Source organism: Streptomyces sp. 35G-GA-8 (assembly GCF_023534745.1).
GTDB lineage: Bacteria > Actinomycetota > Actinomycetes > Streptomycetales > Streptomycetaceae > Streptomyces.
Map to the genome: position 1 here is coordinate 226,571 of NZ_JAMHJQ010000012.1, position 57,671 is coordinate 284,241.

Genomic DNA, 57,671 nt, shown 5'->3' on the forward strand with positions numbered 1-57,671 from the left:
CCTGCTGGGCACGGACTCCCTCGGCCGCGACATCTTCTACCGCACACTGGTGGCGACCAGGCTTTCCGTCGAACTGGCGGTGACCGCCACCGCCATCGGCGTCATGGCCGGACTGGTCCTGGGAACCCTGCCGACGGTGCTGCCGCGCCGGGCCGGCCGGCTGGTGACGTCCGCGGTGAACATCGCGGTGGCGTTCCCCGGTCTGCTGCTGGCGCTGTTCTTCGCGGTCATCTTCGGCGTCGGCACCCGCGGCGCGATGTTCGCGATCGCGTTCGCCATGGCGCCCGCGTTCGCGCGGCTGGCACAGACGCTCGCCGCCTCCGTGGTGGCGCGGGACTACGTGTCGGCGGCCCGGGTCGCCGGCGTCGGCCGGATACGGCTGCTGGTACGGCACATCCTGCCCAACATCGGCGAGCCGCTGGTGGTGAACGCGACCGTCGGCGCCGGCACCGCCCTGCTCGCGTTCGCCGGGCTCTCGTTCCTCGGCATCGGCGTCCAGGCCCCCGCCTACGACTGGGGACGGCTGCTCGGCGAGGGCCTGGACGGGCTCTATGTGAACCCCGCGGTCGCCCTGGCACCGGGCGTGGCGGTGGTGCTCGCCGGGCTGGCGTTCAACCTCGTCGGCGAGACCGTCGCGGCGGTCGTCGGAGTCCGTACGCCGTCGGCGCGGATCCGGGAACGGCCGGTGCCGGCCGCCCGTACGGCGCCGGCCGAGAAGACCGGCATGGAGCCGCTGCTGGTGGTCGAGAACCTTCGGGTGGCGTTCCCCGGCCCGGCCGGCTGGACGGTGCCGGTGCGCGGCGTGAGCTTCACCGTCCGCGCCGGGGAGGCGATCGGCGTCGTCGGGGAGTCCGGGTCCGGCAAGAGCCTGACCGCGCTGGCGGTGTCACGCCTCATCGAGGCGCCGGGTGTGGTGACCGCGGACCGGCTGGAGTTCGCGGGTACGCCGCTGCTGACGACCCCGGAACGGGAGTTGCGCGGCGTACTCGGCACCTCGCTCGCGATGGTGTTCCAGGACCCGATGACCTCCTTCAACCCGACCCTGCGGACCGGGCGGCAACTCGCGGAGGTGTCCGAACAGCACCAGGGCCTGTCACGGGGACCGGCGCTCGCCCGAGCCGTCGACCGGCTGCGGGCGGTGCGGATTCCCGCCGCCGAGCGACGCGCACGGCAGTACCCGCATGAGTTCTCCGGCGGGATGCGGCAGCGCGCGATGATCGGCATGGGCCTGATGGGGCAGCCCCGGCTGATCGTGGCCGACGAACCGACGACTGCGCTGGACGTCACCGTGCAGCGGCAGTTGCTGCGCCTGCTGGCACGGACGCGGGAGACCGAGAACGCCGCGATCCTGCTGATCAGCCACGACATCGCGGTCGTCGGGCAGACCTGCGACCGGATCCTCGTCATGTACGCCGGGCGCGTCGTGGAGGACCTGCCGACCGCCGACCTGACGACCGTGCCCCAACACCCGTACTCACGCGCGCTGCTGGACGCGACCGTCGAGCTGGACACCGACCGCGACAGGCCGCTGGCGGTGATTCCCGGGCGTCCACCCGAGCCGGACCGGATACCGGTGGGCTGCGCGTTCGCGGCCCGGTGCGAGCGGGCCACGGAGCGGTGCGCGGCGGAGGACCCGGAGCCGGTACCGGTCGGGCCGGGACACCGGGTCGCCTGCTGGCACCCGCACGTACCTGAAACCGCCGGCCCGCGGTCCGGCCGGGAAACCGTCACCGCCGGAGGGGACGAATGAGCGAGTTGGTGTTCGACGCGGTGAGCGTGCGCTACGGCGGCGGACACGGCGGCCTGACCGCCGTCGACCGGGTCAGCCTGACCGTCCCCAGCGGCCAAGTGGTCGGCCTGGTCGGGGAGTCGGGCTCGGGCAAGTCGACGCTGGCGCGGGCCGCGGTCGGCCTGACGCCGGTCAGCTCGGGCCGTGTCCTGCTCGACGGCACCGACATACGCCGCCTGCCGAGGCGCCGACCGCTCCAGATGGTGTTCCAGGACCCGTACTCCTCCCTCGACCCCCGCATGAGCATCGGCGAGTCGATCACCGAGGCCATGCCGCGCGCCGCGCACCCAGGCCCGGCCGGCCGGCGTGCCGAGGTGGCCCGGCTGCTCGGCCTGGTCAACCTGGACCCCGACCGCGCCGCCGTGCTGCCCCGGCAGCTCTCCGGCGGCCAGCGCCAACGCGTCGCACTGGCAAGGGCGCTGGCCGGACAGCCGCGGGTGCTCATCGCCGACGAGATCACCTCCGCACTGGACGTCTCGGTGCAGGGCGCCGTACTCAACCTGGTCCGTTCCGTGCAGCGGCAGCTGAGCCTGTCGATGCTGTTCATCTCCCACAACCTCGCCGTGGTGCGCTACGTCAGCGACATCGTCGCCGTCATGTACCTCGGTCGCATTGTGGAGGCGGGCCCCGCCGAGCAGGTACTCAATGACCCGCGGCACCCCTACACCCGCGACCTGCTCGCCGCCGCGCCGTCCGCGCACATGGGCCTGTTCGACGACGAAGGGGACGCTGAGGGCGCCCTCCGCGACATCGACCCGCCCGACCCGCACCATCCACCAACGGGCTGTCGCTACCACCTCCGCTGCTCGATCGGCCCGCTCGCGCACCCCGAGCGCACCGTCTGCGTCACCACCGACCCGGTCGACGACGCGATCCGCCGTCGCCACCGGGCGGCCTGCCACTTCACCGGAAGCGGCACCGGACAACTCGCCCCACCCAAAGGAGGCAGCCCGCTATGACCCGACGCCAGGGCATCGACGACCTGTATGGCTTCGCACTCCCCGAGCAGCCCGCGGTCTCACCGGACGGCCGTCGGATCGTATACGTCCTGCGCACGGCGGACCGTACGCGGGACAAGAACGCGTGCGCGCTCTGGCAGGTCCTCGCCGCGGGCGGCGAGGCACGGCAGCTGACCCGCGGCACGGCCGACACCGCCCCCGCCTGGTCGCCCGACGGCAGCCGGATCGCCTTCCTGCGGGCGCGGGAGTCGGCGCCGCAGCTGTGGCTCCTGCCCGCGGCGGGCGGTGAGGCCGAGCAGGTCACCACACTGCCGCTCGGCGCGGGCGCACCCGTCTGGAGCCCGGACGGCACCCGGATCGCGTTCACCGCTCCGGCGGATCAGGCGGCGGAGGACGGCGAGGACGACGACGCCCGCGAGCGCCGCGCCAAGGCGCCGGTGGTGGTCGACCGGCTGGACTTCAAGGCCGACGGCGCCGGGCTGCTGCGTACCGTACGGACCCATGTGCACGTCCTCGACATCGGCACCGGGGAGATACGTCAGATCACCTCGGGGGACTGGCACGCCGGTGATCCCGCCTGGTCGCCCGACGGCGGCCGGCTGGCGTTCCCGGCCGCGCCGGACCCCGACTCCGACCTCACGCCGCGCTCGGGGGCGTACGTGGTCGACGCGGCGGAGCGCGCCGCGACGCCGCGGCTGACCGGTTCCGGCGAGGGCGTGGCTGCCTCGGTCAGCTGGACCACCGACGGCTCGGCGCTGCTGGTCGTCGGCCGCCGGGACACCGAGATCGGGCACGCCGGTCTGCTGCGGGTACCGCTGGACGGGGGCGACACCGTCGACCTGACGGCGCCCCTGGACCGCAACGTGATGCCGGGCGGCCCCGGTTACCCCGGCGGGCTGCCCCGGCCCACCGACGACGGACGCGTGCTGTTCTGCGTCCGCGACAGGGGCTGCACCCATCTCTACGAGGTGGATGCCCTGGGTGATGCCGCTGACACGCCGCGGCATGTGGCAGGCGGCGCCGGGGACACCATCGCCGGTCTGTCCGTGGCGGGCGGCACGGTGGCGGTCGTCCTCGCGACGCCGACGTCGTACGGCGAGATCGCGACCGTGAGCCGAGCGGGGAAAGGGGCGGAAGCCCTCACGCGACACGGCGCGGGCAACGCCGACATTCAGCTGTTCGTCCGCGAGGAGCGCGAGTTCACCATCTCCGACGGCACGGTCGTACAGGGCTGGCTGGTGCGCGACCCCGAGCGCGGCGGTCCCTCCCCGCTGCTGCTGGACATCCACGGCGGCCCGCACAACGCCTGGAACGGTACGGCCGACGCCACCCATCTCTACCACCAGGTACTGGCCGCGCGCGGCTGGACGGTCCTGCTGCTCAACCCGCGCGGCAGCGACGGCTACGGCGAGGCGTTCTGCACGGCGGCGGTCGGCGCCTGGGGCGAGGCCGACGCCGCCGACTTCCTCGAACCGCTGGATCAGCTGGTCGCCGAGGGCGTCGCGGACCCGGAGCGGCTGGCCGTGACCGGCTACAGCTACGGCGGATTCATGACCTGTTGTCTGACCAGCCGCGACAACCGTTTCGCCGCCGCCGTCGCCGGGGCGGTGGTCAGCGACCTGACGAGCATGGCGGGCACGTCCGACGCCGGGCACTACATCGCCGTCCGTGAACTGGGAGGCGAGCCCTGGGCGGTGAAGGGGCGGTACGCGACGCAGTCACCGCTCAGCCACGTCGACCAGGTGCGTACGCCCACGCTGATCGTCCAGGGAGCCGACGACGTGCGCTGCCCCGTCGGGCAGGCCGAACAGTGGTTCACCGCGCTGCGCGAGCGGGGCGTGCCGACCCGGCTGGTGCTCTATCCCGGCGGCTCGCACGTGTTCATCCTCAACGGGCCGCCGTCGCACCGCGCGGACTTCAACCGCCGCGTCGTCGAGTGGATGGAGCAGCACGCGGGGGCCCAGGGGAGCGCGCCACGCGTCCCCATCGACGCCGCGCGCTGGCGCCGGCGGCTGGGTGAGCTGGCGCGCGAACACCGTGTCCCCGGCGCGTCGTTGGCCATTCTGCGGCTCGGCGCGGACGGCCTGCGCAGTGCCGGTGGCGTGGGCGGTGCCGGTGGTGCCGGTGGTGCCGACGAACTCGTACAGGCGAGCTACGGAGTCCTGAACAAGAACACCGGCGTCGAGGTCACCGACGACACGCTGTTCCAGATCGGCTCGATCACCAAGGTGTGGACGACGACCGTCGTCATGCAACTGGTCGACGAGGGCCTGCTCGACCTCGACGCGCCGCTCGCGGACGTCCTGCCCGAACTGCGGCTCGCGGACCGGGACGTGGCCAAGCAGGTCACCATGCGGCACCTGCTCACCCACACGAGCGGCATCGACGGCGACGTGTTCACCGACACCGGGCGGGGTGACGACTGCCTTGAGCGCTATACCGACTTGCTCAAGGACGTCGGGCAGAACCACCCGCTGGGCGTGACGTTCTCGTACTGCAACTCGGGATTCACCCTCGCCGGCCGGGTGATCGAGAAGCTGACCGGCAAGACCTGGGACACCGCACTCCGCGAGCGTCTGATCGTCCCGCTCGGCCTCACCCACACCGTCACCCTGCCCGAGGAGGCGCTGCTGTTCCGCGCCGCGGTCGGCCATGTCTCCGCCGGCGGCGAGGAACCGGAGCCGGCGCCCGTCTGGCTGATGCAGCGCTCGGCGGGCCCGGCCGGGCTCATCACGGCGGCGGCCGCGGATCTGCTGGCGTTCGCCCGGCTCCATCTGACCGGTGGCCTCGCCAAGGACGGCGAGCGGCTGCTCTCACGGGCGTCGGCGGACGCGATGGCGGAAAAGCAGGTCGACCTGCCCGACAAGCACAGCATCGGCGACTCGTGGGGACTGGGCTGGATCCGGTTCGACTGGGACGGACACGAGGTCATCGGCCACGACGGCGGCACGATCGGCCAGTCGGCGTTCCTGCGGCTGCTCCCTGAGCAGGGCCTGGCGGTGGTGCTGCTCACCAACGGCGGCAGCACCCGCGACCTGTACGAGGACTTGTATCGGGAGATCTTCGCCGAACTGGCCGGGGTGACCGTGCCGCACACGCTCGTCCCGCCCGCGGAGCCCCCGGCCGTCGACGCGACACGTCATCTCGGCGTATACGAACGGGCCACGTATCGCACGGAGATCCTGCGGACCGACGGAAGGCTCCGCCTGCGCCAGATCACCACCGGGCCGATCGCCAAGCTGATGCCGGAGACGACACAGGAGTACGACCTGGTACCGGTTTCCGACATGCTGTACGCGTATCGGGCGCCGGATTCGGGGATCTGGACGCCGGTGACGTTCTACTCGTTGCCGACGGGAGAGCCGTACCTCCACCTCGGTGTGCGGGCGGCCCCGAAGATCTCCTGACCGGGACGCGGCCGGCGCTTCTCTCCCGGGGGTGGGAGGGGGAGCGCCGGCCTAACCGTTGGCTGGATTCGATGCCTTTGCGGGCGACGCGGACGCCGATGCGTTTACCGCGGAGCCATCGCCGCAGGCCGGGCTGGTGGAGGGGCGCTCTTCGACGTGCCGGGCTCGACGTGCCGGGCTCGGCGCGGCGGGACAGCGTCCTCACGTCCGCCGCGAAGGGCTCAGCCCATCCCCCAGGTGGCACTCGCGCTGGCGAAGGAGTAGGACCCGTCTCCGTTCCTGGTGAGCCAGAGGTCGGCGCCCCCGATGCCGTCGGCGCCGGCGAAGGCATTCGCCTCCGAAACACCGTCATTGTTCAGGCCGGCGGTGAACTCACCCCGCCGGGGGTCGTCTTCAGCGGACGCCACTCCGGCACAGCCCAGCATGAGCGGAACCGTGAGGGCACCGACCGTAAAGGAACGCTTGAAAGTACGCATGAGGGTCATCTCCAGGGACCGCGTGGTGGAGACGCCGACCGTCCCCAGGAACACACATCACATGCCGACGTGCACCCAATACAAGCTCCGCCCCGCCGGGGCCTCTTGGCCAACCTTCAGCCGGTGCGGTCCTGACCTGCAAGTACGGGTGATCTCCAGTCCAGGGTCAGTCACCCATACGGATCACCCGCGTACCGTGTGCGCGAGCGAGGGAGAGGGGCGGACCGGCAGTGCCGGTGGACCGCCTTTGCGGCGACGGTACATTGGGCGGCGGCCCTTCTCTCGGCCGTGGGAGTCGCAGGTGCTCGCATCGGCGCGGGATGAGAGGTCTTCTCCGTTGCACCGTTCGACAGTCGGGGTGTTACCCAGGCGCGCTCAGGAGCTTTCGGGCCGCATGACGAAGTCGTACCGGTGCGGCAGCGTCCTGGAAGGATCCGGGATGGGCCCGGACTCGGCGGTGGCTCGCCGCCAGGCATGCCACAAGTCGCTCAGTGACGTGTCGCCTTCGCGCAGGTTCGGGACGTCGAGGCCGTCGTCCAGGATGCGGCCGCACCGGGTGGTGTCACCGGTTTCGAGGGCTGCTCTCGCCTCCAGCATCCGTAGGCGGCCATCCGCTCGTTGGTCTGCGCTACAGCTGTCGATGCGCTCAAGTGCGAGGTCGGCGCGGCCTGCACGCAGCAGGATTCCCACGAGCTCGTGTGTGAGGGGAAGCTGGTCGGGGGCCAGGTCGTTGGCCCGCGCATAGGCGTCCACGGCGGCAGGCAGCCGCTCGCGGTGGGCCGCGAGTGCTCCAAGGTTGCGCCAGGCCCATGCGTTGGGGGTGTCCTCGACCGATCGGGTCCAGGCGTCCGCGGCGCCGTCGAGGTCTCCCCTGGCCGCTCTCAGGACGCCGAGGCAGAGGCGGGAGAGCCATCCGTCCGCCTGTTCGAGCAGCGGCTCCCATTCCGGGGAGACTTCGTAGGAAGCCGGGGGCGAGGTGGGGGCCCACTGCGGCAGTTGGCCTCCGTTGAGCAGGGCGAGCCAGGGCTCTTGCTCGGGTCCGAGTCCGGTGTCCGGAAAGGGCGTGGCAGGCAGGTTCAGTGAGTCGTCGCCGCTTTTGGCGCGTCGGTTGCGCTCAAGCGCACCCCAGCCGGAGCCCGAGTGAAGGAGCTCGGCGGGTTGTCCGGTGGTCCAGTCTTCGGCTTCCTGTAGTTCCTGCTCGATTCGTGCGGAGGTGATCAGGGCGTCCACTCCCGTTTCGGCGGCGGAGCGTGCCTGCTGCCAGTCATCGCTGTGGGCGGCGGTCGGATCGATGTGCACGTGGCCGTATGCCTCGGTCCAGGACCAGGTGGTTCTGGCGGGCAGGGCCAGGTGTTCGAGCTGGGTGCGGGCGAGACCCGCCTGGATTTCGAGATAGTGCGTGCCGGGGCCGGAGAGCCATTCCTGCCAGCGGTTTCCACCTCGGTGCGTGCCCCAGTGGAAGAGCTTGCGCCCCGTCAGGAGTCTGGTCGATCTCTGTGCGAGTCCTCGGCCGGCGCCGTCGAGAGCCGCTATCCAGGGCCCGCGCTCGGTGTCGAGCTCAAAGAAGTAGTCGGCGGACGCGGCAGCTCGGGTGGTGTAGGTGAGATCCCTACCGGCATAGTGCGGCACGGGGACGCGGCGCAGCCGCTTGTCGTAGGCGAAGTGCCATGCCTGGTCCGCCGGGGCGATGACCCGGGTGTCAGCCGTTTCCGGAACGGCGATGTTGGACCACCAGTACACCGGCACCTCGTGGTCGTTGGGGTTCACGAGGCTGACATGCACCAAGAGCGCCTCCGAGTCGTCGGGCAGGTAGCAGTCGATCTGGAAGACGGCCCGCCGGATGCGTTCGTACTCGTACATCCGGAGGACTGGTGTGCCGTCAGGGCGTTGAGCACGTACGGCGTGCAGCGGCGAGGCTGTGGTCGTGGAGTGACCGATGGTGCCGAAGTTCCATTCCACTCCCCCGGCCACCCAGGCATCGCGAAGCGCGAGATTTCCTGGTTGGAAGGCGCTGTTGCGGAAGAGCAGCTCCCGGCCGCTGGGGCGGTGGACCAGGGACCACAGCCGCCCGCCGGCATCGAGGAGAAAGGTGGCGCGCAGGGTCTCGTTCTCCAGCACGGCGACACGGTGGGCACGCGGGCGGTGCTGCCGTCCGTAGCCGTCCTGTTTGAGGTAGGGAAGGACGGTTCGAACGCGGCCATAGGCAACGTTGCGGCGCATCTCGTCATCGGCTTCGTCGATTCCCGCGACGTGGCTGTCCATCCCGGAGAACAGGGGCGGCAGCGGGTTCACCGGCCCGAGGTCCGCGGTGGGCATCGTCAGGTCGGTTATACGCAGTTCACTCATCCAGGGCTTCCCCAGCTTTCTGACCCGAAGAGATTAGTTCGCACTTTAGTCGAAGGCGAGGAGCTACCCCCTGCCTGTGACACTTCGCAGCCGCGCCTGTACGGGCCGGCCGTCGACGGTACGGAAGGAGACAACGGTCCTGGTTCCTTGGCGTACGGCGACGCAGTTTTCGTCCGGTGCCGCTTCCCAGCCTCCCTCCAAGGTGACCTTCACCGTGTGCGGTGCGCTGGAATTCCGCAGCCAGGGACGGGAGTAAGCGGTGAAGCGTCCGGTGTACCGCCCCCTCTCGTACTGGTCGGCGTCAAGCCCCTTGTACAGCCGAAGGTCGGGATCGCACACCGACACCACACGTGTGTCCGGTCCCTCGTCGCGGGTGAGCAGCATCGACGGGGTGTCCACACCGCGCACGAGGGGATCGGACAGCTCCTTCACGGCTTCGAACACGGCGTAGCCGGTGATACCGGTGGCGCGGTCGGTGACGATGTGCGCCGTGTCGTCGGCCCGGCGCACCGTGTACGGGGCGCGCTCCGGATCCGCGGTCGAGGCCGTGAACGCCGCCATGGACTGCGCTGTGGCGCCCACCACCATCGCGTACTCGTAAGTGCCACTCTTCGGGGCCGTCCCGTGCCGCAGCCATGCCGTGGCGAAGTTCCCGGACGTCGCGGCGTCCGTGCCCTGGTGGCGGGAGGTCTGCGTGGCCCGAGTGAGCGCGAGACGCTGCCCTGCGGGCACGTGGTAGCCGATCTCCTTGTCGTCCAGCAGCCAGACGGCCCGAGCGAGCTGTCTGTCGCTGTCGTAGGGGAACGCGGTCACCGGCATTGCGGCGTCCCACCATGTCGGTGCGGAGGTGTCGGCCAGCCGGGTCTGGAAGAGCGTTGTCTCCGTCTCGTGGCGGGCGTCGTCGTTGCTGATGCCGGTGCCGAGCGCGACGAGACGGTTCTCGAAGAGGAACACGGACTTGCGGGCGCGGTGGCTGCCCTCGTCCTTGGGATGTTCGCGCAGCCGCATCGCGAACATGCCGTTGTGTCCGTCGAGGACGTGGCCTCCGGCGAACGCCTCCTCGGTCAGCAGCATCTCCTCGATGGTGCCGGTGAGGTCCGCCTTGAGCAGGGGCCACGGCTTGTGGAGTGTCGTGGTGCCCGGCCGGCGGTTCCAGTCGTAGCCGTCTGGGCTGTAGCCGCTGTCCAGGTTGGTGACCTGAGGGCTGCCGCGGTGCAGGACCTGGATCTGGCCGTAGGTGTTGTAGCGGCCGTACCAGTTCGATCCGTCGTAGATCTCGGTGGACCACAGATAGCGGTTGTGGCCGCGCACGGTGATCTGCCAGTTGTCGCGCCTCTGCACCACGAGTGCCGCGTAGTTGTACGCCCAGGCGCCGGACGGTGCTTCCTCCGCGGTGATGCCCGCTCCGGCCAGACGCGCCGCGATCTTCCTCTGCGCGGCGTCCGGTGCGGCGGGCATCAGGCGCAGGAAAGCCGCCCCGGCCTCCGGATCGAGGGCGCTGCCGCCGTCCGGCGTGCCGGCGATGGTGAGCCATTGAAAGGCGCCAAGGGACATTCCGGTGGTGCCGCTCGGGTTGCGGCCGCTCAGCGAGATGGGCCAGTGCACGGTGTTGCCGACGACGCGGAGGGTGAGGGCAGCCCGCTTGACGGCCTCATGTGCCTCCTCGGAGATCCGGAAGACGCCGCCCGCGAGGACGTACAGGACCGGTGAGACGCCGTTGAACGCGTCGCGCGCGTAGTCGGGGAAGAAGCCGACGTGGTGGAAGGTGGTGCCGTCGCGCTTGAGACCGTCCTGGATGCCGGCGGTGGGCAGCAGATAGCGGTCGAGCCAGTCACGCAGCAGTTTGAGGTACGCGACCTGGCGTGCCTCCCCGTCCTGGAGGAGCGCGACGACGAGCATGGCGCGGGCGGTGGTGTTGATGATGTCGGCGGTCGAGCCGTGTCCGTTGCGGAAGTCGAAGCCTCGGAAGATCCGTCCGAAGCCGCAGAGCCAGGTCAGATCGGCGCGAACGGTCTCCAGGAGTCCGGCCTCGCGCAGTACGTCCCGCATGAGGTGAAGCGAGTCGTAGTAGCCGGCCAGCGCGTAGCCGACGTGATGGATGGTGCCGAGACAGCTCCCATAGGCCCACCCCTGGTCGCGCAGGCGTCGCACCATGCGCAGGTAGAGCTCCGCGAGCGCGGGCCGGTGCGTGACGCCCGCGGCGTCGTATGCCTGGCCGACGCGGCGCATATGGCCGGCGAAGTCGGTCAGGCTGATGGCGTTGACGAAGTTCTTGAGCTCGGCGCCGATCGCCGGCGGATAGATCTGCGACTGGTAGGAGAAGACGGGCCGCCCGTCGAGCAGGGGCGCGGCCTGGGCGGTGAGCGCCGCCACATGGGCGTCGTCCACCCGGGGCGAGGACGCCGCGTAGTCGGTGTGATAGCGGGTCACCACCCCCCGGAGGCTTTCGGTTTCGGCCGCCGAGGGTCGGGGGGTGTCGATCACGGCCCGCGAGAGAAGGGAGTCGAAGCGGTAGAGGGCCTGCCAGTGCTGCTGGTCCCATTCGTCGCCCTCGATCCCGATCGTCGGCACCTGGGCGTCGCGGCACGGGGCGTCCGGGCGCAGGGCGACGTTGGGCAGGAGCTGATCGATCCAGAGGGTGCCGGGCCGGCGCGGAGCGATGATCCGCAGGGTGTCCATATCCGGACGCGGGCGGCCGCTCATGTCGTACGCGTAGCGCACCCAGGCGGTGCGCCAGCCGGTGAAGCCGAGCCCGAACTCGAACCAGCAGTCGGTGTGTTCACCGCGTCCGAACTCGAAGCGGACAACGTCCTCGACGGGCACCTCGTTGTAGATCCACACGGAGAAGGTGTCGACCGTGCCCTGCCACGCCTGGTCCGCGAGGGGCTTCGTCCTGTACGGGTCCGGGGCCCACGCCAGATCGCCGTCGACGGTGATGACGGAACGCCCCCCGTGGTCCCAGCGCAGCGAGTGCTCGCCACACACCGAGACGTGGTCGCTCATGGACAGGCGGGTCCCGGCGCCCGCCGTGAACTGCGGCGGGACGGCGCTTTCGAGCAGGAACGCGGGCGGCCGCAGGGCCAGTGCACGCTCCTCCAGGGATGTCAGGGGCGCCGTGCCTTCCGCGTCGAACGCGGTACCGGCTTGGGACGTGCCGCCCAGGAAGGGCAGGGTGAGGGCCCCGGTGGCGGCGGCGTAGCCGAGCAGCCTGCGCCGCGAGGGCGCGAGGGGCTGTGGTGATTCCACGGTCGTTTCTCCTCTCACTGCCAGACGCGGATGTAGTCCACATAGAAACTGGAGGACGAGTCGAACACCTCGTCGTGGATGGACCCGTCCGCCCACTGGTCGAGGACCTCGTGCGAGAGCAGCGGGTATTCCTTCACCTGGCTGATCAGTTTCGGGTCGTCGACGGTGCGCACAACGGTGCCGTCGTAGGTGAACTCCAGCTTCGACGGTGTCCAGTTGAGACCGACGGTGTGGTAGCCGGAATGGACTCCCTGTGCTGTGGCGACCGTTGACGACTGCTGGTGCTGAGGGGCACTGAAGCTGTCCCAGTGCAGGGAGACCGAGTATCGGTCGGCCTGGAAGTTGGTCTCGACGATGTCCATCTCCGCGCCGTCACGTGCCGTGCCGTCGTACACACCGCCGGGCGACAGCCCCGCGGTCGGCAGGACCCATACGGCCCCCAGGTGTCCGTTGGTGGGTGGGAACCTGACGCGTGCCTCAAGTGTTCCGTACGTGTAGTCGAACTTGCCGTTGCTGTCGATGAGGCCGCCTGTGTACGTGTTCGCTGCGGGGTTGCGAACCTTGATCTCCAGGTCGCCCGCGCCGTCGGGGGCGACATTGGCCGGGTCGTAACTCCAGGTGTCGGGAGGGACCGTGCCGGAGCGGGGCCAGTCGCGTGCCGTCCACTTCCCGCGGTCGAGCGACGAGCCGTTGAACTCGTCGCTGAACACCAGGGCCTTGGCCTTGCCCGGGACCAGTGGCTTCGCGTTGCGGGGGGTCTGCGTGTCGACCATCGACGCGCGGGGAGCAGCGCCGACGGAGGGCGCGGCCAGCAGGGCGGCGCAGGTCAGACCGAGCAGAGACAGAACGACGCGGATGCTGTGGTCGGACATGGTTCACCTCATCCCTGGGAGAGCTGGTAGAGGCCCACACCGAGTCCTTCGAGCCGGTCCCTGAAGTGGCCGCCCTTCTTGACGAGTGCGCGTCCCTCGAAGAGAACGTCCGCCCTGTCGTGGCGAGGTGCCGTGAAGGAGAGCGTCCGCGGTTCCCGCGAGAGGTTGACCACGAAAAGGTAGTCGCGGCCCTCGTGGCTGCGGGTCGTCCACCGGAGGCTGTCGCTGTGGGCGCTCTTCACGGACTCGGCCCGGCCGGCGGACAGAATGACCGGGGACAGTGTGCTGATCTGCGAGACCACGGCCTTGGCACGGTCGAGCAGCGTCTGGTACGACTCGCCCGCGGCGTCGCGCTCCATGTCGAACCGGGAGTAGTAGACCAGCCCGTACGCCCCGGCGACCACGGCCTGCCAGGACATGCCGCGGACCTCGGCGAGGTTCGGCGCGCGCACCCCGAAGTGGCGGTAGTTGCCGAGATTGTGCAGCTGTATCACGGTCCAGACCGCGCCGTTCGGCCGCTCGGCCACCGCTGCGGCCGTCGAGGTGTAGACGTGACCGGGACCGTCTGTCGGCTGCCCCTTGATCGGGTAGTTGTCGGTGCCGAAGGCGTCGGTGACCTCCTGGGTGAGGTCCCCGGGCCAGACACGGTAGTCGACGGAGTACGCCGGATGGTCGAAGTCGTTGTCGACGACCGAGGCATAGCGGGGCCGTACGACAGGCCCTTCCGTGTCGGGAGGGGTCTCGTCGTTGATGTACCAGCCGAGCAGCGAGGGGTGGCTCTTGTACGTGAGCACCTCGGACGCGTCCGCGTTGCGGTGGGTGAAGAGGGTCTTCATGCCGCGCCGGTGCGTCTCGTCGAGAATCGGGGCGGTCGGCACGTGGTACGAGAGGACGGTGTTGAACGACGCGTACTCCAGATCCTCCAGGTTCTTCGAGGTCGTCGGCCCGTTGTAGGCGCCCAGCGGAAAGAACAACTCACCGTTGTGCCGGGTGCGCCCCAGCGCGTCGAAGTAGGTGGACGGCACCTCGGTGTCGCGCAGTTTCCGCAGAGCGATCGTGGTGTCCTCGACCGTCCGGCCGTCCGGGTCGGTCGCGCTGACGCGCAGTTCGTACGTCCCGTGAGGAAGCGTTGCGACGGGTCGGGTGTAGGTCAGCCGGGAGGCCCCGGAGCAGGAACGGCTGTGCACCGTCCGGCCGTCGGCGTCGGTCAGTTCGACGTTGACCTTGTAGTGGGAGGCCTTCGCGCCGGTGGGCGGGTGGAGGCCGAGGCGCAGGTCGATCTCACGGTGCTCTCCGGGGATGAGCAGTCCGCGGTAGGCGGGCGCGGCGAGCGTGGCGCGCAGCAGCTTGGGCTCGTGCCGCGTGACGACCATGTCGTCGATCCAGGCGGAGCCGGTGGTCTGACGCTGAAGGTAGAAGATCGCCTTCATGTAGGCGGCCCCGGCGGGTGCCGTCTGCGGTCCGCAGGTGAGCTCGACCCAGTCGGCGGAGGTCGTGGCGCCGGTGTACCCGCCGCCGAGATAACAGCCGTCCTCGGCGTACCACTCCATGGCGATGGAGGCACCGCCGTTCTTCAGGCCCTCCGTCTTCACCCAGGCGGACACGGTGACCGGCACGTAGTCGTCAGCCGCGCGCGGGATCCTCTTCGCGGCGAAGACGTACGTCGAGTCGTCCGGGCGGGTGTAGCGCAGCGACTGGCCGCCTTCACGGTGCACGGCCCGGTCGTAGGAGGTGAAACCGTTCAGCCACTCGGGGTCGGAGTTCTCGAACGACGTCGTGAAGACGACATGGGGTGTGGTGTCGGCGAGCAGGGCGGCCCGCGCCGCAGGGCTCGCGTGGGCGGGGGCGGAGAGGACGCCGGTGCCCAGGAGGCCGGCCGCGCCGATCGAGGCTCCACCTGCGAACAGGGTTCTGCGGGACAGGGGGTTCGACATGATTGATGACTCCAACTTCTGGAGGAGGAACGGGGATTGGTTGGCCGGGGTGGTGGGAGCTACTTGCCGATGCCGAGGGTCAGACCCTCGACGATGCGTCGGCCGAGCCAGATGTAGACGGCGATGATCGGCAGCACGACGATGACGATCCCCGCGAACAGACCGCCCCAGTTCGAGGTGTACTGCATGGTTCCGTAGAGGCCGAGCAGCGCCTGGGGCAGCGTGTACTTCTCGGTCTCGGTGATGAGGACCAGGGCCAGGAGCGTCTCGTTCCACAGCGAGATGACCAGCAGGATCAGTGCGGTGACGATGCCGGGTCGGGCCAGCGGGAGCATCACCACGCGGAAGGTGCGAATGCTGGAGCAGCCGTCGAGGGCCGCGGCCTCCTCCAGTTCCCGCGGCAGCGACCGGAAGAATCCGGTGAGCAGGTAGACGGTGAAGGGCAGCGATGAGGCGACGTACACGAGGTACAGGCTGATGCGCTCGTCCCACCAGCCGAAGGTGTCGTACATGTAGGTGCTGATGTTCTGCATCCACACGAACACCGGAATGATGACGGCCTGCATCGGGATGCCCATGCCGGCCACGAAGGCCATGGTGATCAGTTCGCCGGAACGTCGCTTGCCGCGTGACAGGACGTAGGCGGCCGGCGCGCTCAGTGCGATGACGGTCAGCGACGAGACGGCGACGACAATGACGGAGTTCATGAATCCGCTGCCGAGGTCGGAGGCGTTCCACGCGTCGGTGAAGTTCTTCGGGTCGAGCGAACGCGGCAGTTGGAAGGGGTCGGTGAAGATTCCCGAGCCGTTCCTGAAGGCGGTCAGGATGACCCAGAGGAGCAGGAAGACGTTGAAGCACGCCCAGATCCAGGTGAGGGGGACGCCGAGGATTCGGAACGGGCCCGAGGAGCGGCGGACGCGCCGGGAGCGGGTGGGCCCGGACGGGGGAGGCGTGGCGCGTGCCGCCACGTCCTCGGAGTCGATGACCGGCCGGTCCGGAAGGTTTATGGTCATGACATCCCTCAGAACTCGATCGCGTCGCGGCGCATGGCCCGGCGCAGCAGGGTCACCAGCAGCACGATGAGGACGACCATCACCACGCCCATGGCGCAGGCGTAGCCCAGCTCGTACGACGGGTTGCGGCCGCCGGTGGAGACGAGGAACTGCTGGATGGTCAGGGTCCGGGAGCTTACCGGGGGTGCGTCGCCCGTCCCGGTGAAGGCATAGACGAACTCGAAGATCTTGATCGAGTTGATCACCCACAGGACCGCGGCGACCGAGACGACGTCCCAGGTGAGCGGCAGTGTGACGTACCGGAACTTCTGGAACTCGTTGGCGCCGGCCAGCTCGCTGTCCTCGTAGAAGTACGGCGGGATGCGGTCCACCCCGGCCATGAGCAGGATCACGTAGAAGCCGGTGGTGACCCAGACGATACCGGCCATGATGGTGCGGAAGATGTTCTCAGGGCTCAGCCAGTTCGTCGCGAGGGCGCCGAGCCCGGCGGAGCGCAGCACGGCGTTGACGAAACCGTCCGGTGCGAGAAGGAGGCCGAGGGCCACGCCGATGGCGATCGGCGAGATGATGTGCGGGAAGAAGAGCAGGGTCCTGAGCGTCTTCCTGCCCCTTGTGTGCCGGAGAAGGACTGTGACGGCGAAGGCGAGGACGAAGATGCCTATGCCGCACAGAAAGACGATCTTGAGGGTGTTCGCGAAGGCGGTCCTGAAGACATCGTCGTGGAGCAGACGCCGGTAGTTGTCGAAGCCCGCCGGCCGCATCTCGTCCCCCGTACCGCGCCAGCGTTGGAAGCTGACGTAGAAGCCGACGGTGGCGGGCGCGACGAACAGGGCAAGGTAGACGGACAGGGCCGGCAGGACGAACGGCGGGAAGATACGGCGCTGCTGGCGGCTGAACGCACCGTCGTCACGGCCGTGCGACCGCCGTCGCGCGCGCGTCGGCACGGCAGGGGCGGACATCACCGGTCAGCCCTTGTTCTTGTGGTGGGCGACGCTCTTGTCCTTGACGGTCTTCACGAAGTTGTCGGCGCCCTCGATCCTGCCGTTGAAGTAGTCGACGACGGTGGGCTCCCACACGTCGGTGACCCACTGCGCGGCGACCGAGCCGCAGTCGTCGTTGGGCTGGAAGAACTGACGTCCCTGGGCCGCGTACTCCTTGGCGAAGTCACTGAGGGCGCTGGGCGCGGGGACGTCCGAGCGCGGGGTGAGGTTGTCGGCCTCGGTACTGATCCGCGCGATCCGGTCCTTGGCGAGAAAGAAGCGGATGAACTTCTTTGCGGCCTCGGTGTTGCGCGCCTTCGCGGGGACCGCGAAGGCGATCACACCGGCCTGGGTGGCGTTGTTGCCCTTGCCGCCGTCGACCGTCGGGTAGGGCATGGACCGGTAGTCGATGACGGAGCCGACGTCCTTGCCGGACTTCTCCAGCGCGGCGCCGGTCTCGCTCGGGGCCCAGGTACCCATCAGCAGCAGATCGGTCTTGCCGGTGCCGGTCGCCCAGGCGGTCTGCTGGGCGGGGAACTTCGTGGCGTTGAAGTCCTTGGGGAAGTATCCCCTGGAGACCAGACCTCCGATGTCTTCTGCGGCGGCCAGGAACGCCGGGTCGTCCCAGGCGGCACCCGTCTTGTCCTGACACGCCTTGTTGAGCAGTCCCACACCGCCGTGCCGGACCACGCTCCAGACCATCCAGTAGGCGTCGTACCCGGAGATGTCGCCGTCGAGGGCGAGGGGGGTACGGCCCTTCTGCCGCAGCCCGTCCAGCTTGCCGGTGAAGGCGGACCAGTCGAGCTGGTCCTTGCCGACGAGGTCCGGGTGCCGCTTGCCGTTGTACCAGAGCGTCGAGCCGACGACCTCGTACGGGACCAGCATCGGCTGCCCGTCCGCCTTCTTCGCCGAGGCGACGAGCGAGGCGGGAATGATGTCGGAGACCTTCCGCGTCTCCCCCGTGATCTGCGCGTCGTAGACGTCCTGGAGTCCGAGAGCGCCCTCGCCCAGCACCGCGTGGAGGGAAGTGCCGTCCTGGTCGGTGAGGTCCGGCGGGTTACCCGAGTTGAGCCGTGGCACGACCTGCTGGAGGACCTGACGCCCCGCCCACTGAACCTGGACCTTGATACCGGTCTCCTTGGTGAACTGGTCGAGAGACGCCCGCAGCACCTTCTGCTGCGGCTCCCCCTCCTTCCACATCGACCAGTACACGAGCGTGGAGCCCGACTTCCCACCTCCCGGCCCGGAGCCGGCGGTGGTGCACGCCGCGAGAAGGCACAGGGCGCCCACTCCCGACAGCAGTGCGGTGATGCGGCGAGAGCGGAGTACGGATGACATGGTGATCACCTTCACGGACCGATCGGAGTGCGGCTTGGCACCTGGAACACAGTTCGACTAAAGTCTGAACGAACTTAGTTCGAGCAGTGTGCGAACTAAATAGGTCGGATGTCAATGGGCCTGATGCGCTCAATCCGTCCGGGGTGAGGAGGCCGAGTCCGCAGGCGCGGCAGAATCGCAGAACGAACCGTCCTGAGGGGATGCAGATGCACATGAAGAGCGGCGACAGGGTCACGGGCACGGTGTCGATCGACGCCAGCAAGGTCGCCACCGTGCGGCGCACCAACCTGGGACTGATCCTGCAACTGCTGCGCGACCACGGAGCCCGTTCGCGCAGCCGGATCGCCGCCGAGAGCGGCCTGCCCAAGGCCACCGTGTCGAGCCTCATCGCCGAGCTGGTCGAGCGCGGTCTCGTACGAGAGGGTGAGGCGGACCGCAGCAAGGGCGTGGGCCGGCCGGGCCAGACCGTCGGGCTCGACGGCACTGCCATCTGCGCCCTGGGCCTGGAGATCGACGCCGACTACATCGGGGTCCTCGCACTCGATCTCCAGGGCACGGAGATCCACCGCGACCGGGTGGCCCTCGACGTCAGGGGACAGAGCCCCGAAGCCGCCCTCGGCACGGTCGCGGACGTCATCCGCGAGGGGCTCGCGGCCGTCCAGGCGCGCGGTGTCCGGCCTGTCGGAATATGTCTGGCGACACCCGGCGTCGTCGATGCCGGGGAAGGGACCGTCGTCTTCGCTCCCAACATCGGCTGGCGTGATGTACCGGTCAGGGCATGGCTGCGTGAGCGGCTCGGCCCCGGCGTGCTCGAGGTGGACGTCGACAACGACGCACGGCTCTCCACCGTCGCCGAGCATGCCCAGTTCGCGCACCAGCACGTCACCGACCTGCTGCTGCTGACCGGAGAGTCCGGAGTCGCCGGCGGTGTCATCACCAACGGCCGACTGCTGCGCGGCCATGCGGGCCTCGCGGGTGAGATCGGGCATGCCTCGCTCGGCCCCTCCGACGAACCGTGCCCCTGCGGGCGCACAGGCTGCTGGGAGACCGTGGTCGGCCTGGGCGCGCTGCTGCGCCGTGTCGCCGACGCCGGCGACCCCGTCCGCGACGCCTCCCGCGATCTGGAGGAGCGGATGGCGGACGTGATGCGACGGGCGCAGGACGGCGACGAGCGCACGCTCGGTGCCCTGGGCGACATCGCCCAGAGCCTTGCCCACGGCGTCAGCATCCTCGCCGACATCCTGAACCCCCAGGTCATCGCCCTGGGCGGCTATTTCGCCTACTTCGGCGACTACTTCGTCCCGGCGGTCGAGGAACGTCTTGAGAGCCGCATGATGCTCAGTGTCTTCCCACACATCGAGGTCACCCGGTCCCGGCTCGGCTTCTCCGCCGCCGCGTACGGGGCGGCCCGGTTCGCGCTCGGCGCCGTCTTCCAGGACCCGACACGCGTCGACGCTCCGGCCGGCCGCTGACCGGCGCCCGTCACCCGCGGCGCCCGCCACCCGCCGTATGGACGGTCCCCTGCCTGTGATGCCCCGACCACCCGGTCGACCGGTCCGGGCACCACAGGCACACCGCTCCGTCACCTGCGGACTGCCGACAGGACCTCCACTTCCGCCAGCGACAACGGAGCCGAGGCGGACGTGAGTTGAACCCTCACGAAGCGTCCCTTCGTGTCGGCTGGGATACGGGCCGGCCTGCCGGCCCCCTTCTCCTGGAAGAAGGCCTTCACACCCGGCTGGGCCAGCGTCCCCGCGACCGACTCGCTGGTAAGGGGGGCATCGGAGACGAACACCCAGTAGTCGCTCAGCCGGTCGCCACAGCAGTCCGTACGGTTCCACACGGCGATGTCGGCGATGTCGCGGCTACTTCCGAGGTCGGTCTGCCACCAGGCTTCCGACTCCGGTTCCTTGGTGTGCGTAACCGAGCCCCGCCCCCACACGCCGTCCGTGTCGCCGTCGACGGCCCGTGCGGCCACGCCTCCGTACCCATCACTCTTCTGCGTCGCGAGCGTTGCCCTGGCGACGTTCTCGAAGTGGTCGACCCCGCCCCACATGATCTGGGAGGTCTCGTAGCGAGCCTTCCCGAACGCGGACTTCGCGGTGAACCGGTACCGCTTCGGGTCGACCCCCTGAGGTGCCAGCACGGTGAACTCGACCGTCTGTGAGGCATGCGGCGCCAGCTCGTCCACGACTGCCTTGTCCGGCTTCACCGACCATCCGTCCGGCACGTCGAGGGTGATCCGTCCGTCCGGCGCGGGCCGGTCGAAGGGGTTGGTCACGGTCACGCTCGCGGTGACGGGCTCACCGGTCTCGGCGGCGGGCAGCGACAGTTTCGTCCGCTGGAGCTGCGTGATGCCCGGGGTGGTGATCTTGAAGGTGTAGGCATGCCGGCTCCGCGTCGCCGACTCGCCCTCGGCGGGCATCGTGATGCTCACCTTCCCGTCCGCCCGCACGAACGGCAGATGGGAACCGTCCGAGCCAAGGAGCTTCACGGAGCTGTTGTCGGCGAGCGGCAGATCACCGGAGAGAGTGAGCTTCTCCCCCGGCCACTTCAGGGCGGTGGCGTACAGGGCGCCGTTCTTCATGGTGTAGCGGACAGGAACGTCGCTGTTGCCGTCCTCGGCGTGGTTCCAGTACGTCGTCCCGTAGATCGCCTCGCCGTTGATCTTCAGCCAGGCTCCCAGGTCGCGCACACGCTCCGCTTGCATCTCCGGGATGGAACCGTCTGCCTTGGGGCCCAGATTGAGGAGCAGATTGCCGTTCTTGCTGACGATGTCCGTGAAGCTGTCGATGAGTTCGTCGGAGGAGAGCAGGTCCTCGGACCGCTCCTCCGCGTTGTAGCCGAACGATCCGCCCAGGCCGCGGGTGGCCTCCCACTTCTCCGGATTGATGTCGGGCTCGACGGTGTACTCGGGGGTGTCGAAGTCACCGATCCAGTTGCCGCACCGGTCGTTGACCGCGACATCCTTGGGGTGCGGGCGGTTCTTGGCCTGGTTGTAGAACTCGGCCATGAACTGGTTGGCGTTGTTGGGCCCATTGCTGTCGCACCAGATGATGTCGGGGTCGAACTCCTCGACCAGTTCCTTCATCTGCGGATACTGATGATCCATCACATAGTCGTTGACGGACCTGTATCCGGTGTACGGGATGTCCTTGCCCGTGTACGGGTTCACCATCCCCTTGCGCAGCTGGCCCCCCACGGGGTGGTACCACTCGATCATCGAGTAGTAGAGGCCCCTCTTGAGCGGCGAGTCCTTGGCGGCATCCATCAGCTCCTTGACGAGGTCGCGGCGTGGGCCGTGCGCCACCGTGGAACGGTCGGTGGTCTTCGTATCCCACAGCGCCACACCGTCATGGTGCTTGGTGACGAGGTCGAAGTACTTCCCGCCGCCCTCCTCGAAGAGCTTCAGCCACTCCCGCGGCTTGAAATTCACGGGCTTCCAATCCTCGATGAACCGGTCGTAGGGAAAATCCTCTCCGTAGACCTGCCGGTGGCGGTTGTACGTCTCGCTGCCGACCGAGTTCATGAGCCGGACGTAGTGCTCCGCGTACGACGCCTGGCCGTGCTTGTTCGGAGCGTAGGCCGGCACGGAGTAAGGACCCCAGTGGATGAAGAAGCCCAGCTTGGCATCGTCGAACCACCGCGGGGACTTGTGCTGCCGCAGGGACTCGGGCGTCGGCTCGTAGTCGCCCACGGACGACTCCGTTGGCCCTGTCTTCTCCTGGGCCGTTGCCACAGGACTCAGGTTCGGTACCGTGGCGGCCAGGACGCCGAGGACACCCAGCCCCGCCCACCATCTCGTGCGCATCGCTGATTTCATCTCTCTCTTTCTGCTGGCCAATACGAAGTGCGTCCCACGGAAGCAACCGCGTCACGTCCGCGGGCTGAAGACCTGGACCTCCGCCAGCGAGAGCGCGTCACTGGCGGACGTGAGCTGGACACGCACATGGCGTCCTGTGGTGTCGACGGGGATCCGGGTCGGGCTGCCCCCGGGGTCCTGCTGGTAGTACGCCTTCACACCCGGCTGGGCGAGGGTGTCCTTGACCGACGAACCGGTGAAGGGAGTGTCGGAGACGAACACGTAGTAGTTGGAGAGGCGTTCGGAGCAGCAGTCGGAACGGTTCCACAGCGCGATGTCACTGATACTCCTGCTGCCGCCGAGGTCGGTCTGCCACCAGGCTTCCGACTCGGGCTCCAGCGTGTGGGTGACCGATCCCTCGAAGAACTGGCCTTTGGTGTTCCCGTCGACGGCCCGCGCCGCGACAGCGTCCAGCCGGGTGCTCTTCTGCGTGGCCCGCGTGCCCTTGGCGACGTTGTCGATGGAGGTGACCCCCGCCCACAGTTGCTGCGAGGCCGTGTAGTGGGCGCGGCCGAATGTTGTCGCGGTGGTGACGGTGTAGCGGGCGGGCACCACGTCTCGCGGAGCGGTTACGGTGACCTCGACGGTCTTCGAACTGTGCGCGGGCAGTGGGCCGATGTGCGTTTCCTCCTCCCGCACCGTCCAGCCCTGCGGCACATCGAGGGTGACGCGTCCGGCCGGGGCCCGCCGTCCGGAGGGATTGGTGACCTTGACGCCTACCGTGAAGGGCACTCCGGCCTTGGCGAGAAACGGCTCGCCCGGACCCTGGCCGGCGGGCAGCCGCAGGTCGGTGCGGAGGATCTGTCGCACGCCCGGTGTGGTGATCTTGAAGGTGAAGGCATGCCGGCTCCGCGTCGCCGACTCGCCCTCGGCCGGCATCGTGATGTCCACCGTGCCGTCGGCGCGCTCGAAGGGCAGTGCGGCGCCGTCCGAGCCGAGAAGCTTGATGGTGCTGTTGTCGGCGAGCGGAAGATCGTCGGTGAGAGTGAGCTTCTCCCCCGGCCACTTCAGGGCGGTGGCGTAGAGCGCTTCGCCCTTGACGGAGTACCGCACCGGGACGTTGGCGCGCCGGTCCTCGGCGTGGTTCCAGTATGTCGTCCCGTAGATCGCCTCACCATTGATCTTCAGCCAGGCCCCCAGATCACGTACGCGCTCGGCCTGCGTGTCCGGGATGGAACCGTCCGCCTTGGGGCCGATGTTGAGCAGCAGATTGCCGTTCTTGCTGACGATGTCGGTGAAGCTGTCGATAAGTTCGTCCGACGTCAGATAGTCGGCGACGCCTTCCTGCTGGTTGTAGCCGAAGGAGCGGCCGATGCCGCGCGTGGCCTCCCACTTGGCCGGGTTGATATCCGGCTCGACGGTGTACTCGGGCGTGGTGAAGTCCGAGATTCCGTTGCCACAGCGGTTGTTGACCGTCACTTCCTTGGGGTGGGGACGGTTCTTGGCCTGATTGAAGTAGTGCGCCATGAACTCGTTGCTGTTGTTCCTGCCGCCGATGTCGCACCAGACGATGTCCGGGTCGAACTCGTCCACCAGCTCCATCATCTGCGGGTACTGATGGTCCATCACATAGTCCTTCACCGGCTTGTAGCCCGTGTACGGGATGTCCTTGCCGGTGTAGGGGTTGACGGGCCCGTTGCGCGTCCATCCCCCGGCGGGGTGGAACCACTCGGGCATCGAGTAGTAGAGGCCTCTCTTCAGGGGCGAGTCCTCGGCCGCGTCGAAGAGTTCCTTGACGAGGTCACGGTGCGGACCCATCTCCATGGTCGAGCGGTCGGTGGTCTTCGTATCCCACAGCGCCACGCCGTCATGGTGCTTGGACACCAGGTTGAAGTACTTGGCACCGCCTTCCTCGAAAAGCTTCAGCCACTCCTCGGGGTCGAACTTGTCGGGCTTCCACTGCTCGACGAACCGGTCGTAGTCGAACTCCTCGCCGAATTGCGTGCGATGGTGCTCGTACGTGGCACTGCCCTTGCTGTTCATGCTCTGCCAGTACCACTCCGCGTACGACTTCTTGGGCGCCCAGGCCGGCACGGAGTAAGGGCCCCAGTGGACGAAGAAGCCCAGCTTCGCGTCGTCGAACCACTGCGGCGACGTGTGCTTCTTCAGCGACTCCGGTGTCGGCTCGTAGTCGTCACTTCTGGCCTCCGGTCCCGGCGCCGGAGCGGCGGCCACTGGGCCCACCTCGATCGCGAGAGCGGCCACCGCGGCCACCACTGCCACAGCACTCACTGTTCGCTGCTTCTTCTTCCTCATCTGTGGTCCTCTGCTTTCGCTGTCATGGACTCAGGGCGCCGAGGTGGGTCCCCGCAAGCCCCGCTCCCCGTGAACGATGACGGAACTCTCGGCTGGTCATCCGATGTATGCGCGACTCGTTGACAGCCCGCCCCTACCGACTCAGGGACTCAAGCGGATTGACGCTCGCCCCATCCTCTATAGATCGGACCTGTTGGGAGAGAGTAGGAGCAGCGAAGGCCGCCGACAAGACTTCGATCGAAGTTTGTACATATTGAGGTCCCGCAAGGACGACACCAAGAACAGCCGCCGCCCACGGACCGGCCGTTCAGTCGAACGAATCCGTATCCAGGTATACGCTGGCGCGCAAGATCTGAGGGGGGCCGGTGGTCGATCCGCGGCAGCCAGTGTCGAAGGTCCCACGCGGGGAGCGCCGACGGTCTGATCTACCGGCGACAGGGCTCGGGTACGTACGTCGCCGTCCGCCACTTGGTCTCGCTGGGCCATCGGCGCATCGGGTACCTCGAACGGCACAGCCCGTTCACCGCGGAGGCGGTGGGCACCGGGTTCCATGCGGCACTCACCGACGCGGGACTCGACGCGGACGGGACCGCCGCGCTCTGCTTCGCCGACCGCGAGGCCGCTCTACTGGTGGCGCCGCGCTGCGGCGGGGACTGCGAGTGCCCGAGGACTTCTCGGTGGTGGGATACGACGACGAGGTCGCCGATCTGTCCGGACAACCGGGAAGGGGTTGAATTTGAGGGCCGCGCTCGCCCAAGCTGATGGTGCAACAGCATCCGGCCGTCATCACCCGACCACTGACGTCGTCCATGCCCTCATCCGCAGTGGTCCGACTCGGGCCCGACGGCGCGGGTACCGACTACCGGCCACGGTGCGCCTCGGCCGCTGCCGAAACCCCACAGCCGTCGAAACTCAGACCACCGACCTTCCCGGAAACGTCGCGGAGATGAGCCCATGACCCTGCAGTCAAGTACCCAAGGTCTCGACCGGTACCGCGATGACCGGTTCGGCATGTTCGTCCACTGGGGCCTGTACTCGATGATCGGCCGAGGCGAGTGGGAGCAGGTCATCGCCCGTATCCCGGCGGCCGAGTACGCACCGCTGGCCAAGCTGTTCAACCCCGCCGTCTTCGACGCCAAAGAACTCGTGGCCCTCGCCGAGGCGGCGGGCCAGCGCTACCTCACCATCACCAGCCGCCATCACGACGGCTTCTCCATGTACGACACCAAGCTCTCCGACTTCAAGATCACCCGCTCCCCGTTCCGGCGCGACCCGATCGCCGAACTCGCCGACGCCTGCCGGGAGTCGGGCAGCGTCAAGCTGGGCTTCTACGTCTCCCTGGTGGACTGGCACCATCCCGGCTACCTCGACACCTCCCGCTGGGAGGACTACCTCGCCTTCCTCTTCGGGCAGGTCGAGGAGGTGTGCACGCAGTACGGGGAGGTCGCGCAGATCTGGTTCGACGGCGACTGGCCCAACTCGCCCGTGTCAGGGGAACACCCCGGCTGGTTCACCACCGACCAGGAGTGGCGCTATCCCGAGCTGTACGACCTCATCCACCGCCTCCAGCCGGACGCCGTGCTCCTCAACAACCGCAAGGACGGCCTGCAGCCCGGTGAGGATGTCCAGGGCTTCGAGAACGATCTCCCCGGTGAGAACACCTCGGGCCTCAACCCCGGCGCGGCGCTCGCGGTGCCGCGCGAGACCTGCCTGACGATGAACCACAGTTGGGGCTACGTACCGCACGACACGGCCTACAAGGAGCCGGACCGGCTCATCGCCACACTGCTGCGCTGTGTGGCCGCCGACTCCAACTTGCTGCTGAATGTCGGCCCGACCCAGTCCGGCGACATACCCGCCCCGGCACGGGAGCGGCTGCGCGAGATCGGCCGTTGGCTGGAAACGCACGGCGACGCCGTGTACGGCGCCGGCCCGGGGCCGGAGCCCGAGAGCATCCGCACCCGTGACGGGCGGGTCCTGGACCTGGCCGATCTGATGCCCCGGGCATGACCATCCGGAACCCTACGGACCGGCCCATCCATTGAGCGCACACCTTTGGTCCCGCCTGGAGGGCGGAGATGTCACGACGCGGCCCGCTCGTCCGTCGGTCGGCGGCGCAGGCTCGTGTCCGTCAGGGAGGGTGCCTGCCAGGCGCCGTCCGGGTGGTAGAGGTTCCTGCCGGGCGGGACGATCTCGTCGATGCGGTCGAGGACCGAGTCGTCCAGGACCACCGGCGCTCCCTTCAGCAGGGCCTCCCACTGTTCCGCCGTGCGTGGGCCGATGATGACCGAGGTGACGGCGGGATGGGCGAGCGGGAAGGCGACAGCCAGCTCCGGGAGGGTGCAGCCGATGTCCGCGGCCAGTTCGGCGAGCTTGTCGGCGGCCTCCAGCTTGGTGATGTTCTCCGGGATGGACGGGTCGAAGCGGGCGGGGTTCAACTGCGCCCGGCCGGAGGTGAGATCGACCGGTTGCCCCGTCCGGTAGCGGCCGCTCAGGAAGCCGGAGGCGAGCGGACTCCACGTCAGCACCCCCATGCCGTACCGCCGAGCCGTCGGCAGTACCGATGTCTCCACGCCGCGTGCGAGGACCGAGTACGGGGGCTGCTCCGTCCGGAAGCGCTGGAGGCCGCGTCGCTCCGCCACGTGCTGCGCCTCCGCGATCTCCTCGGCGGGGAACGTCGATGACCCGAACGCCCTGATCTTGCCTGCCTGCACGAGGTCGCCGAGGACCCCGAGTGTCTCCTCGATATCCGTGGTGTGGTCCGGGCGGTGCACCTGGTAGAGGTCGATCCAGTCGGTGTCGAGTCGCCGCAGACTCGCCTCCACGGCCTGGGTGATCCAGCGGCGGGAGTTCCCGCTCCGGTTCCTTCCCTCGCCCATCTGGAAGTGGACCTTCGTCGCGAGTACGACATCATCCCGCCGGCCGGACGCCCGCAGCGCCTTTCCGACGATGACCTCGGACTCACCGGCCGAGTACATGTCCGCCGTGTCGACGAAGTTGACGCCCGCGTCCATGGCGGCGTGGATGATCCGGGCGCTGTCCTCGTGATCGGGGTTGCCGACCGCGCCGAACATCATCGTGCCCAGGCAGTATGTGCTCACTTCGATGCCGGTGCGGCCGAGTGTGCGGTAACGCATCGTGTGTTTCCTCGCTGTCGGGCTGTGCTTGGCGCACTGCGGAAGACCGTAGTGCGGCGCATCCTAGGAGTTGGAGTGCGCTCGATGGCAAGCCCGATGGCGAGCGTGGGAGCCGGCCATGTTTCCGGGGCGTGCCCGGACGGTGTGTCAGATGATGGCGAGCCGGTCCACCAGCAGCTCCACCCTCCGCTCGGCGTCCCCCGGCGGCAGCCGTCCCGCCCGGGTCAGGGTCGCCAGCCCGTGCAGGGCCGCCCAGAACACCTCGGTGAACAGCCCCGGGTGGACGCCGTCCCCGGCGACCTCGCCGAGATTCTCCAACAGGGCGGCGAAGGCGTCCTTCAGGGGCTCCGGGGTGTCCTCCCTCGCGAACGCCAGGCCGCCGTCGAGCCGGAACATGGCGTCGTAGACCGCCGGGTTGTGTTCGGCGAAGTCGAGGTAGGCGCGGGCGAGGGTGGTGACCCGGGCGCGTGGGCCGTCCACGGCGGAGGCCGCGGCCCGCAGCGCCGCGGCCATCTCGGCGGCGCCCTCAAGGGCGACGGCGCCGATGATCTCGCGCTTGCCGCGAAAGTGGCTGTAGAGGACGGGCTGGCTGTACTCGATGCGCTCGGCGAGCCGACGGGTAGTCACCGCGTCCCAGCCCTGCCGCTCGGCGAGTTCGCGGGCCGTCGCCACGATGAGACGCTCGCGGCCCGCCCGTTCGCGCTCCTTGCGTTCCTGTACCGACATGATGCGATCCTAGCACCGCTAGACAATCGAGCGACAGCAGTACTAGCGTTGCCTCATCACCTAGCGGCGCTAGATCCCAGGAAGGGTCGTCATGCTCAACGCACTTGAGGTCTTCACCACCGTGGTCGTCGGCGTGATGGTGGGGGTGGAGTTCTCCGTCGCCTTCGTCATCAACCGGATCCTCAACGCACTCCCCGGCGACAGTGGCCAACTCGGCCGCGCCCACGGAGGCCGGATGCTCGGCGCCGTGATGCCCGTGTGGTACATCGGCTCGCTCGTCCTCGTCGCGGTCTGGGTCATCGCCGGATGGCACCACGAAGGCACCGGCCTGGCCGTCACCGCCGGCGCGCTGCTGATCCTCAGCGTGATCATGTCGATCCTGCTGCTCGTCCCGATCAACAATCGGGGCAGGACATGGACCCCCGAGAATCGGCCCGCCGACTGGAAGCAGCAGATGAACCGCTGGGACCGCTTCCACTACATCCGCGTCGCCGTCATCATCGCCGCCTTCGCCCTGCTGGTCGCCGCCCTCGCCTGAGCCCGCGGAACGGGACCACGCAGGTGGCGAGCATCGGCCGACCAGCGGTCCCCGGCCACCACCCGTCGGGCGCGTCCGGCCGCCGCCGGATTCTCACGCCCACAGGTCGGTGGGCATGCCGAGGAGCGTGGCGATACGGGCACGGTCCGGCAGTGGGCCGTGGTCTCCCGTCACGCCAAGTGCGGCGCCCGCCGTGAGGTGTCCGAGCCGCAGGGCCCGTACCGTGTCCTCGCCCTGTAGCAGCCCCGCGAGGAACCCGGCCGCGAACGCGTCGCCGGCCCCGACGGGCTCGACGATCTCGGCCTTCGGCGCGGGGACGGTGTGCACACGGGCGCCCTCGAACGCCGTCGCGGCGTATCCGCCGTCCTTGACCACCAGGATGCGGGGTCCTGGCAACAGGGACCGCACGTCCGTGGGTTCGGCCAGCCCGCTCCCCCAGAGGGCCTGGGCCTCGTCGAGTCCGACGAACGTGATGTCCGCCCGGTTCGCGAAGTCGTGGAGCACGGCGGGGGCCGTACCGTCGCTCCACAGGGCCGGCCGGTGGTTGACGTCGAAGCTGACGGGGCACGGGCGCGCCCCGGGCGCCGGCCGCAGCAGCGCGGTGACGAGAGCCAAACAGTCCGGTGAGAGCGCGGGAGTGATACCGCTCAGGTGGACGAGCCCGGCGGTACGCACGGCCTCGACGTCGAGGAGGCCGGGGCCCAGGGCGGAGGCGGCCGAGCCGCGCCGGTAGTAGTGGACCCCGGTTCCGTCCGGGCCCGGGTTCTTCACCAGGATGCCGGTCGGGCGGTGCGGATCCATGCGTACACCGCTGATGTCGACGCCGCACGCGGCCACTTCGTCGCGGATCCGATGGCCGAACGGGTCGTCGCCGAGGGCGGACACCCAACGCGCCGGGACCCCGTGGTCGGCCAGGTACATCGCCACATTCGACTCGGCGCCGGCGACATGGACTCGGAGCAGGTCGGCGCTCTCCAGCGGGGCAACAGGATCAGGCACGAAAGCGGCCATCGTCTCGCCGACACAGGCCACCGGGGCGCGGGCCGGCCGCCGCACGGAGGCGGCGTGGGGCATTTCGTTCACGCGGCCCTCTTCGGACGGTGGGCGGCGTCGCGGAAGGCGCGCGCTCGGCTGCGCAAGGCGTCGACGCCGCCACCGTCGGCGGCGTCACCGATGAGGGGTGAACCGACCCCCACCGCGATCGCTCCGTGTGCGAGGTATTCGCGGGCCGCTGCCGCATCCACTCCCCCGACGGGCACGAACGGCATGGCCGGGAAGGGCCCGCGCAGGGCGCGCAGATAGGCGGGGCCGCCCGCCTGCGCCGCCGGGAAGATCTTGAAGGCGTCGGCACCGAGGCGCTGGGCTGCGACGATGTCCGTGGGGGTCATCACCCCGGCCAGAACGGGCAGTTCGAGTCGCTTCGCCTCGGTGATCCCCTCGCAGACGGCCGGGGTGACGACGAAGTCGGCACCCGCCTCGTGCGCCGCCCGCGCGTCCGGCGCGGTCAGCACCGTACCCGCGCCGAGCGGAGCGGTGGGGCCGAGAGCCGCGCGTGCCCGGCGGATGACGCCGAGCGCGTCCTTGCCGCTGAGCGAGACCTCGATGAGCGGGATGTTCTCCTCCGCGAGCGTGAGGACGGTCCTGAGCGCGGCGTCCGCGTCGTCGCCGCGCACAATGGCCACGATCCGGTGGGTACGCAGTTCGGTCAGCAGTTCCACGTGCGGGGTTCCCTTCCCCTCTGAGGTGCTGTCATGTCCGTTCCTTCCGCTTCCACGCTCACGGTGAGCCGCCACCGCACTTCCCCGCCGGCCGGCACACACGCCGCGTCGCCGTCCCCGGCCGCGGCGAGATCGAAGACGCGTCCCAGCATCGGTTCGACCCCGATGGACCGGTAGGGATCGTCCTCGGGGAAGCCCCGGAGGTTGCGCCACAGGGCGATGGACACCGGCTGGCCCTCGGCCTCAACGGCCAGGCGCAGCACGGCGGTTCCCTCGCGGACATCCACCTGAGGGGTGTCGGCGATCGCGCCCACGGCCGTGCCGTCGTCGGGTCCCAGCCGGTCGAGCGCGGTCGACCGCTCCGGCCACCACGGCCACGCGCACCGGGTCCACTGTGTTCCGCCGTCCGGGTAGACCCGGGTCCTCGTCCCGTCGGGCATACCGACGTGCGCGTGCTCGGAGAGATCCAGCAGGGCGTGGGCCGCCCAGAGGAAGCGGTAGCCGGGCCGGGCGGTCAGCCGGTAGTCGACCACCGCCCGGCGCTCCTGGTGACGGATCGCGCGGCTGAGCCGGAAGTCCGGGCAGTCGACGGACTCGGTGTCACCGTCCCGCCGCCATTGTCTGGCCCAGGCGCACCCGTGGTCGGGGGTGCCCCGGACCGTGGGGACGCACTCCTCCAGGCCGCCCGCGTCGGCGAACGCGTCGCCGGGTACGGCGCGCGGGCGGCGCGGTTCCTCGCGGTGCCAGAGCCATTCGCGTCCGGCCGCCCGCAGTGAGGTCCACCGTCCGCCGTGGGCCGGGTCCGTGGTGATCCTGATCGGGGACAGCGCGTTCACCATTCGGCGAACGATCCGTCGGGGTGGCGCCACACCGGGTTGCGCCAGGCATGCCCGGTGCGGTCGGCGGCGCGTACGGCGTCCTCGTCGACGGTGACGCCGAGTCCCGGGAGTGCGGTACGCGACGCCTGTCCGGCGACGAAGCGGAACGGGTCGGTGTCGACGACGTAGGAGAGCAGATCGGCGTCCTTGTTGTAGTGGATGCCCCGGCTCTGCTCCTGGATGAGGAAATTCGGGGTGCAGAAGGCGATCTGGAGGCTCGCGGCAAGGGCGATCGGGCCGAGGGGGCAGTGCGGGGCGAGCTGTACGCCGTACGTGTCGGCGAGCGACGCGATGCGGTGGACCTCGGAGATGCCGCCGGCGTGCGACAGGTCCGGCTGGGCGACGGCGATGCCCGCGTTGAGGGCGGGCAGGAACTCCGCCCTGCCGTAGAGCCTTTCACCGGTGGCGACGGGTACGGACGTGGCACCCACGAGCGTGGGGAGCAGATGGCCCTGCTCGGGAAGCAGGGGCTCCTCGGCGAACAGCGGGTGCAGTGGCTCGATGGCCCGGAGGACTCGTCGGGCCGCGGCCGGGCCGAACCGGCCGTGCAGGTCGACGGCCACATCGCGGTCGGGGCCCAGGACCTCGCGGGCCGCGGCCACGCGCTCGACGACGGCGGCCGTCTCCGCGAGGGTGGGAATCGGTGAGGTACGCCCCGCCGCGTTCATCTTCACGGCGGTGAAGCCGGCCTCGACCTGGGCGGCGACCTCGTCGGTGAGCCGGGCGGGTTCGTCGCCTCCCACCCACGCGTAGACCCGGACCTCGTCACGCAGCGCCCCGCCGAGCAGGGCGTACACGGGCGCCCCGTACACCTTGCCCGCGATGTCCCACAGGGCCTGGTCGATTCCGGCGACGGCGCTGGAGAGTACGGGGCCGCCGCGGTAGAAGCCGCCCTTGCTGAGTACCTGCCAGTGGTCCTGGATCCGCAGGGGGTCCCGGCCGATCAGATACTCCCCCAGGACATCGACCGCGGCGCGAACCACCTCGGCCCGTCCCTCGACGACGGGTTCGCCCCAGCCGACGACGCCTTCGTCGGTCTCGATCCGGCAGAACAGCCAGCGGGGCGGGACCATGAAGGTCTCGATGCGCGTGATCTTCACCGGGCCGAGCTCCCGCCCGGCGTGTCGCCGGTGGTCGCCGGCCCGGTGCCGCTCTCGCTGCCGCGGACCCGGTCGAGGTCGCGGACCGCCTGGGCGAGGAGAGCGCGCATGGCGCGCTCGGCGGTTTCCGGGTCCTGGTCGCGCACGGCGTCCAGGACGGCTCGGTGGCTGGGGACCGGGTCCTCGCCGTGGAGGCTGCTGTGGACGATCTCGTCGCGGTGGGCGAGACCGGACTCGATGACCATCTCCATGCGTTCGAGGAGTTCGTTGTGGGTGGCCGCGAGAAGCGCGCGGTGGAAGGCGAGGTCCGCCTCGACCGCGTGCGCCGCGCCGCCCTCGTCCTCGCCCATCGCCGTCAGGGCCGCCTCCAGGGCGTCGAGGTCGGCGTCGGTACGGCGCTCGGCGGCCAGCCTGACGGCGGCCGGCTCGATGATGCCGCGGACCTCACCCAGATTGCGCAGCAGGGCCAGGTCCGTACCGGCGCCCGTGCTTCCGGTGAACTGCCAGCGCAGTACGTCCGCGTCGAGGAGGTTCCAGTCGGAGCGTGGGCGGACGAACGTGCCACGCTTCTGGCGTGCGTCGACCATCCCCTTGGCCGCGAGGACCTTCAGGGACTCCCGCAGCGCGGTCAGACTGACGTCCAACTCGCCCTGCAATGAAACGAGATCGAGTGTCGCCCCTTCGGGGATCTCGCCGCTGAGCACCCGGCGCGCGAGAGTCTCCACGGTCTGGCCGTGCACTCCGCGGCGCGCGTATGGCGTCATGTCGTTGTGCCTTTCTGCTGGTGGGATGAGGGAGGGCGGCGGTCAGGCCGAGGCTTTGACAACGGACCAGCCGCCGTCGACGAGCAGGCTCGAACCGGTGATGTAGGAGGCTTCCCGCGCGGCGAGGAAAGCGATGGCCGCGGCGACCTCCTCAGGGGTGCCGAAGCGCCGCGCGGCCGTCTCGGCGACACTCTTGCGCCGGTCCTCCTCCGGCACCCGGTCCCAGGCCCCGGTGAGGATGGGTCCCGGCAGCACCGCGTTGACCCGGACCTCGGGCCCGTACTCCACGGCGAGCTGCCCACACAGCGAGAGCAGCGCCCCCTTGGACGCGGCGTAGGCGGGGTGCCCGGGGATGCCCTTGTGCGCGTGGACGGAGGAGGTCAGGACGACGGCGCCGTGATGGGCACGCAGGTCGGGCAGCGCGGCCCGGAACCCGAGGAACCCGCCGGTGAGGTTGACCGCGAGCTGGCGCTCCCAGGACTCGACGGTCATCTCGTGCGCGGGGGCCACGTCCACGGTGAAGGCGTTGCTGACGAGTACGGAGACCGGCCCGAAGGTGTGCGCGGCGGACATGATCCGCTCCCAGCCGCCCTCGTCCGCGACATCCGCGTGGACGAACAGCGCGTGGCCGCCCTGTTCACGGATGTCCTCGGCGACGCGTTCGCCGGGTGCTGCCGCGACATCCGCGAGGATCACCGCCGCCCCTTCCCCGGCGAGCCGTTCGGCGGTGGCCGCGCCGATACCCGAGGCGGCTCCGGTGACCACTGCCACCTGGTCGGCGAAGCGGGTGGGTCCGTTCATGGGGCGGGTCGACTCCTCGGGGTTCGTGAACAGTACTCGGCGACTCTCATGACGGTATGCCAGGGGTGCTGACGACTACTCCCTGACCAAAACGACCAGTTCGGCGTCGTACCGCGCGGTCCACGCGAACGGCAGGCCGGAATGTGTCAGATGTGCCCCGCTGTAGCGGGTGCCGGTGTCCTGGTCGGTGTAGTGGGCGCTCCGGTCCAGGCCGCGCAGCCGCAGTCGGGCGGGGCGCCCGGGCACCAGGGGTGCGCCGTCCAGGTGACCGGTGTTCCATGCGGTGACGACGGTGCGGGCGCCGCCCGGCTCGTCGTACTGGACGCCGCAGGTGGCGTCGGACGGTGTGTTCAGCAGCCGGACCTCGCCGTGGTGGATGACGTCGCGGATCTCCTTGTAACGGGACACCCACCGTCCGGCTTCGGCGCGCCGCTCCCCCGGCCAGGTTCGGATGTCGGCGCCGATTCCGAGGACACCTGCCATGGCGGTGACGAATCGGAAGGCCAGTGACCGGGGCCGCGGGTCGAAGATTCCCGGGGAGTCGGTGACCCAGGAGCTCATCGTGTGCGGGGCGTGCGCGTGCAGATAGCCGTACTGGATGGCGAGGCGGTCCAGTGGGGCGGTGTTGTCGCTCGGCCACACCACGTCGGTACGGGCGAGGGTGGCGTGCTCGATCCGGCCGCCGCCACCGGCGCACCCTTCGACGGTGACCCGCGGGTGGTGGGTGCGCAGATGGTCCAGTACGCGCAGATATCCGGCGACGTGTGCGGCGTCCAGGTCCTGTTCCTCGACGGGGACGGCGCCGGGCCGGCCGCGTTCAGTGGGCGGGCGGTTCATGTCCCACTTGAGATAGCTGATGGCGTGTCCGCCGAGCAGCCGGTCGAAGGTGGCGATGACGAAGTCCTGGACGTCCTCCCGGCCCAGGTCGAGCAGCAGCTGGTCGCGCACCAGCGTGGCGGGCCGTCCGTCGATGCGGTAGACCCACTCCGGGTGCTCGGCGTACAGCGCGGAGCGAGGGCTGATCGCCTCGGGCTCGACCCAGAGGCCGAAGTCCATGCCGGTGGCGCGTACCCGCTCGATGAAGTCGTCGAAGCCGTCGGGGAAGTTCGCCGGGTCCGGGTGCCAGTCGCCGAGTCCGCCGGTCTCGTCGTGGCGTCCGATGAACCAGCCGTCGTCGACGACGAACAGTTCGGTTCCCATCTCGGCGGCGATCGCGGCCAGTTCCAGCTGGTCGGCGGCGTCGACCTCGAAGCCGGTCGCTTCCCAGGAGTTGTAGAGGACCTTGCGCGGCCGGTCGACGCGCTCGCCGTCGAGCCCGCGTTCGTAGGTGTGCCAGACACGGGACAGTCCGTCGAGCCCCTCGGGGCTGAAGGCGCAGGCAAGCCGGGGAGTGCTCAGTGTCGCACCGGGGACGAGGCCGATGGCGCCCTCGTGGGGCACTCGGCCCGCGCGGACACGTACGGCGCCGCCGGGCTCGGCGTCCGCTGCCATGTGCCAGTTCCCGGACCACTCCAGGGCGATGCCGTACGTGGGGGTGTTCCCCTCGTCCGGCTCGGCGGCGTCCTGGACGGCGAGCCAGGGTGCGTACGCGTGGCCGGGCACGGCCTGGGTGGAGGCCATCTCGAAGCGGCCCCGGCCGAGTTCCAGCTGGGTGCGCTGGAACTCCTGGGACCACTGGCCGCTGAGGTAGGTGAGCCGCGCGCCGCCCGCGACGGGGATGTTCACGGCGGCCGAGTCGACGCGCTCAAGCATCAGTCGCTCGTCACCGGTGCAGGTCAGCTCCGTCCACCGCAGGATCACATCGGTGCCGGGCACGGTCTCGTAGCGCAGCGCCGTGCGCAGCCCCAGTTCCTCATCGACGAAGTCGAGCCGCAGCGCGTGGTCGCCGTCGAGCGTGGCGGTGTCGAACGTCCACCACATGCCGCGTTCCCCGCCGGGGCGCCGGGCCACCAGGTCGGCTCCGGTGAAGGGCCGCAGGCCGTACGGGATGTACTCGGCCGGGGCGGCGTCCGCGCGGGTGAGGAAGTGGGTGCGGTGGGGGTGTTCGAAGGGTGAGGGGCCGGTTTCGACGCCGTGGGGCCCCCAGGCGTCGAGTTCGGCCCAGCGCCCCTCGCCCGCGATCCGTACGGCGTAGGTGGTGTTCTCGGTGCGCAGCAGCCACCGGGCGTGCGGATTCACTTCACCGCTCCCAGATTGAGTCCGGCGACGAAGTGGCGCTGGAACTTGAGGAATACGACGACGGTCGGGGCGGCGGCGATGACGGAACCTGCCGCGATCACGTTCCACATGGAGACGTACTGCCCCTGAAGTCCGATCAGTGAGGCGGTGATCGGCATATGGCTGTCCGTGCGCAGGACCGTGATGGCCCACAGCAGGTCATTGAAGATCCAGGTGAACGACAGGGCGCTCAGTGCCGCCATGGCGGGTTTGGCCAGGGGCATGATGATCCTGGTGTAGATCTGCCAGGGCCCGGCGCCGTCGATGACCGCGGCCTGCTGGATCTCCGGCGGGACGGACCGCATGAAGCCGTGCAGGACGAAGACGTAGAAGCCGACGCCGAAGCCGACCTGGACGCCGATGAGGGCGTACAACGAGTCGTACAGGCCCAGCAGTTCGCTGAGTTTGGCGACCGGGACCAGGAGGATCTGCGGGGGCAGCAGGTTTCCGCCGAGCATCAGCAGCAGGAGGGTACGGCGCAGCGGCAGGTCGTAGCGGCTGAGGGCGAACGCGGCCATCGAGGCGAGGAGCAGCGACAGGAGCACCGTCGGCACGGTGACGAGCAGGCTGTTGATCAGTGCACGCTGCTGGCCGCCGTCGACCCAAGCCTGACGGAAGCCGTCAAGGGTGAAGGAGTGCGGCAGGCTCCCGACGCCGTGGGCGGCCACATCGTCGAAGGACCGGGTGCTGGTGACCAGGACGAGCACGATGGGCAGCAGCCACAGGGCGGAGAGCAGTCCGGCGCTGAGGTGGAATCCCGCGGTCCGCCAGATCCCGCGGCGATCCCGCCGCGCGCCCGGGGCCGGCCGCGCCGGGGTGGTGCGGTGACGGTCGGTGGGGGGTGCGGAGGCGTGGGTGACGCTCACGAGTCGGCCTCCCGGAAGGCGCGGACGAGGTAGGACGCGATGACACCGAAGGCCAGAACGAAGATCACGACCGCGAGAGCGGAGCCGTAACCGAGGCGCAGCGACTGGAAGGCGGTGGAGTACATGTAGGTACTGAGCAGTTCGGAGGAGTGGTAGGGGCCACCGCGGGTGAGTGCCCACACCACGTCGAAGGAGCGCAGCGAGTCGATGACGATGACCGAGAGGACCACCGCGTTGACACTGCTCAGCTGCGGCAGTGTGATGTGCCGGAACCGCTGGAGGCGGGTGGCGCCGTCCACCTTCGCCGCCTCGTGGAGCACCGGGTCGATGCCCTTGAGCCCGGCGAGGTAGAGCACCATCACATAGCCGATCTGGCGCCACAGTGCGGGCACGATCACGGCGTACAGGGCGGTGTCCTGGTCGGCGAGCCAGGCATGGGTGAGGCTCCCGAGCCCGAGCCCTTCGAGTGTCTTGTTGATCAGCCCGTCGGGCTGGTACATCGCCTGCCACACCAGGGCCGTCGCGACCAGTGAGAACACCACGGGAAGGAACAGCGCGGCCCGGTAGAAGCCGACGCCCCGGCGCTCCTGCTGGAGCAGGAGCGCCGTTCCGAGGCCGAGGGCCGCGGAGAGTCCGCCGAAGAGCACCAGCCAGATGACGGTGTCCAGGGCGGCTGTGCGGAAGACGGCGTCGCCGAACATCTCGCGGAAGTTGGCGAGACCGATGAACTCCGGTGCGCTGACGCCGTCCCACCGGGTGAGGGAGAGGTAGAACCCCTGGATCGCCGGCCAGAACACCCAGAACGCCTCGGCGAGCAGCGGTACGAGCACGAAGGCGAGTACGACGGGCGGAACCCTCGTCGCCCGCTTGCGGGCCGGGGCCCCGCCGTCGGCCCGGCCGCGTGCCGTCTTGCGGAGTGCGGTGAGGGCCGCCATGTCACTGGCTCCAGATCTTCTGCGCGTCGCGTTGCCACGTCGTGAGGATGGAGCCGATCTCCTTGGGCTTGGCCAGGAAGCGGGTCAGCGCGGTGTCGGCGGTGGGGGCGAGGGCGTCGCTGGAGTCACGGTTGAAGAACTGGGTGATCTCCGCGGCGTCCTCGATCAGCTTGCGGCCCTTGACCACCAGGGGCGTTCCGCTGTCCTTGGCCTCGGGATGGGTGGGCAGCGAGGTGCCGGACGAGCCCTTGAGGTAGATCTCCTGGGCCTCCGCGGTGGCGAGGTAGCGCAGGAGTTCCTTGGTGTCGTCGGCGCGGCCGGTGCGGGCGCTGGCGAAGTAGCCGTCGGTGGGCGCCTCCTCGGCGAGCGGGATCGTGGGGTCGATCACCGGGAAGCGGAAGAAGTCGATGTCGTCGAGCTGGTCCTTGGGTGTGGAGTCGGCGAAGAAGGTGCCGATCAGCATCATGCCGGTGCGGCCCTGGAGGAGCGCGGTGGTGGCGTCCTGGAAGGGCAGCGCGGTCCCGTTCGGGTCGAAGTACGGCAGGGCCTCGCCCCAGCGGTCGAATACCTTGCGGACCTCGGGGTCGTCGAAGCGGTGTTTTCCGGCGAGCAGTTCGCGATGGTAGGCGGCTCCGTTGATCCGGATGTCGAGGTAGTCGAACCAGGAGGAGGCCACCCAGGGGGTGTTGCCTCCGGCGCCGAGCCCTATCGGTGCGACGCCCTTGCTCTTGAGCTTGTCGCACAGACCCAGGAACTCGTCCCAGGTCTTGGGCTCCGTGACGCCCCACTTGGCGAAGTTCGACTTCCGGTAGAAGACGGCCCACCAGTAGTAGGTGGTGGGCACGAAGACCTTCTTGCCGGAGGAGTCGGTGCACAGCTTCCGCAACGCGTCGGAGTATCCGGCCAGTTCGGGTCGGCGCCAGATGTCGCTGACATCGAGGAGCAGGTCCTTCCTGGCGTACGACTCGGCGACCGATCCGGGGTACCAGGTGTAGAGGTCCGGCGGGTTGGCCGAGGTGAGGTAGGTCGGCAGCTGCGTACGGAATGTCTCCGAGGCGACGGTGTTGAGTGACCCTTTGGCGCCGCCGCGCTTGTTGAAGGCGTCGATGACGTCCCGCATCGCGGACTTGGCCTGCGGTGCGGAGAGGTTGGACTGCAGGGTGACGGCGCCGCCCGATGTGTTCTTGCCGCTCGATGACGAGGAGGTGACGCAGCCGGTCATCAGTGCGGCGGCGCCGACGGCGCCGGCGCCCGCGAGGAAGGTACGGCGGCTGGGTGCTGTGGTGTTCATGGGTCTCCCTAAGCGCCTGCCGAATGAGGCCCGGCCCGCTGACGGCCGGGTTCCCCTTCGGCTGCTACAGACTGACGTGGCACCAGGCCCCCGTCAAGATTAATTACTAATTTATTCTGCTCAGGCGAGGGGCAAGCCTTTCGAGGCCGCCCCCGCTGTCAGTCGCGGCCCTGGCGGACGAGGCCGCCCACGCCGCGGAACACGGTCAGCACACTGCCGTCGGGCCCGGCGAGGGCGCCCAGCTCACCGTCGAAAGCTCCGCTGGCGAACGCTCCACGCTTGGACCAGTCACCCCAGCCGCCGGCGCCGCTCGCGTCGTAGGTCCGCCGCCAGAGGGTGTAGTCCCCGGCGCGCGCGTACAGCCGGGCGCCGTCCCGAGCCGCGACGAGCGTGGGGCTTCCGCTCACCGTCCCGCCCAGCGAGGACCAGGCGGACCAGACGCCCGCCCCGTCGCGTACCCGGATCCGGATCGAGTCGTCGGCGGTCCGCACGGCGAGATGCGTGCGTCCCGCGGTATCCGTGAGCGCGGCGGGCCTGCCGTACAGGGCCACCCCTTCCGGCCCCTCGAAGGAGGTCCAGCCGGACGCGGCGCCGCGCGTGTGGATCCGTCCGTCCTTGCCCCGCGCGAAGAGTGTCCAGTCGTCCGGGCCCTCGTAGGCGATGCCCGGAGCGTCGGCGAGCCGCCCGCCGAGCTTCTGCCAGCGGCCCCAACGCCCGTCACGCTGACTCAGCCGGTACGCGGCGCCGTCCGTGCCGCGCACGAAGACGTCGATCCGTCCGGGCGAGGTGGAGTAGGCGGCCGGCTGTCCGACGATCCGCCCGTCCGTGGAACCGCCGAGACGCGTGGCAGCCGAGGACCAGTGGCCGTCCCGGCCGGTCTGCAGCCGGAGCGAACCGTCACCGCCCCGGGTGAACGCGGTCAGCAGGTCACCGTCGCGGACAAGGGCGGGAGCGGCGTCGCTCCGCACCCCGAGCGAGACGCCGGGCGCGTCGTCCGCGCCGCTCAGCGAGAGGAACGCCGTGCCATGCGCGGGCACGCTCACGGTGTAGGCACCGGAGTGGGTACCGCGGTCCTCCCTGGCCCGCAGATCCCGCACGGCGACCTCGCCCGCGAGCCCGGTGTCGGCGAACCGCACGGTGCGCTCGGCGGGCCGGTCGGAGCGGTTGAGGAGCACGACCGCACGCTTGCCCGAGCCCTGGAGGACCTTGCTGTAGACGTCTCCGGTGTCGTCCGTGGCGACGCGCACCCCCTGGATGGCGAGGGGGTCCTGATTGACGGCGAGGATCTCCGGGTTGCGCAGGGTGTCGATCATCGACGGCGGCAGTGTGCGCGGATCGGAGCCGATGACCAGCGGGGAGCCCATCTCGGCCCACATGACGAACTGGGTGGTGGACTCCTCCTCGGTCAGCTCGTACGAACCGTCCGCCAGCTTGCGCATCGGTATGAGGTAGTCGGGATCGTTGTAGCGGCCGGGCCCCTGCGCCTCGGGGTGCCAGGCGTTGGCGTCCATGTTGCGCAGAACGTTGGGCCACTGACCGGGCGTCGGGGTGCCCCACGCGATGTCGGTACCGGTGCGCCAGGAGTCACCGGTGGTCGGTCCGTACACGTAGGCGTTGTGCGCGTCCTGCGCCGGGGTGTGCGGGAGCCCCCAGTCGTCGGTGAGCGGGTTGCACAGATTGAGCAGCATACGCCGGCCGGACTTGGCGACGGCCTCGCTGAACTCCTTGAACGCGGGCCCAGGATCGATCTTCTCGGTGATCCCGCAAAGGAAGTCGACCTTGATGGCATCGACCTTCCAGTCGGCGAACTGGTCGGCATCCCGCTGGTAGTGGCCGCGGCTGCCGAGGCCACAGGTCTTGCCACCGTCGTAGGTACCCGCGTCCGTGTAGATCCCGGCCTTCAGTCCTCGCTGGTGCAGATACATGACCAGCGCGGGGATGCCGGAGGGGAAACGGCCTGGATGCGCGGCCAGCCGGCCCGCGCTGTCCCGCGGTTCATCCGCCTGCCAGCCGCCGTCGAGCCACACTATGTCGTAACCACTGTCCCTGAGACCGCTGCTGACCAGATGGTCGGCGACCCCTTTGACCTGACTCTCCGTCGGAGCACCGAGTGCGTAGTAGGTGTTCCAGCCCATGTACGGCGTCGGGGCGAGCCCACTGTCGTAGAACGGCGGCACTTCCACGCCCCCGCGCTCGGCGGCCCGCGCCGCGGGGGCGCCCACCGGGATCAGCGCGGCGGCCCCGAGGACGGCGACGGCCCGACGGGCACGCACCATCCCTGTTCGATGCGAAGTCACTTGACACTCCCGGGAGTTGGGGATGACGGGCGCGGCACTCCCCTCGCGAGGAGCGGCGTCACGACGAAGACTGTGATGCCACATCCAGGCGCTGTCAATAATTATTACTAATTAACTTAAACTCGATCCACACCGGTAAGGGCGGCGCCGAGGGCGGTGAGACCGGCGGTCAGTTCCTTCAGTGTGATGTCGGTGATCAGGTGGTGACTGACGATCAGGCCGGGCATGAGGGCGAAGAGCACCGAGGCCGCTGCCGCCGGGTCCGCGTCGGGGTGCAGGTACCCCTCGGACTTCCACCGTTCGGCCAGTTCGGTCAGCCGCTCACGGGCCTGTGTGTACTGCTCGCGTGAGAGGTCGCGCACCTGCGGGTTGCCCAGGGCTTCGGCCCATGCCTGGACGGCGAGGCTGGTCATGTCGTAGCGGGGATGCTCGGTCCGGGCGCGCAGTTCGCCGATCAGAGTCGCGAGCGTATCGGCGGGGCTGGGGGTGGGCCGCTGGGCGAGCAGTCGCTCGAAGATGTCGCGCACGAGACCGAGCCCTCTTTCGGCGCTGGCCCTTATGAGTTCGTCCTTGCCGCGGAAATGCCGGTAGACGGCGCTGGAGGACATGCCGGTCGCGGCGATCACGTCGTCCATGGATGTGGCATGGAACCCCTTCTCCGCGAAGCAGGTCCACGCGCTCGTCAGTACATGCTCGCGCCGCTTCGCGCGGGTCTCTTCATTGAGTCGGGGCATGGGCCCATCGTAAACGAAAACGATCGTTGCGCTTTGAGGCGTTAGGGGGCTACGTTGAAGACCCCAAGCGGGAACGATCGTTTTCCTTTGAGTGGGAGGCCGTCCTGCCGGAGCGGCCTCCGGGCGCACCGCAGCCTGCCCGCGGCCCCTTGCGGCACGATCAAGGAGTTGTTCGTCATGCACCCGATCCATACAGAACAAGGTCACGTCAGCGGCATCCATCACGACAGCGACGTGTCCGCCTTCCTGGGGCTGCCCTACGCGGCCCCACCCGTCGGAAGGCTGCGCTTCGCTCCGCCGTCACCCGCCGAGCCGTGGGACGGCGTACGCGAGGCCACCGCGTTCGGCAACGCCGGCATCCAGATCCTGCCCGGCGCCGGCGACCTGCGCGCCCCCCAGAGCGAGGACTGCCTGTACCTCAACGTGTGGACACCTGCCGCGGACCCCGGGGCGAAGCTCCCGGTCATGGTGTGGATCCACGGCGGCGGCTTCCTCTACGGCGCGGCCTCGGAGGCCCTGTACGACGGGGCCGCACTGGCCGCACGTGGCGCGGTCGTGGTGTCGCTCAACTACCGGCTCGGGGTCTTCGGCTTCCTCTCCCATCCCGAGGCGGGCACCAACTTCGCCGTGCTGGACTGGGCCGCGGCTCTGCGCTGGGTCCAGCGGAACATCTCCGCCTTCGGTGGCGACCCCGGCAACGTGACCGTCTTCGGCCAGTCCTCCGGCGCCGCCGCCGTTCGCGCGCTGCTCTCCGCACCCAGCGCCCGCGGCCTCTTCCACCGGGGGATCATCCAGAGCGCCGGCTTCGAGCACCCCGTCTCCGCCGACTACACCGCCGACCTGGTCGCCCGGCTCAGCGACACACTCTTCGAACGCGTCGGCACCTCCGATCTCGACGCACTGCGCGGACTGCCGCACGACACCTTGGTCAAAGCCTCGCTGACGAGGCCCGCCGCGCTCGCCACCCCCGGACGCCTGCACACCCCTGCCGACCTGGTCTGGTTCCCCGCGGTCGACGGTGACGTGGTCACCGACGGCTTCGCCGCCCGGCCGGAGAACATGCCCGTGATGTTCGGCACGACACAGGACGAGGCGCGCTACTTCCACCGGCCGGGAGGCCCCGTCGGCGGCCCCCCGGTCAGCGCCGAGCAGGCGTACACCCCCACAGCGCTCGCTGTGATGGCCCGGGCCCTGGTGCCCGACCGCGCCGACGATGCTCTCGCCCAGTTCCACGACCGTGGCCTGCCCACCTACGAGGCCCTGACCGAGCTGACCACTGCCGCCGTCTTCCACGAACCGGCCCTGGCCACCTACGAGCGCTTCACCGCGCAGGGGCGCACCGCGTACGCCTACCGCTTCGCCCGGGTGTCCCCGGGCAACCGGCGCTCACAGATGCTCGCCCATCACATGGCCGAACTGCCGTACGTGTTCGGGCAGGTGACCGCCGGTGCCGGACCCGACGCCGACGCCGACGCCGACTACGACACCACTGACACCGCCATCCGCGACGCCGTACAGCATGCCTGGGTGGAGTTCGCCCGCACCGGCACTCCTCGCGCGCTCGACGGCGGGGCGTGGCCGAACTGCCGGGCCAGGGACCCCCACCACACCGTCATCGAGGACACCGTGGAGGCCCGTCCGCTCAACCCCGGGCCGCTCACCCGCCTGATCCACTCCACTCGCGACAAGTGATCACCCAGAAGACCGGATTGGTCCCCAAGAAGTGACACCGGGGAAGCGCCACTCGCTCCCACGACGATCGGGAATACACCCTCGGGGCTCCGGCCCTGAGTTGGCCGGCCTGTTCACCTGAGATACAAAGAGCTCTTCGATGCCTGTGGGGCCCGGTCCATAACGCCCCATAAGGTCATCCCGGGGGGATCATCGGATATTCGGCACGCCTCCCGGTCTCACTCTACGATCGGAATGTGGAACCACATGTGGGTCGAGCGAACAGCTGGACGCGGATTGCGGATTGCCGGATGGGTGCTGGGACCTGCCGGATTGGCTCTGGCTGTGGGCGCGGTTCTGGTGATCGGCACCAGGTATACGTCGGCCGGCGTCAACAGCGATGCCATGGATCCGACCTATTCCTCCGGTGATCTCGTCTTCCTTCAGAGAGTCGACGCGGGTGCGATAGAGCGGGGTGATGTCGTGCTCTACCGCACGGGAGACCGTTACCAGGGCATGGCGGTACTTCAGCGCGTGATCGGCATGGGTGGCGACCGCGTCACGCAGAGCCCCGGCGGGCCGGTGACGGTGAACGGGAAGCCGCTCGCCGAACCGTACGTCAAGGACGGAGATCCGTCCGGCATGGCCCCGGCGTACGACGTGGTGGTGCCCGAGGGACGGCTCTTCTTGCTCGGCGATCACCGCGCGAACGCCAACGACTCCCGCTTCTTCCTCACCGAGCAGTCGGGCAGCATCGCGGCCGACGCGGTCGAGGCACGGGGCCTTGACAGCCACACCGGACTGCTCATGCTGGCATCGACCGCCCTGTTCGGGCTTCTCGTCGCCGCCGGCGGGCTCACGGCGGGAATAGTCTCCCGGGTCAGGCGGCGGGCGGTGCCTTCTCTGCCGCGGTGAAGTCCCAGGCACTGCCGGCCGTCACGCGAGGAATCCGCCGTCGACGGCGAGATGGGCGCCGGTGATGTACGAGGCGTCGTCGGAGAGCAGGAAGGCCACGGCCGTGGCGATCTCCTCGCCGCGTCCCACGCGCCGCATGGGGATGCCGAGCTCGGCGACCTCCCGGGTGCCGTCCGGGTTGCCCCGGGTCATCTCGGTGTCGATGACGCCGGGCTGGAGTTCGTTGATGCGTACTCCCCGGGCGGCGTACTCCTTGGCCGCGGTGCGCGTCAGACCGCGGATGGCGTGCTTGGCCGAGGAGTACTCCACGGTGGGTCCGCCGCGGTCGGCGAACACGCTGGAGACGTTGACGATGGCGCCGCCTCCGGCCTCGATGATCGCGGGGATCTGGTACTTGAGGCCGTGGAACAGTCCGTCCAGATTGATCCCGACGACCTTGCGCCAGGCATCCAGCGGCATGTCGGCGGTCGGGGTGAAGTTCCCGGTCACCCCGGCGTTGTTGACGCCGTAGTGGAGCTTGCCGAACGTCTCCACGGTGCGGGCGACGGCCCGTTCGACGTCCGCGGCGTCGCTGACATCCCCAGTGACGGAGAGCGCCTGGCCGCCGGCCTCCTTGATCTGCCGGGCGACCTCGTCGAGCTTCTCCGCGCGGCGGCCGACGAGGGTGACGGCGGCGCCGCGGGCGGCGAGCAGCCGTGCCGTTGCCGCGCCCATGCCGCTTCCGGCGCCGGTGACGAGTGCCACTTTGCCGTTGAACCGGGTCATGACCGGGCCTCCGCCTCGGGCGTGGGGACGGGCAGCTCGACCGGGTCCTGGTCGAAGTCGGCGGACCGGCTGACCGCTTCCCAGGTGGCGGCTTCGTCGAGTTGACGGCGCGAGTAGTCCTGCGCCATCCGCACGGCTCCGGCGCCGATGATCAGGTGGGTGGGCGGCGTGGGGTGCTTGACGACGCGGACCAGGATCTCGCCGGCCCGCTTCGGGTCCCCCTGGGCGGTCACGCCGCTGCTGAGCAGGCGTGCCATTTCGCCGACTGTCGCCTCGTACTCCGGCGTGACGTCCGGGGTCCGCATCGAGGAGCCGGCCCAGTCGGTGGCGAACCCGCCCGGCTCGACGACCAGGTACCGGATGCCGAACGGGGCGGTCTCGGCCGCCAGCACGCGGGTGAAGCCGTCCACGGCGAACTTCGCCGCCTGATAGGAGCCGAGCCCCGGGGTGCCGCCGACACGGCCGCCGATGGAGGAGAACTGCACGATCGTGCCGCCGCCCTGGGCGCGCAGGACCGGAAGTGCTTCGGTCGAGACGTGGTAGACGCCCCAGAAGTTCGTGTCGAACTGGCGGCGGAAGTCGTCCTCCGGCGTGGTCTCGACGGCCGAGGTGTTGGCGTAGCCGGCGTTGTTGACCACGACGTCGACCCTGCCGAACCGGTCGAGGGCCGCCCGCAGGCCGGCCGCGGCGGCGGACCGGTCGGTGACATCGAGAGCGACGGGCAGGACGCGGTCGCCGTACCGCTCAACGAGGTCGCCGAGCTGTTCGGGCTTGCGTGCCGTGGCGACCACGTTGTCGCCGGCCTCCAGGGCCGCGATCGCCAGATCACGGCCGAAGCCGCGCGAGGAACCGGTGATGAACCAGGTGTGGGTGTGTGTGCTCATGCTTCTACCAAAACACGGTTGCGTTATTAGCGCAACCCGGTTGTGGTAATCTCGGTATCGTTGCTCGCCACCGCAACACCGTTGCGGCATTACCGCAGCCTCGTCTCGTTAAGGTGGGTGTCATGACCACGGCCGATTTCCTGCGGGCCCGCAGCCCCGAGGCCAAAGCCGCCCGGGAGACGAAGATCCTCAACGCTGCGGCGCGCCTCGCCACGGCGAAGGGCGTACGGGAGGTGACCATGAGCGCCATCGCCGACGAGGTCGGCATGCACAAGTCCGCGATGCTGCGTTACTTCGAGACGCGCGAGGACATCTTCCTGCGCCTGGCGGCCACCGCTTGGCACGACTGGTCGGACGAGGCGAACGGTCGCCTCAAGGAGATTCCCCCCTGCCCCGGCACCGCCTCCAAGAAGTGGCACGGGACCGCCCACGCGATCGCCTCGGAACTGGCCGGGTCACTGGTGGCGCGACCGCTGTTCTGCGACCTGCTCGCGCACACCCCGCTGAACCTGGAGCGCAACGTCTCCACCGACACCGTCCGAACGTTCAAGCAGCGCGCGATCGCCGAGGTCGAGCGGACCGCCGACACGCTCTGCGCGATCGCGCCGCTCACGACCGACCAGGCGCGGGCGGTCGTGACGACCGCCACCTCGATGGCCGGCGCCCTGTGGCAGATGGCGGCCCCCGGCACCCAACTGCGCGCCTTCTACGAGAGCGACCCCGAACTGGCCCACTCCGTCGTCGACGTCGAACCCCGCCTGACCGACATCCTGACCGCGCTGCTCACCGGCTACGCCGTCGGCCCAAGTCGGCCGACCGAGAACTGAGAATCCCCCACACCACGCCATGACCCCGGATCAAGCGTGGCGCGGCACGCGGCGGTGGCCCTCAGCAGTCACCGACCCGCGACGCGCCCCGAGTGTCCTGCCCCCTGCCCAACTCGGTTTCGGTGCCCGCTCCCACGCAGATCTCCTTGTCCCACCACATGATGTTGTCGATCTTGATCTTCTCGCTCTTCGAGATGCAGTTCTTCCAGTAGCGCCAGGTGGTGCCCAGGTGGCTGTGCGAGTGATTCCCACAAGGGTGTTCCTCTTTCGCGACAGGGGCGACTGCCACCCCGCCTTCCACCGCGGGAGCGGCGGCGGTGACGCCACTCGGCGCGGCGAGGGCCAGGGCGAGCGTGGCGGCTGCGAGTCCCAGACCTCGCGAGGTGCGGAATGCCTTCATTTCGCTGTCCTTCCAGATCGTGTGGAACGCCATGAGCTACGGCACGACGGCCGCATGAGCGATACATGGGCGGCCGTCATGACCATGGCAGCCTTCGCGGCACCACAAGAGGAAAAGAACGGGCATCACCCCTCGATCAGGTGAACGTGATCACCCACATGGCCCCGCGCCGAGGCGGAACGGCGTGAGACGCTGGAACTCACCGTGTACGCACCGGTCGGCCTGCCCTGGCAGGACCTGGCCCTGAGCTGGCTGGCTGGCTTTCCAGCGGGCCGACGCGGCGGGTACAGGAGCAACCCTCGATCTCCTGTCGTGACCCACTGCCGGAAGCACCGCGTTCGGCAGCGGGAAGATCGGCCAAGTCCCGGATTCACAAGGCCACGATGACCGCGGCAGCGCGGCAGCCCCCACCGTCAACGACGCGTCCTCGTGTTCAGTTCGGCCGGCGGAACGTCATCACCAGGGGCGAGGGCACAGCGGTCGTCCGGCCGGTGGGCTTCAACTCGCCGGTGCTGTGGTCGATGCTGAACTGCACGACGCTGTTCGCCGTGCTGCTGTTGACGTAGAGCCACCGACCGCTCGGGTCGATGACGAAGTTGGTCGGCCCGCTCACACCCTGGGTGGCGTAGCCGACGACGGTGAGCTTCCCGGTCGAACCGTCGATCCGGTAGCCGGCGACGCTCTGCGAGCCGCGGTTGGACGCGTAGAGGAATCCGCCCGACGGATGGTGCACGGCTATCTCGGCTCCGCTGGGCGGGCCGGAATAGCCGGGGGGCTCGCTCGCAAGGGTCTGCGATGCCTGGCCGATCGCTCCCGTCGTGGGGTCATAGGCGAACGCCGTGACCGTTCCGTCGAGTTCGCCTATGGCGTAGAGCGACCTGCTGTCACGCCCGAACGCGATGTGCCGGGGCCCCGTTCCGGGCGGGACGGACACCTCGCTGACGAGGTCCAGCCCGCCACCGGTGAGCCGGAAGATCTGCAACTTGTCGATGCCGAGATCGGCCGTTCCGAGGAAGCGGCCCCGCGGGTCGAACGCGACGGCGTGGGGGTGCGCCGAGTCCTGGCGTGGGTGCGGGCCGCTGCCGGTGTTCTGGAACCTGCCGCTCACAGGACCGAGCCTGCCGTCGTTCCCGATCGGCAGCACGATGTACTCACCGTAGTAGTAGTTCGCCACCACGGCGTGCCGCCCGTCCGGCGCGATCGTCAGCTGGGACGGGCCGCTGTCTCCCAGCGACACCCGGTTCAGCGGTTCCAGCTTTCCGGTACGCCGGTCGATCGCGAAGGCATCGATGGCGCCGACCCGTCCTGTCGGACCGCCCCGCAGCGAGTAGCAGGCGTAGAGGAACCGTCGGGAAGGGTCGACCTCGATCCACGCCGGGCTGGATCCGGTCACCGCCTGCACCTGCGTCAGCGCGCCCGTGTCCGGATCGACCTGGAACACATACAACCCGATGCCGTCCGGGCTGGGCTCGGCGGAGCTGTTGGCGTACGACGCGACGTACGCGTACGTCGCCTCGCCCGGAGCAGCCGCCAGTTCGTCCGCGCCTTCCGCCCGGCCCACGACAGAGGGCAGAACCGGCAGTGCCGCCGCTGCGGCGCCGACGGCCAATACCCTTCGGCGTCCGAGGTGCCGCCTCGCCGAAAACATGCCTTCCAAGTCCATCTCCATCCATTGCGGACGCCGACGACGCCCTCACTGCCCAAGCCGACATGGCGCACCTGGTGATGAGGAGCGGGGTGACCTTCACCGGGTGGCGCCTGATCACTGACGCGTCAAGCGTGGCCGACACCCTGGCCCCGCTCAATGTGCACAGGTCGCGCTCCGCGGTCCGCGCCTTGTGCGGGAGAACACGGGCAACCGTCACCGTGAGCCGAGCGGCGAACCCGAGCCACGGAACCGCGGCAGGGGTTCGGCCTGTCACCCGACGGCTCTGTTACCTGACGGCCTGTCACCCGAAGGTCTCCCGATGCTCAGTCGAGGCCCGCGAGGACATGCTCCAGGGCGATCGGCAGCTCTCGGAGCCTGATGCCGGTCGCGTTGTGGACGGCGTTGGCGACGGCCGCGGCCGTGCCGACGACACCCAACTCACCGATGCCACGGCTGCCCAGCGGGTTGTAGCGGGTGTCGGGGTAGTCCAGGAAGTGCACGTCCACCTCCGGTACGTCCGCGTTCACGGGAACCAGATAGTTCGCCAGGTCTCCGTTGACGAAGTGACCCGAGTCGTCCATGTGCAGCCCTTCGTGCAGGGCTGCGGAGATGCCCCAGATCATGCCGCCCATGATCTGGCTGCGCGCGGTCTTGGGGTTGACGATACGGCCGGCGTCCATCACCCCCAGCGCCCGGGACACCCGGATCTCGCCGGTCCACCGGTTGACCCGTGCTTCCACGAACTGCGCGCCGAACGAGTCGAAGACATAGTGCTCGGCCTCATCACCGGGAACCGTCGTGCCCAGGGCCTCCACACGCGAGCGCCCGACGGCCTCCAGCAAGTCGTCGAAGTCCATCGCGAACCGCGGTCCCACGACCCTGCCGCTGTCGTAGCGCAGATCCGCCACGTCCGTGCCGTGGAAGGGTGAACCGGGTTCATCGGTGGCCAGCTTCAGCAGTGCGGCCACGGCGTTGCGTGCCGCCTCCATGATGGCGGGCCCGACCGTCACCACGCCGCAGGATCCGCCGACGCTCCCCGTCGAGCTGAGGTCGGAGTCGCCGAGCCGCGGTTCGATACGGCGAACAGGCAGCCCGAGCGACTCGGCGGCGACGACGGGAAGCACGGTCCACATCCCGGTGCCGAGGTCGGCCGTGTCGCAGGAGACGAGCGCCGTGCCGTCCGCGCGCAGTCCCACCTTGACCGTGGCCTGGTTACGGAAGCCGGGATACACCGAGGTCGCCATCCCCATGCCCACGTACCACTCGCCGTCGATCACCGATCGCGGGCGTGTGGCACGCCGGGCCCAGCCGAAGCGATGGGCACCCTCGCGGTAGCACTCGACCAGGTGCTTGCTGGAGAAGGGGAGTTTGGAGTATGGGTGCACGGTCGCGTTGTTCTTGATCCGCAGTTCCACCGGATCCATGCGCAGAGCGAGGGCCAGTTCGTCCATCGCCGACTCCAGCGCGAAGGAGCCGGTGGCCTCGCCCGGCGCCCGCATGATCGTGGGGTCGGGCGTGTTCAGCAGGACAGCGGTCTGGCGCACATCCAGGTTGGGCACCGCGTACCAACTCAGGCTGGTGCGCTGCGCGCTCATCTCGGCCGTGGCTCCGTTCGCCAGTCCGCCCGCCAGCGCGTGGTGCCGTATGGCGGTGAGGGTGCCGTCGGGCGTGGCGCCCAGGGACACCTCCTGCCGGGTGGCGGGACGGATCACGGTTCCGGTGAAGGACTGCTCCCTGGTCAGCACCAGTTTCACGGGGCGGCGCAGGGCGCGTGCGGCGCCGGCGGCGAGCTGCACCTCCGCGTTGGGGCGGTACTTGCCTCCGAAGGATCCGCCCACGTACGGGTTCACGCCATGGATGTCCGTGGCGTCGACGCCGAGTGCCCGGCCGAGCAGCGCAGCCTGGGTGCCGACGCCCTGGGTGCCGTTGTGCACGGTGAACCGCCCGTCGTCCCAGGTCACCACGGCCGAGTAGGGCTCCATCGCGGTGTGCGCCTGGGCCGCGGTGACATAGGTGCCCGAGACGGTGACCTGACTGTCGCTCAGTGCCTCCTCGATGGAGGAGACTCCGTCGGCGAGCATGGTGACGACCGGTGGGATGCCCATGACGGGCGGGATCGGGCGGGCATTGCCGGACTCCTCGTCGAGTGAGATCGCCGGCGTCCGCCGCTCGTAGTCCACGGTGATCGCGAACGCCGCGGCACGGGCCTGCTCGAAGGTCTCGGCGACCACAAGTCCGATGGCCTGGCCGTGGTAGGAGACCGTCGTGTCCTGCACCGGCGCTCTGAGACCCGGCACCGCGTGAATCGTGAAGGCGTTGAACGGGGTGTAGACGGCGACCACGCCCGGTGAGCGCTCGGCGGCCGCGGTGTCCATGGATCGGATCGTGCCGTTCGCGATGGTGCTGGTGACCACATATCCATGGACGAGCCCGGCGTAGGTGAAGTCCGCGCCGTAGTCGGCACGGCCACTGACCTTGAGCGGTCCGTCCACCCGGTTCTGCGGGCGGCCTATGGTCCCTCCGGCCATCTCACGCCTCCAGGCTGAGCAGGGCCCGGACCAGGGTCCGGCGCAGCAACGGGATCTTGAACGCGTTGTGGGACAAGGGCCGGGCGCCCTCGGTCGCGTGGGCGGCCGCGTCCTCGAAGGTCCGGGCCCCCGCCACCTTGCCCCTGAGCGCGGCCTCCACCTCGGGCAGCCGCCACGGCATCGTGCCGACCCCGCCGACGGCCACCCTCGCGTCCTCGATGCGCCGGCCGCGGGTCTTCAGGGCCACGGCCGCCGATGTCAGGGCGAACTCGTAGGACTGCCGGTCACGGATCTTCAGATACGTGGAGTTACGGGCCCAGGCCAGCGGCGGGACGGTGATCCCGGTGATCAGTTCGCCGGGGCGCAGCGTATTCTCGACATGGGGTGTGCTGCCCGGTGTCCGGTAGAGCGACGCGAGTTGTACCGTGCGGCTTCCGGCCGCGCCGCGCAGGTGCACCGTGGCGTCGAGGGCGATCAGCGCCACGGCTACGTCACTGGCGTGCGTGGCCACGCAGTGGGAGCTGGTGCCGAGAATGGCGTGGGTGCGGTTGAACCCGTCCAGCGCGGCGCATCCACTGCCGGGAGCGCGCTTGTTGCAGGCCTTGGCGACGTCCCGGAAGTAGGGGCAGCGGGTGCGCTGGAGCAGATTGCCGCCCATGCTCGCCATGTTCCGCAACTGCTGTGAAGCACTCAGCAGCAGAGCCCGGCTGATCACCGGATACCCGCGCACCACCTCGGGGTGCTCCGCCACTTCGCTCATCCGGGCCAGTGCCCCCAGGTGCAGGCCCTCGCTGTCCACACGGATGCCGCCCAGCGGCAGCCGGTTGACGGCCACGACCCGCGAGGGGTTCATGACCTGGAGCTTCATCAGGTCGACGAGAGTGGTCCCCCCGGCGAGGTACGCAGTCTCCCCACCCGCCGCCTCCAGCGCACCGTCCACCGTATCCGGCTCAGCCCATTCGAAACCGCGCATCACAGCCCCTTACCGGGCGCCCCGGCCTGCTTCACGGCCTGCACGATGTGCGGATACGCGGCACACCGGCAGATGTTCCCCGACATGAACTCACGGATGTCCTCGTCCGAACCCAAGGGACCCCGCTCCACCAACGCCACCGCGGACATGATCTGCCCCGGCGTACAGAACCCGCACTGGAACGCGTCGGTGTCGATGAACGCCCGCTGCACCGGATGCAGGGCCTCACCTTCCGCGAGCCCCTCCACCGTCGTCACCTCACCGCCGTCCACCGACACCGCCAACGTCAGACACGACAGCACGGCCCGACCGTCGACATGCACCGTGCACGCACCACACTGGCCGCGATCACAACCCTTCTTCGGGCCGGTCACACGCAACCGCTCGCGCAATGTGTCCAGCAACGTCGCCCGATTGTCGACAGCGACCTCATGCGCCACACCGTTCACCCGCAGCACCACGTCGGTGTCGGGCGCGGCGGGGGTCCGGTCCACGGGAGTGGGGGCGGCGGGAGCGGCTATCGCCTCGGGCGTCCGCAGCAGTACTCCGGCGCCGACCCCGACCGCCGTGGTGCGGCCGATGAATCCGCGTCTCGACACACCGGCGGAGGGGGCGGACCGTTCGTGCTCGTGCGGCGTCATGGAGCTGGCCTCTCTGCTGGGCAGGCCGGCGAACCGTCCGAGGTCGGATGTGGGCACCTCGTCCGCCGGCAGGGTGTCTCCGTCAACGGGTCCGGACCGTGAGCGGGCCGGTGCGCAACGGCGCGTGTACGCCGACGGGTTGGGGGTTGGTGACCCCCACCGTGTGGCACTTGATCACCGGCCGTCTCAGTCTGGCCGCCCCCGCGCGGCCGCTCCATGTGCGGTGGGCGTCGGATAGCCCTCCTCGTTTGTGCCGGGGACCTGCGCGCCGCCGACACCACGCCGTATCGACCCGGATGCCGGCCTCGGCATCCGCGTACGCCTCGGCCACCGGAGGTCACGCGAGGCAATATCGGCCCACTGGTCTGTTAATCTGGGGTGGACGCCGGAGGTAACCGCATGCTCCCCCACCTGTCTGCCGAAGCACCGTCCGTCATAGTCGCCGCTGCGGCCAGGTCCGCTCTCGCCGAGCTGGACGTCATGGCCGCCGAGCTGGGCACCCGGGTCACCACCGCCGAGAGCGAAGTCTCCGGGGCGTCGGTCGTGGACACGAACGAGAGACGGGAGGCCGTGACCGCCCACCTGGAGAACTTCCTGCTCCATCTGACCGGCGAGGCGCCACTCGATCTCGAAGCCCTGCGCGCGCTGGGACGGCGCAGGGCCGACCAGGGAGTACCGCTGACCGCCCTGCTGAACGCGGTGCGACTCGGAATCCAGTACGTCTGGGAGGAACTCACTCGCCGGATCCCACGGGAGAACGCCGAGGGCACCAACGCCCTGCTGGCCGAGGCGACCCGATTCTGGGCCACGCTCAGCACCATGTCCGACGAGATGCGCGCCGGATACGTCGACTCCCTGTCCGCGCGCGTCCGCGACTCCCAGACAGAGCGCGACGAACTCCTCGACATCCTCCTGGGCCTGCCGGACGTCGGCCGGCAGGCGAGAGCCGCGCAGAACCTGGGGCTCCCCCGCTACGGCCGCTTTCAGATCGCTGTCGTCGAGCACGGCCGGACGCCGCTGTCCGCCCGGATGGCCCTTGCCGATCCGCACGCGTTCCGTGTGCTGTGGCGGCTGGACCACATCGTTTCCGTATGCCTCGCCGATGTTGGGACGGCGCAGCGCGTGCGCGGGCTCCAGGACATCCTGCGACCGGAGCCGGGGTGGCGCATCGGCGTCAGCCGGGGCTTCCGAGACGTCGTCGACGCCCCCGCCGCCCGCCGCCAGGCCCTGATCGCCCTTGGCACGGTTCCCACCGCCGGGACCGGAGTCGCCCGGTACGGAGAGGACCCGCTGGCGACCCTCGTCGCCAGTGCGCCCGACACCGCGATCGAGGTGACCGAGGAGTTGCTGCACAGCGTCCTGGCACTTCCCGAGATCGAGCGCGACACCCTGCTCACCACGCTGGACTGCTGGTTCGCGGCAGGCGGGTCGACCGCCGGCGCCGCCGGCGCCCTCTTCTGCCACCGCAACACGGTCAGGTACCGCCTGCGCCGGATCGAGGAACTGACCGGACTCTCCGTGACAGACCCCAGGTCATCGGCCCAGCTGCTCATGGGACTGCACGCCCACCTCAGACGCTGACCTCAGGCGCTGACCTCAGACGCTGACCGAAACGGCCGGGTCACCAGCCGGCCTCGGGCGCCGCGGCACCCGGGTGCCGCGGCGCTCGCGATCACCGCGTCGGTGGCGGCACCTGCGGGGCGCGGACCGTCTCGGTCTGTGCGGCCAGTCCGATGAGCTGCGTGGCGAGACCCTCCCGCAGGCCGACGGCGAATTTCTCCTTGGCCGGCGGGAACCCCATCTCCCGGCTCACCACGTCGACGTTCTCGGTGGGATTGGCGAACGGCCACATCCCCGCGACCATGACGAGTACCGTACTGGCGAAGCGCAGGACCGTGGCCCGCGGAAGGTGGGGCAGCTGCCCGGCCACCAGCGACGCGAGCCGATCGTTGTTCGCCGTGGCCTTGCGCTTGAACTCGCGGGTGAACTCCAGCGAGATGTTGCGCTCCAGTACGGCAGCCATCGCACTCAGCAGTTCGCAGAGCATCGGCCGGGCGACCAGACTGTCGGCGACCTCCGCGGCGACCGCCCACTCGCGCGCGAAGGGAGTGCCATCGGTCGGCAGCGGATCTCGCAGCCGCGTGCCGAGCCCTTCCAGCCAGGACTGCCACGCCGCGTCGAGCAGTTCGAGGAAGATCGCCTCGCGGCTTTCGAAGTAGCGCAGCACGTTCGACTTGGCCAGCCCCACCTCGGCGGCAAGTTCGCGCAGGCTGATGTCGGAAAGGGGGCGGTCGAGCAGCATGCCGCGAGCAGCGTCCAGGATCGCCGACCGCCTGGCCTCGATCTCTCCGGGGCGGCGGGCACGTTGGAATTCAGCTCGACTGTCCAGCACACCCCCATGATAGGAACCCAGCGTCCTGGCGCGTTCCGCGCGTATGGCGACGCCGCCGGCCGCACACAGGGCGTGGCTCTTCGCACACGCCTTGTGCGCGGGGCCCGTGTGAGCGACCCGACCTGCGGGGCCCCTGGCCATCGGATCTCAGGGGGTGCATCGGATCTCAGGGGGTGCAGACGACGCCCGTGCACTGGGCGGATTCGGCGTTGCCGCCGGCCAGGTTGGATCCGCCGTCGACGTTGCCCGGGTCGGCGAAGATGCCCCAGCTGTCGTTGTCGCGCGCGGTGTTGCCCTGGATGGTGTGAGTGGCTTTCGAGACATGGATGCCATCGCCCTGGTTGGCGTTGGTGGTGTTGCGAATCAGCTGGTTGCCTGCCCCGGGCGCCGCTTCTCCGTCGACATAGATGCCCCGTGAGCTGTTGCCGTTGGCCTGGTTGAGCTCCAGGTAGTTGTTGAGTGAGTGCGACAGACTGATCCCGTCCCCGGTGGTGTCGTTCGCGATGTTCGACCGGATCAGGTTGTTGTCGGAGTAACTCAACTCGATGCCGCCGGTGTTTCCGCTGACGTCGTTGCCGGTGACCGTGCTGCCGTGGGACGACTGGAGGACGATTCCGCTGTCGCCGCTGCCCTGGAGCGCGTTGGACAGGATGCGGTTGCCGGTGGAATCGGAGACGGTCAGTCCGGCATCCGCGTTCCGGGCGAACGAGTTGCTCTGGACGAGGTTGTCGTTCGAGCCGAGCTGGAGGACGATCGCGCCGTCGCTGCTGTCGCCGAGGGTGTTGGTCAGCAGGGTGTTGCGGCTGGAGCCTTCAAGGATCAGGCCGGTGTCTCCGCTGCCGGTGATCTGGTTGCCTTCGAGGCGGTTGTCGACGGAGTTCTGGACGAAGACGCCCTCGCCCTGGTTGGTGGTGATCGTGTTGTCGACGATCACGTTGTCGCTCGCCCCGGCGATTATCGCGACTCCCCTCTGGGCCTGCCGTTCGATGAGGTTGTCGCGTACCTGGTTGTTGCTGGCGCTGTCGAGTTCGACGCCGGAGAATTCGTTGCTCTGGATGGTGAGTTCTTCGACGACATTGCGCAACGTGCCGGGATTGAGCTGTACTCCGTGGTCGAACTCCTGCACCCCGGCGGGTGTGCTGCTGCTGTTGGTGATGGTGACGTCATCGAAACCGTCGTTGCGGATCCCGATGCCCAGGCCGACGCCGTCGACGGCGTGTCCGTTGATGTCGATCGTGATGCCGCCACTGCCGACGATCAAGCCGTCGCCGGGGCAGTCGAGCAGGTCGGCGTCGAGAACGACGCTGGTCGTGACGGTCTGACCGCAGGAGAGTTGCACTGCGTGCGCGGCCTGCGCGGCCTGCGCGGGCGTCGACAGGCTGATGAGCGCGGTGGCCCCCACCGCTGCGAACCACCCTGAAGACAGGGCCCTGGAAAGGCGGATCATGTCGAGACTCCTTCTGCCACAGCGTTGCCGGACAGCCTCACGGGCCAGGCTCGGACCCTTGAGGGGTGCGACGAGGCGGACGGCCCGCCTTCCGCTCAGC

The 57,671-nt window shown here is 69.4% G+C and carries 43 protein-coding genes and 1 pseudogene (1 of these 44 cut by a window edge); 10 read left to right on the forward strand and 34 right to left on the reverse strand.

The genetic code is table 11. The features are described from left to right. The 3 genes in view from M1203_RS27335 to M1203_RS27345 are tightly spaced (each overlapping or abutting the next) and all read left to right on the forward strand, a layout consistent with a single transcriptional unit that may run on beyond the window. Positions 1 to 1,750 carry the 3' portion of a dipeptide/oligopeptide/nickel ABC transporter permease/ATP-binding protein gene (locus M1203_RS27335; protein WP_249952460.1) on the forward strand. The gene continues 230 nt to the left of window position 1, outside the view, so the window shows 1,750 of its 1,980 coding nt (coding positions 231-1,980); the start codon falls outside the window, past its left edge; it ends in the stop codon at positions 1,748 to 1,750. Further along, positions 1,747 to 2,748: an ABC transporter ATP-binding protein gene (locus M1203_RS27340; protein ID WP_249952461.1), complete on the forward strand. Its 1,002-nt coding sequence runs from the start codon at positions 1,747 to 1,749 to the stop codon at positions 2,746 to 2,748. Before M1203_RS27335 ends, M1203_RS27340 begins: the two co-directional genes overlap by 4 nt. After that, complete coding sequence (locus M1203_RS27345) at positions 2,745 to 6,155, forward strand: serine hydrolase (RefSeq protein WP_249952462.1); 3,411 nt, start codon at positions 2,745 to 2,747, stop codon at positions 6,153 to 6,155. Before M1203_RS27340 ends, M1203_RS27345 begins: the two co-directional genes overlap by 4 nt. 43 nt (positions 6,156 to 6,198) lie before the next feature. Here M1203_RS27345 and M1203_RS27350 read toward each other — a convergent pair. From M1203_RS27350 to M1203_RS27390, 9 genes and pseudogenes are all read right to left on the reverse strand, one after another. Next, positions 6,199 to 6,291, reverse strand: a pseudogene (locus M1203_RS27350) (IS5/IS1182 family transposase); the annotation flags it as partial. Positions 6,292 to 6,376: 85 nt separating this feature from the next. Next, positions 6,377 to 6,640 carry a hypothetical protein gene (locus M1203_RS27355; RefSeq protein WP_249952463.1) on the reverse strand — a complete coding sequence of 88 codons (264 nt, stop codon included), beginning with the start codon at positions 6,638 to 6,640 and terminating at the stop codon, positions 6,377 to 6,379. Positions 6,641 to 7,006: 366 nt separating this feature from the next. After that, positions 7,007 to 8,977 carry a DUF5107 domain-containing protein gene (locus tag M1203_RS27360; protein ID WP_249952464.1) on the reverse strand — a complete coding sequence of 657 codons (1,971 nt, stop codon included), beginning with the start codon at positions 8,975 to 8,977 and terminating at the stop codon, positions 7,007 to 7,009. A 63-nt stretch (positions 8,978 to 9,040) separates the two neighbouring features. After that, positions 9,041 to 12,223 carry a chondroitinase family polysaccharide lyase gene (locus M1203_RS27365; protein WP_249952465.1) on the reverse strand — a complete coding sequence of 1,061 codons (3,183 nt, stop codon included), beginning with the start codon at positions 12,221 to 12,223 and terminating at the stop codon, positions 9,041 to 9,043. 14 nt (positions 12,224 to 12,237) lie between these two features. Next, positions 12,238 to 13,095, reverse strand: a complete 858-nt coding sequence (locus tag M1203_RS27370) for a family 16 glycosylhydrolase (RefSeq protein ID WP_249952466.1) — start codon at positions 13,093 to 13,095, stop codon at positions 12,238 to 12,240. A gap of 8 nt (positions 13,096 to 13,103) precedes the next feature. Beyond that, the gene (locus tag M1203_RS27375) at positions 13,104 to 15,029 is read right to left on the reverse strand and encodes a hypothetical protein (protein WP_249952467.1); all 1,926 of its coding nucleotides are present in this window, start codon (positions 15,027 to 15,029) and stop codon (positions 13,104 to 13,106) included. A 59-nt stretch (positions 15,030 to 15,088) separates the two neighbouring features. Then, positions 15,089 to 16,042 (reverse strand): carbohydrate ABC transporter permease, encoded by a 954-nt coding sequence (locus M1203_RS27380; RefSeq protein WP_249952468.1) that lies wholly within the window; start codon positions 16,040 to 16,042, stop codon positions 15,089 to 15,091. Between the two features lie 8 nt (positions 16,043 to 16,050). Continuing rightward, positions 16,051 to 17,001, reverse strand: a complete 951-nt coding sequence (locus M1203_RS27385; protein WP_249952469.1) for a carbohydrate ABC transporter permease — start codon at positions 16,999 to 17,001, stop codon at positions 16,051 to 16,053. Between the two features lie 6 nt (positions 17,002 to 17,007). Further along, on the reverse strand, positions 17,008 to 18,360 hold the full coding sequence (locus tag M1203_RS27390) for an ABC transporter substrate-binding protein (protein ID WP_249952470.1): 1,353 nt from the start codon (positions 18,358 to 18,360) through the stop codon (positions 17,008 to 17,010). Positions 18,361 to 18,566: 206 nt separating this feature from the next. Here M1203_RS27390 and M1203_RS27395 point away from each other — a divergent pair, with 206 nt between their 5' ends. Continuing rightward, positions 18,567 to 19,832, forward strand: coding sequence for an ROK family transcriptional regulator (locus tag M1203_RS27395; protein WP_249952471.1), 1,266 nt, complete (start codon positions 18,567 to 18,569; stop codon positions 19,830 to 19,832). Between the two features lie 110 nt (positions 19,833 to 19,942). Here the strand turns inward: M1203_RS27395 and M1203_RS27400 are convergent, their stop codons facing one another. Both M1203_RS27400 and M1203_RS27405 read right to left on the reverse strand, forming a co-directional pair. Then, a complete protein-coding gene (locus M1203_RS27400) occupies positions 19,943 to 22,171 on the reverse strand; it encodes an alpha-L-fucosidase (protein ID WP_249952472.1) in 2,229 nt (742 codons plus the stop codon). Positions 22,172 to 22,234: 63 nt separating this feature from the next. Further along, the gene (locus tag M1203_RS27405; protein WP_249952473.1) at positions 22,235 to 24,454 is read right to left on the reverse strand and encodes an alpha-L-fucosidase; all 2,220 of its coding nucleotides are present in this window, start codon (positions 24,452 to 24,454) and stop codon (positions 22,235 to 22,237) included. Between the two features lie 978 nt (positions 24,455 to 25,432). Between M1203_RS27405 and M1203_RS27410 the strand changes: the two genes are divergently transcribed. Then, a complete protein-coding gene (locus M1203_RS27410; RefSeq protein ID WP_249952474.1) occupies positions 25,433 to 26,488 on the forward strand; it encodes an alpha-L-fucosidase in 1,056 nt (351 codons plus the stop codon). A 71-nt stretch (positions 26,489 to 26,559) separates the two neighbouring features. Here M1203_RS27410 and M1203_RS27415 read toward each other — a convergent pair whose 3' ends face one another. After that, a complete protein-coding gene (locus M1203_RS27415; protein ID WP_249952475.1) occupies positions 26,560 to 27,615 on the reverse strand; it encodes an aldo/keto reductase in 1,056 nt (351 codons plus the stop codon). Between the two features lie 147 nt (positions 27,616 to 27,762). Continuing rightward, a complete protein-coding gene (locus M1203_RS27420; protein ID WP_249952476.1) occupies positions 27,763 to 28,341 on the reverse strand; it encodes a TetR/AcrR family transcriptional regulator in 579 nt (192 codons plus the stop codon). 91 nt (positions 28,342 to 28,432) lie between these two features. On the opposite strand from M1203_RS27420, the gene M1203_RS27425 reads away from it, so the two are divergent. Next, positions 28,433 to 28,879 (forward strand): DUF1772 domain-containing protein, encoded by a 447-nt coding sequence (locus tag M1203_RS27425; RefSeq protein ID WP_249952477.1) that lies wholly within the window; start codon positions 28,433 to 28,435, stop codon positions 28,877 to 28,879. A 93-nt stretch (positions 28,880 to 28,972) separates the two neighbouring features. Here the strand turns inward: M1203_RS27425 and M1203_RS27430 are convergent, their stop codons facing one another. The 12 genes from M1203_RS27430 to M1203_RS27485 form a co-directional block, all read right to left on the reverse strand. Further along, on the reverse strand, positions 28,973 to 29,953 hold the full coding sequence (locus tag M1203_RS27430; protein WP_249952523.1) for a sugar kinase: 981 nt from the start codon (positions 29,951 to 29,953) through the stop codon (positions 28,973 to 28,975). Between the two features lie 5 nt (positions 29,954 to 29,958). Beyond that, the gene (locus tag M1203_RS27435; protein ID WP_249952478.1) at positions 29,959 to 30,597 is read right to left on the reverse strand and encodes a bifunctional 4-hydroxy-2-oxoglutarate aldolase/2-dehydro-3-deoxy-phosphogluconate aldolase; all 639 of its coding nucleotides are present in this window, start codon (positions 30,595 to 30,597) and stop codon (positions 29,959 to 29,961) included. Then, a complete protein-coding gene (locus M1203_RS27440) occupies positions 30,585 to 31,436 on the reverse strand; it encodes a hypothetical protein (protein ID WP_249952479.1) in 852 nt (283 codons plus the stop codon). Before M1203_RS27440 ends, M1203_RS27435 begins: the two co-directional genes overlap by 13 nt. Continuing rightward, entirely contained in the window at positions 31,430 to 32,575 is a 1,146-nt protein-coding gene (gene dgoD / locus M1203_RS27445; protein ID WP_249952480.1) for a galactonate dehydratase, read from the reverse strand. Before dgoD ends, M1203_RS27440 begins: the two co-directional genes overlap by 7 nt. Beyond that, entirely contained in the window at positions 32,572 to 33,339 is a 768-nt protein-coding gene (locus tag M1203_RS27450) for a FadR/GntR family transcriptional regulator (RefSeq protein WP_249952481.1), read from the reverse strand. Before M1203_RS27450 ends, dgoD begins: the two co-directional genes overlap by 4 nt. A gap of 42 nt (positions 33,340 to 33,381) precedes the next feature. Further along, positions 33,382 to 34,140 carry an SDR family NAD(P)-dependent oxidoreductase gene (locus M1203_RS27455; protein WP_249952482.1) on the reverse strand — a complete coding sequence of 253 codons (759 nt, stop codon included), beginning with the start codon at positions 34,138 to 34,140 and terminating at the stop codon, positions 33,382 to 33,384. Between the two features lie 75 nt (positions 34,141 to 34,215). Next, the gene (locus M1203_RS27460; RefSeq protein WP_249952483.1) at positions 34,216 to 36,318 is read right to left on the reverse strand and encodes an alpha-galactosidase; all 2,103 of its coding nucleotides are present in this window, start codon (positions 36,316 to 36,318) and stop codon (positions 34,216 to 34,218) included. After that, positions 36,315 to 37,223: a carbohydrate ABC transporter permease gene (locus M1203_RS38815; RefSeq protein ID WP_249952484.1), complete on the reverse strand. Its 909-nt coding sequence runs from the start codon at positions 37,221 to 37,223 to the stop codon at positions 36,315 to 36,317. Before M1203_RS38815 ends, M1203_RS27460 begins: the two co-directional genes overlap by 4 nt. Continuing rightward, entirely contained in the window at positions 37,220 to 38,158 is a 939-nt protein-coding gene (locus M1203_RS27470) for a carbohydrate ABC transporter permease (protein WP_249952485.1), read from the reverse strand. Before M1203_RS27470 ends, M1203_RS38815 begins: the two co-directional genes overlap by 4 nt. A 1-nt stretch (position 38,159) precedes the next feature. Continuing rightward, on the reverse strand, positions 38,160 to 39,449 hold the full coding sequence (locus M1203_RS27475; protein WP_249952486.1) for an ABC transporter substrate-binding protein: 1,290 nt from the start codon (positions 39,447 to 39,449) through the stop codon (positions 38,160 to 38,162). Positions 39,450 to 39,607: 158 nt separating this feature from the next. Further along, entirely contained in the window at positions 39,608 to 41,725 is a 2,118-nt protein-coding gene (locus M1203_RS27480) for a glycoside hydrolase family 27 protein (protein WP_249952487.1), read from the reverse strand. A 137-nt stretch (positions 41,726 to 41,862) separates the two neighbouring features. Further along, on the reverse strand, positions 41,863 to 42,480 hold the full coding sequence (locus M1203_RS27485) for a TetR/AcrR family transcriptional regulator (protein ID WP_249952488.1): 618 nt from the start codon (positions 42,478 to 42,480) through the stop codon (positions 41,863 to 41,865). Between the two features lie 177 nt (positions 42,481 to 42,657). Between M1203_RS27485 and M1203_RS27490 the strand changes: the two genes are divergently transcribed. Both M1203_RS27490 and lepB read left to right on the forward strand, forming a co-directional pair. Further along, positions 42,658 to 44,172 carry a carboxylesterase/lipase family protein gene (locus M1203_RS27490; RefSeq protein WP_249952489.1) on the forward strand — a complete coding sequence of 505 codons (1,515 nt, stop codon included), beginning with the start codon at positions 42,658 to 42,660 and terminating at the stop codon, positions 44,170 to 44,172. A 246-nt stretch (positions 44,173 to 44,418) separates the two neighbouring features. After that, complete coding sequence (gene lepB / locus M1203_RS27495; protein WP_249952490.1) at positions 44,419 to 45,066, forward strand: signal peptidase I; 648 nt, start codon at positions 44,419 to 44,421, stop codon at positions 45,064 to 45,066. Positions 45,067 to 45,087: 21 nt separating this feature from the next. Here lepB and M1203_RS27500 read toward each other — a convergent pair whose 3' ends face one another. Together M1203_RS27500 and M1203_RS27505 are read right to left on the reverse strand one after the other, a co-directional pair. Next, a complete protein-coding gene (locus M1203_RS27500; RefSeq protein WP_249952491.1) occupies positions 45,088 to 45,831 on the reverse strand; it encodes an SDR family NAD(P)-dependent oxidoreductase in 744 nt (247 codons plus the stop codon). Further along, a complete protein-coding gene (locus tag M1203_RS27505; RefSeq protein WP_249952492.1) occupies positions 45,828 to 46,715 on the reverse strand; it encodes an SDR family NAD(P)-dependent oxidoreductase in 888 nt (295 codons plus the stop codon). Before M1203_RS27505 ends, M1203_RS27500 begins: the two co-directional genes overlap by 4 nt. A 122-nt stretch (positions 46,716 to 46,837) precedes the next feature. Here M1203_RS27505 and M1203_RS27510 point away from each other — a divergent pair, with 122 nt between their 5' ends. Further along, a complete protein-coding gene (locus tag M1203_RS27510) occupies positions 46,838 to 47,542 on the forward strand; it encodes a TetR/AcrR family transcriptional regulator (RefSeq protein WP_249952493.1) in 705 nt (234 codons plus the stop codon). A gap of 61 nt (positions 47,543 to 47,603) precedes the next feature. On the opposite strand, the gene M1203_RS27515 is transcribed toward M1203_RS27510, so the two are convergent. From M1203_RS27515 to M1203_RS27540, 5 genes are all read right to left on the reverse strand, one after another. After that, the gene (locus M1203_RS27515; RefSeq protein ID WP_249952494.1) at positions 47,604 to 47,942 is read right to left on the reverse strand and encodes a hypothetical protein; all 339 of its coding nucleotides are present in this window, start codon (positions 47,940 to 47,942) and stop codon (positions 47,604 to 47,606) included. A gap of 433 nt (positions 47,943 to 48,375) precedes the next feature. Continuing rightward, a complete protein-coding gene (locus M1203_RS27525) occupies positions 48,376 to 49,503 on the reverse strand; it encodes a lactonase family protein (RefSeq protein ID WP_249952495.1) in 1,128 nt (375 codons plus the stop codon). A gap of 410 nt (positions 49,504 to 49,913) precedes the next feature. Next, on the reverse strand, positions 49,914 to 52,118 hold the full coding sequence (locus M1203_RS27530) for a xanthine dehydrogenase family protein molybdopterin-binding subunit (RefSeq protein WP_249952496.1): 2,205 nt from the start codon (positions 52,116 to 52,118) through the stop codon (positions 49,914 to 49,916). 1 nt (position 52,119) lies between these two features. Further along, positions 52,120 to 53,091, reverse strand: coding sequence for a xanthine dehydrogenase family protein subunit M (locus M1203_RS27535; RefSeq protein ID WP_249952497.1), 972 nt, complete (start codon positions 53,089 to 53,091; stop codon positions 52,120 to 52,122). Continuing rightward, positions 53,091 to 53,789 carry a 2Fe-2S iron-sulfur cluster-binding protein gene (locus M1203_RS27540; RefSeq protein WP_308404914.1) on the reverse strand — a complete coding sequence of 233 codons (699 nt, stop codon included), beginning with the start codon at positions 53,787 to 53,789 and terminating at the stop codon, positions 53,091 to 53,093. Before M1203_RS27540 ends, M1203_RS27535 begins: the two co-directional genes overlap by 1 nt. A gap of 342 nt (positions 53,790 to 54,131) precedes the next feature. Between M1203_RS27540 and M1203_RS38820 the strand changes: the two genes are divergently transcribed. After that, positions 54,132 to 55,313, forward strand: coding sequence for a CdaR family transcriptional regulator (locus M1203_RS38820; RefSeq protein ID WP_283959068.1), 1,182 nt, complete (start codon positions 54,132 to 54,134; stop codon positions 55,311 to 55,313). A 91-nt stretch (positions 55,314 to 55,404) separates the two neighbouring features. Here the strand turns inward: M1203_RS38820 and M1203_RS27550 are convergent, their stop codons facing one another. Together M1203_RS27550 and M1203_RS27555 are read right to left on the reverse strand one after the other, a co-directional pair. Then, positions 55,405 to 56,124, reverse strand: coding sequence for a TetR/AcrR family transcriptional regulator (locus M1203_RS27550; RefSeq protein WP_249952498.1), 720 nt, complete (start codon positions 56,122 to 56,124; stop codon positions 55,405 to 55,407). A gap of 166 nt (positions 56,125 to 56,290) precedes the next feature. After that, positions 56,291 to 57,571, reverse strand: a complete 1,281-nt coding sequence (locus M1203_RS27555) for a nitrous oxide reductase family maturation protein NosD (RefSeq protein ID WP_249952499.1) — start codon at positions 57,569 to 57,571, stop codon at positions 56,291 to 56,293. Positions 57,572 to 57,671: the final 100 nt, after the last annotated feature.

Excerpts from the sequence above, each read along its gene's own strand:
- M1203_RS27340 (WP_249952461.1), top strand. The coding sequence starts at position 1,747 with ATGAGCGAGTTGGTGTTCGACGCGGTGAGCGTGCGCTACGGCGGCGGA.
- M1203_RS27345 (WP_249952462.1), top strand. The coding sequence starts at position 2,745 with ATGACCCGACGCCAGGGCATCGACGACCTGTATGGCTTCGCACTCCCC.
- M1203_RS27355 (WP_249952463.1), bottom strand. The coding sequence starts at position 6,640 with ATGACCCTCATGCGTACTTTCAAGCGTTCCTTTACGGTCGGTGCCCTC.
- M1203_RS27360 (WP_249952464.1), bottom strand. The coding sequence starts at position 8,977 with ATGAGTGAACTGCGTATAACCGACCTGACGATGCCCACCGCGGACCTC.
- M1203_RS27370 (WP_249952466.1), bottom strand. The coding sequence starts at position 13,095 with ATGTCCGACCACAGCATCCGCGTCGTTCTGTCTCTGCTCGGTCTGACC.
- M1203_RS27375 (WP_249952467.1), bottom strand. The coding sequence starts at position 15,029 with ATGTCGAACCCCCTGTCCCGCAGAACCCTGTTCGCAGGTGGAGCCTCG.
- M1203_RS27380 (WP_249952468.1), bottom strand. The coding sequence starts at position 16,042 with ATGACCATAAACCTTCCGGACCGGCCGGTCATCGACTCCGAGGACGTG.
- M1203_RS27385 (WP_249952469.1), bottom strand. The coding sequence starts at position 17,001 with ATGTCCGCCCCTGCCGTGCCGACGCGCGCGCGACGGCGGTCGCACGGC.
- M1203_RS27390 (WP_249952470.1), bottom strand. The coding sequence starts at position 18,360 with ATGTCATCCGTACTCCGCTCTCGCCGCATCACCGCACTGCTGTCGGGA.
- M1203_RS27395 (WP_249952471.1), top strand. The coding sequence starts at position 18,567 with ATGCACATGAAGAGCGGCGACAGGGTCACGGGCACGGTGTCGATCGAC.
- M1203_RS27400 (WP_249952472.1), bottom strand. The coding sequence starts at position 22,171 with ATGCGCACGAGATGGTGGGCGGGGCTGGGTGTCCTCGGCGTCCTGGCC.
- M1203_RS27410 (WP_249952474.1), top strand. The coding sequence starts at position 25,433 with ATGACCCTGCAGTCAAGTACCCAAGGTCTCGACCGGTACCGCGATGAC.
- M1203_RS27415 (WP_249952475.1), bottom strand. The coding sequence starts at position 27,615 with ATGCGTTACCGCACACTCGGCCGCACCGGCATCGAAGTGAGCACATAC.
- M1203_RS27420 (WP_249952476.1), bottom strand. The coding sequence starts at position 28,341 with ATGTCGGTACAGGAACGCAAGGAGCGCGAACGGGCGGGCCGCGAGCGT.
- M1203_RS27425 (WP_249952477.1), top strand. The coding sequence starts at position 28,433 with ATGCTCAACGCACTTGAGGTCTTCACCACCGTGGTCGTCGGCGTGATG.
- M1203_RS27430 (WP_249952523.1), bottom strand. The coding sequence starts at position 29,953 with ATGCCCCACGCCGCCTCCGTGCGGCGGCCGGCCCGCGCCCCGGTGGCC.
- M1203_RS27440 (WP_249952479.1), bottom strand. The coding sequence starts at position 31,436 with ATGGTGAACGCGCTGTCCCCGATCAGGATCACCACGGACCCGGCCCAC.
- M1203_RS27450 (WP_249952481.1), bottom strand. The coding sequence starts at position 33,339 with ATGACGCCATACGCGCGCCGCGGAGTGCACGGCCAGACCGTGGAGACT.
- M1203_RS27455 (WP_249952482.1), bottom strand. The coding sequence starts at position 34,140 with ATGAACGGACCCACCCGCTTCGCCGACCAGGTGGCAGTGGTCACCGGA.
- M1203_RS27470 (WP_249952485.1), bottom strand. The coding sequence starts at position 38,158 with ATGGCGGCCCTCACCGCACTCCGCAAGACGGCACGCGGCCGGGCCGAC.
- M1203_RS27475 (WP_249952486.1), bottom strand. The coding sequence starts at position 39,449 with ATGAACACCACAGCACCCAGCCGCCGTACCTTCCTCGCGGGCGCCGGC.
- M1203_RS27480 (WP_249952487.1), bottom strand. The coding sequence starts at position 41,725 with ATGGTGCGTGCCCGTCGGGCCGTCGCCGTCCTCGGGGCCGCCGCGCTG.
- M1203_RS27485 (WP_249952488.1), bottom strand. The coding sequence starts at position 42,480 with ATGCCCCGACTCAATGAAGAGACCCGCGCGAAGCGGCGCGAGCATGTA.
- M1203_RS27490 (WP_249952489.1), top strand. The coding sequence starts at position 42,658 with ATGCACCCGATCCATACAGAACAAGGTCACGTCAGCGGCATCCATCAC.
- lepB (WP_249952490.1), top strand. The coding sequence starts at position 44,419 with ATGTGGGTCGAGCGAACAGCTGGACGCGGATTGCGGATTGCCGGATGG.
- M1203_RS27500 (WP_249952491.1), bottom strand. The coding sequence starts at position 45,831 with ATGACCCGGTTCAACGGCAAAGTGGCACTCGTCACCGGCGCCGGAAGC.
- M1203_RS27505 (WP_249952492.1), bottom strand. The coding sequence starts at position 46,715 with ATGAGCACACACACCCACACCTGGTTCATCACCGGTTCCTCGCGCGGC.
- M1203_RS27510 (WP_249952493.1), top strand. The coding sequence starts at position 46,838 with ATGACCACGGCCGATTTCCTGCGGGCCCGCAGCCCCGAGGCCAAAGCC.
- M1203_RS27515 (WP_249952494.1), bottom strand. The coding sequence starts at position 47,942 with ATGAAGGCATTCCGCACCTCGCGAGGTCTGGGACTCGCAGCCGCCACG.
- M1203_RS27530 (WP_249952496.1), bottom strand. The coding sequence starts at position 52,118 with ATGGCCGGAGGGACCATAGGCCGCCCGCAGAACCGGGTGGACGGACCG.
- M1203_RS27535 (WP_249952497.1), bottom strand. The coding sequence starts at position 53,091 with ATGCGCGGTTTCGAATGGGCTGAGCCGGATACGGTGGACGGTGCGCTG.
- M1203_RS38820 (WP_283959068.1), top strand. The coding sequence starts at position 54,132 with ATGCTCCCCCACCTGTCTGCCGAAGCACCGTCCGTCATAGTCGCCGCT.
- M1203_RS27555 (WP_249952499.1), bottom strand. The coding sequence starts at position 57,571 with ATGATCCGCCTTTCCAGGGCCCTGTCTTCAGGGTGGTTCGCAGCGGTG.